The sequence below is a fragment of the Flavobacterium keumense genome (genome assembly GCF_029866485.1).
GTDB lineage: Bacteria > Bacteroidota > Bacteroidia > Flavobacteriales > Flavobacteriaceae > Flavobacterium > Flavobacterium keumense.
This window is the reverse complement of sequence record NZ_CP092332.1, coordinates 1,384,112-1,441,782: the sequence shown is the minus strand read 5'-3', so window position 1 is coordinate 1,441,782 and position 57,671 is coordinate 1,384,112. Positions and strand designations below refer to the sequence as shown.

Genomic DNA, 57,671 nt, shown 5'->3' with positions numbered 1-57,671 from the left:
CTTTGGAAAACGGCACAGTTAAAGAAAATAGGAAAAGCGTGGCTCGAAAAAAAATATGCTATTGAAATGGAACGAGAACCTTATTTATGCACTTTTGAATATCAAAAAAAACAATTTACAGCAGTTTCATTTCACGCCATCACAAAAAGTAAACAACCTGAAAGAGAGATTAAGTACTTCAAATTATTTCCAAAAGAATATTCAAAACTGAATTTGATATTTATGGGTGATTTCAATTGTCCACAATCACATTCTGTTTTTGATCCTTTACGAAAAATGGGATTTTCTTCGGCATTAGTGAACCAAAAAACTTCTTTGAAACGCAGTTGCAAAAAAGGCGAATGTCTTGCCTCCGAATTTGATAATATGTATTTTTCAAAATCAAAAATCAAGAAATTGCATTCAGGAATAGTACTTTTTTATCAAAATTTTCAATCCTTACAACAAGCAAGAACAATTTCCGACCATTGCCCTATTTGGATGGAATTTAGTTTAAATTGATTACGTCTTTTGCTTTTTCTTTTTTGCAGCAGGAAATAAAACATTATTCAAAATCAAACGATAGCCTGGCGAATTAGGATGCAAATCTAAAACAGTAGGTGGATCTCCCACTTGGTGTTGAAAATCTTCGGGATCGTGACCCGAATAAAAACTGAACATTCCTTTTCCTTTTTGTCCGTGAAGGTAACGCACTTCGCCGTTCAACTCACAACTTCCTAAAACCAAAATATTGGATTTAATTACGTTCGTATCAAAAGCAGTCGTTTGCCCCATAAACCCTTTCACTAATTGGGTGTGGTTTTGGCACAACATACTCGGAATAGGATCCCATTTAGCCGAAAATTCCATCAAAGTAAAATAATCCTTGTCTGGTGGAATCTGTCGCTTTAAAGTCATATCAATATCGGAAAACTCATACTGTTCGGGTTTACGTTCCAAAGTAAAATTTTTAAATGCAAACGAATTGTTATAGTTTAATTTAGACTGATAACTGGCTTCACTAGGATCACCATCAAACATGGCTTCGCAAATATCAATCCCATCCGATGCCAAAGCAATATCAAAACTATCCGTAGCAGAACACATCGCAAACATAAAACCACCACCAATAACAAAATCACGAATTTTTTTGGCTACAGCCCCTTTTTCTTGAGCAACTTTAGAAAATCCCAACTGTTGTGCTAACGTTTCGGCGGCTGCCTTTTGTTCAATATACCAAGGTGCATTGCGATACGCCCCATAAAATTTTCCGTATTGACCTGTAAAATCTTCGTGATGCAAATGCAACCAATCGTACAAAAGTAATTTGTCTGACAATACTTCTTGATCATAAATAGGCGTAAACGGAATCTCAGCATAGGTCAATACCAAAGTAACCGCATCGTCCCAAGGTTGTTTGCCTTTTGGAGTATATACGGCAATTTTTGGTGCTTTCTCTAATAAAACCGATTCCATATTTTGTGAAGGACTAGAAATATCATTCAGAATAGCTTCTTGTTCTCCATCCGATAAAATTTCAAAACTAACACCTCGAATCTGACATTCTTTACGAATTTGGTCAGTATCAGGTAATAAAAAAGAACCACCTCGGTAATTCAAAAGCCAATAGGCTTTGTAATTTTTATCTAAACACCAATACGTAATTCCGTATGCCTTCAAATGATTTTGCTGACTGATTTCATCCATTGGCAACAAAATAAAAGATGCCTTTCCTGAACAAGAAATCAAGAATAGCAATAACATAACCATTTTTTTGAAGGACATAGTGTTTTTATTTCAAAGATAATTGGTTTCATAAAAAATCCGCTTTAAAAGCGGATTTAAATTTAACATCAAAAAGGAACGTCACTGTCATCATCATCCTCATTTATAGTACTACCAAAAGCCTCATTTGCAGATGGCAAATTTCTAGTAATAAAAGGATTATCATCGTTATTCATACTGGAAGGTAAATCTTCTAAATTACCTGAATAGTCATCTAAATTATCAAACTTACCTAAACTGCCAATGAATTTCAATCTGACATTCTCTAAACTACCATTACGATGTTTTGCAATTATAAATTCTGCCTGACCTGCTGTTGGTGACTGTTCATCATCATCCCATTCATCAATTTTATAATACTCAGGACGGTAAATAAATGAAACAATATCGGCGTCTTGCTCAATTGCACCCGATTCACGTAAATCTGACAACAAAGGTCGCTTACTCGATCCGCGTGTTTCAACGGCACGTGACAATTGTGATAAAGCAATGACTGGCACATTTAATTCTTTAGCTAATGCTTTTAGATTTCTAGAAATAGTTGAAATTTCTTGCTCTCTGTTTCCTCCTCCTTTAGTATTCCCTCCTGCTGTCATCAATTGAAGGTAGTCAACTATAATTATTTTAATACCATGCTGAGATACCAAACGCCTTGCTTTTGCTCTCAAATCAAAAATTGAAAGCGAAGGGGTATCATCTATATACAAGGGTGCCTTTTCTAAATTTTTTACTTTGGTACTCAACTGCTCCCATTCGTGTTTTTCGAGTTTACCCGTACGTAACTTCTCTGATGAGAGCCCTGTTTCAGATGATATTAAACGTGTAATTAACTGAACTGATGCCATCTCTAAAGAAAACACCGCCACAGGCATCTCAAAATCAATAGCCATGTTACGTGCCATTGAAAGTACAAAAGCCGTTTTTCCCATACCTGGACGGGCTGCAATAATAATCAAATCACTAGGTTGCCATCCTGACGTAATTTTATCTAGTTTTTCAAAACCTGTTGGAACACCACTCAATCCTTCTTGACCTGCAATTTCTTCGATTCTTTTTTTGGCTTGTAAGACTAAACTTTGTGCTGTTTCAGAACTACGCTTAATATTCCCTTGCGTAACCTCATATAATTTAGACTCCGCTTTGTCTAACAAATCGAAGACATCAGTAGTTTCATCATACGAATCTTCAATAATTTCTGATGAAATACGAATCAAACTTCGTTGGATAAATTTTTGTAAAATAATTCTTGAATGAAACTCGATATGAGCCGAAGAGGAAATTTTTTGTGTAAGCTGAATCAAATAAAAATCACCCCCTGCTAGATCTAATTTTCCATTTTTCTTTAACTGAGCCGAAACCGTTAATAAGTCAATTGGTTGGGTTTCTGTAAAAAGCTGAACAATAGCTTCAAAAATATATTTGTGTGCATCTTTATAAAAGGCGTCAGGTTGTAGAATATCAATTACTTCATCTACTCCTTTTTTATCAATCATCATAGCGCCTAACACTGCCTCTTCTAAATCTAAAACCTGTGGTGGTAATTTCCCTTTTTCGAGATTAATGATAGTCGCCTTATCTACCTTAACTGGCGTTATATTCCTAAAATTTTCCATGTAGCTAAAATAAGAAAATTTAAAAAATACTCCATAACGACTTATTACAAGTCAGTGTTAATAACTATATTATTTTTGTTTATAAGCTAAAAAAAAATCCAAAACAGATTGTTTCGGATTTTTTTTATTTAGTTGTTATGGTCATTAATCTTTAAAATGACCCATCGCAAGGTATTTCTCATATCGCTGCGCTAATAATTCTTCTGTTGATAAGTCTTTCAGCTCATTGTATCCTTTCATGATGTATTGTTCTACCGTTTTAAAGGTATTTTCTCTATCGAAATGTGCTCCTCCTAGTGGCTCTGGAATAATGTCATCGATTAGTTTTTGCTTTTTCATATCTGAAGAAGTCAATTTCAAAGCTTCGGCAGCTTGCTCTTTGTACTCCCAACTTTTCCAAAGGATAGACGAACAAGATTCTGGTGAGATTACAGAATACCAAGTATTCTCTAACATATAGACTCTATCCCCAACACCAATTCCTAAAGCACCACCCGAAGCTCCCTCACCAACAATAATAGTAATTACCGGCACTTTCAAGCGAACCATTTCGAAAATATTTCTAGCAATAGCTTCTCCTTGTCCGCGTTCTTCCGCTTCTAACCCTGGATAAGCTCCTGGAGTATCGACTAAAGTCACCACAGGAATACCAAACTTCTCTGCCATTTTCATTAATCGTAGAGCTTTTCTATACCCTTCTGGATTAGCCATACCAAAGTTACGGTATTGACGGGTTTTAGTATTGTATCCTTTTTGTTGGCCAATAATCATAAATGATTGACCCGCAATTTTGCCTAATCCACCCACCATTGCTTTGTCATCTTTAAAACCACGATCTCCGTGTAATTCTAAAAAAGTATCGCCACAAAGTGCGTTAATATGGTCTAACGTATACGGTCTATTAGGATGTCTCGACAATTGAACACGTTGCCAAGCCGTTAAGTTTTTATATATATTGCGTTTAGTTTCTTCTAACTTTTTATTGATTTGTTTGCACGTATTGGTTACATCAACATCTGATTCTTTACCAATCACAACACATTTTTCTAACTGTTCTTCTAATTCTTTGATAGGAAGTTCAAAATCTAAGTATTCCATAAGAGTTACTGTGTTTTATTTTTCTGAATAGCTATGCAAATATAAAATTTAAAATGGTTTGATAGCCCTTATTTTCTATTTTAGTACAAAAATATTCGTTATTCTTTACCTTTGTAATAGTGCTTTATTACTCCGTTTAAAATTACTGTAATTACAATAATTAATGCCCCAATATAAAACTCTGTGCTCATTTTTTCTTTCCCACCAATGATAAAATAAGCCAAAATAATTCCGTAAACCGGTTCTAAATTAGTCGTTAACATGACTGTATAAGGGGTTAATTTTCGCATGACTCGAACCGAGGCTGTAAAAGCATAAGCTGTACAAATAGCGGCTAAAATGAATAATAAAATCCAATTATTAAATGTGAGAATAAAAAAATCTATGCTGAATTTTCCTTCAAAAATAAAGTAAATAGAGATAAAAAAGAAACCTGAAAGGAATTCATAAAATGTAATTACAGACGGATCGTGTTTTGTAATTAATTTCCCATTCATTAAAGTAAATAACACCCCTAAAATGATTGAGGCTAACGCAAAAAACACTCCATTAATGTACCCACTTTCTACTTGAAGTATCAAAGACAAACCTGCTATAATAATCAATCCAAAAAACACTTCGTACCATAACACTTTTCGTCCATAAAAAATGGGCTCTAATAAAGACGCAAAAAAAGCACCTAGTGAAAATACGGAAAGGGTAATGGAAACGTTGGAAATGTGAATGGCTTGAAAAAAGAAAATCCAATGCAAGGCAATCAACAATCCAACCAATACCAATTGCAATAAGCCTCGCATTGGAATACGAAATGATTTTCTTGTAAGAGCTAAAAAAACGCTTAAAAAAACACTTGCAAATAGCATTCGATACCAAACCAAGTCTTCGGCAGGAATTGTAATCAAAGCTCCTAAAACAGCCGTAAATCCCCAAATAAAAACAATTAAATGAAGATTAAGGTAACTTTTTAAATTATCGTTTTGCATTTCGTAACAGATAATACGCTAGAATTCCGAAAAGCACGTTAGGTAACCAAACCGCAACTAAAGGAGGCATGCTCGATTTTTCGGCTAAAACTCCAAAAATTTTATCAAAAAAGACAAATGAAAACGCTACAGCAATTCCGATGGCTAGGTTCATTCCCATACCCCCTCTACGTTTCATAGCCGAGACTGAAACCGCAATTATTGTTAGAATAAAAGCTGAAATAGGAATACTGAATTTCTTGTAGAATACAACCAAATACACATTAATATTAGAAGAGCCTCGTTTCTTTTCTTTAACAATAAAATCATTTAATTTGCCCAAACTTAAGGTTTCAGCAATATAAACTACAGGAGCCAAATCTTCTAAATCAAATTTAAACTTCATTTTCTTTTCAGGAGCTTTTTCAATTTCATCTCCTAAAGGCCCAACTGTTCTTTTCGTATAATCAAATAACGTATAGTTTTTTTCTTTTGGATCCCATTGAATTCTGGAGGCTGTAATTTTATAATCTAATTTTTCCTTATTACATTTCTCTAAAGAAAAATTATATGCCATTTTTGTTTCGGTATTAAAACTATTGACATAAATAAATTCCGTATCACTTATTTGACGATACACATCTGTATTATCACCCTGCATCAGTTGTTTTCCACCTGTTCGCAGATAGGTATAACGGAAACTATTAAACCCTTCGCTCGCAACCGGAACAACATAAAATCCCATTATTAAGACAACTACAGATATAATTGAAGCTCCTATCAAATACGGTCTCATAAAACGAGTAAATGAAATTCCAGAACTTAGTATGGCAATAATTTCTGTGTTATTTGCCAACTTAGAAGTGAACCAAATCACCGATAAAAACAAAAATATCGGAAACAACATGTTGGTAAAATAAATGGTAAAATGAAAATAATAAATCAAGATATCTTTTAATGGAACTTGATTTTTAATCATCATATCTACTTTCTCCGATACGTCAACTACAATACCAATAGGAACAAACAACAATAACATCACTGTAAAAGTGAGCAAATAGCGCTTTAAGATGTATTTATCTAGTAATGTTAATTTGTTCATGACAAAATTATAATCGTTGACTCATGTTTTTGACCATCATTTCTTTCCATGGTCGAAAATCTCCAGCTAAGATATGTTTTCTAGCTTCACGAACCAACCACATATAAAAACCAAGATTATGAATTGTGGCAATTTGTTTTCCAAGAAATTCATTAGCTGCAAAAAGATGGCGTAAATATGATTTGGAATATTCAATATCTACATAAGTAATTCCCATTTCATCAATTGGAGAAAAATCAGCTTCCCATTTTTTATTTTTGATATTGATGGTTCCATTGGCAGTAAACAACATTCCGTTTCTTGCATTACGGGTTGGCATCACACAATCAAACATATCAATTCCCAAAGCGATATTTTCCAGAATATTTATTGGAGTTCCCACTCCCATCAAATAACGAGGCTTGTCTTCGGGCAAAATTTCGCAAACCACATCGGTCATGGCGTACATTTCCTCGGCTGGTTCCCCAACAGAAAGCCCGCCAATGGCATTCCCTTGCTGACCCGAATTAGCAATATATTCGGCTGATTGTCTTCTTAAATCTTTGTACGTACTTCCTTGAACGATTGGGAAAAACGTTTGTTCATAGCCGTATTTGAAAGGCAATTTATCCAAATGATTGATACAACGATCCAACCAGCGGTGTGTCATGTGCATCGAACGTTTGGCATAATTATAGTCACAAGGATAAGGGGTACATTCGTCAAAAGCCATAATAATATCAGCACCAATGGTACGTTGAATTTCCATCACATTTTCAGGTGTGAAAACGTGGTAAGAACCATCAATATGCGATTTGAATTTTACCCCTTCTTCTTTAATTTTTCGGTTAGAAGAAAGAGAATACACCTGATAACCTCCAGAATCTGTTAGAATATTACGATCCCAATTCATGAATTGATGCAATCCTCCCGCTTTTTCTAAAATCTCGGTTTGCGGACGCAAATACAAATGATAGGTATTTCCCAAAATAATATCAGGATTAATATCATTTTTCAATTCGCGTTGGTGCACTCCTTTTACAGAAGCTACCGTACCAACGGGCATAAAAATAGGGGTTTCAATCACACCGTGATCGGTAGTTATACTCCCAGCTCGCGCTTTTGATTGTGGATCTTTTTGTACTAAATCAAACTTCATATTGGCATTTTTCAGTCGGCAAAGATAGGCTAATTTGAATCCTTTTTAAAAAATTTTCCCAAATTGAATTTATAAAACCATTCAAACACTTATTTTTGCGCTATGGCAAGAAAAAATACAGACAAAGTTGTCTTTCATCAAATAAAAGTCCTTGATGCTGGCGCAAAAGGCGTATCGGTAGCAAAAGCACCCGACGGAAAAGTAATCTTTATTCCCAATGTAGTTCCTGGAGACGTTGTAGACGTGCAAACTTTCAAAAAACGTAAAGCGTTTTACGAAGGAAAAGCAGTGAAGTTTCACGAACTTTCAGAACATCGAATTGACCCCATTTGCGAACATTTCGGTGTTTGTGGTGGTTGTAAATGGCAAAACATGAAATACAGCCAACAATTGTTTTACAAACAAAATGAGGTAAAAAACCATTTGCAACGCATTGGAAAAATTGAACTTCCTGAATTTGAACCGATTTTAGGCTCAGAAAAACAGTTATTTTACAGAAACAAAATGGAATTTTCGTTCTCTAATAGCCGTTGGTTAACCGAGGCTGAAATTGGAAGTACTGAAGATTTAGGCAATAGAAATGCTTTAGGATTTCACATCCCAAAAATGTGGAACAAAATCTTGGACATCAATAAATGTCATTTACAGGAAGACCCGTCTAATGCGATTCGCAATGAAATTAGGGCTTTCGCCAATGCCAATGGATTGACTTTTTTCAATCCGAGAACGCACGAAGGCTTGCTACGTACGTTAATGTTGCGAACTGCTTCGACTGGAGAAATTATGGTGTTGATTCAGTTTTTTGAAGATGACAAAGCCAATAGAGAATTGATCTTAGATCACATCTATGAAAAATTCCCTCAAATTACTTCGTTACAGTTTGTTGTAAATAATAAGGCAAATGACACTTTATACGATACCAACATCCAATTATACAAAGGCCGAGATTACATTTTAGAAGAAATGGAAGGGTTAAAATTTAGCATTAATGCCAAATCTTTTTACCAAACCAATTCAAGTCAAGCCTACGAATTATACAAAATAACCCGAGATTTTGCAGGACTTACAGGAACTGAAACGGTGTATGATTTGTATACTGGAACAGGAACTATAGCACAATTTGTATCTAAAAGTGCTAAAAAAGTAATTGGAGTAGAAAGCGTTCCTGAAGCAATTAGTGATGCTAAAGCGAATGCTAAACGCAATGAAATTACCAATTGTGAATTCTTTGTGGGAGATATGAAAGTAGTCTTTAACGAAAGTTTTATCGCGCAACACGGTAAACCAGACGTAATTATCACTGACCCACCAAGGGACGGAATGCACAAAGATGTTATTGAACAAATTTTAAAAATTGAACCTCAAAAAGTGGTGTATGTAAGTTGTAACTCGGCTACACAAGCACGCGACTTGGCTCTGATGGACGAAAAATACAAAGTAACTCGCGTGCGTCCGGTAGATATGTTCCCACAAACGCATCACGTGGAAAATGTTGTACTTTTAGAGAAACGATAATCAAATGAAAAAAGGAATCCTTCTATTAGTTGCTCTCGTATCTGTCTTTTTCTCTAGTTGCGAAAAAGACGATATTTGCGATGCGAATACTGCAACTACGCCGCGACTGGTACTTACCTTTTATGACATTAATAACCCTAGTGTTGTAAAGACGGTAACCAAATTAAAAGTTGTAGGAGAAGGAATGAGCGAAGGAATTGTTTTTAATCCTACTGCAACCGGCGATTTAAAATATATAACTAGCGGAAGTACTATTTCAATTCCGTTAAAAGTCGATCAGGATCTAACTACTTACAATTTGATTTTTAACTACGGAAACGCAAATCCTGCTTTGATTTTTACCGATAAAATTCAAATCAATTATACCCGAACCAATGTCTTTGTTTCAAGAGCCTGCGGTTATAAAACTATTTTTAAATTACAAGCTACAAATCCGATTGTACACTCTGCAGTTCCAGCAACCACTGACAAATGGATGCAATACATATCAGTAGAAAAATCAAACATAGAAAATGAAAATGAAACACATGTTAAAATATTTTTCTAGTCTTTGTCTTTTACTGATGGTTACCTTGGCACAAGCACAAGAAAAACCTGCTGTAAAACCTAATTCTGAAGCAAGTACTCAAGAAGAAATTCAGGATAGTATTCAAGTAAAAAAAGACCGTTACGGACTTCGTGTAGGAGTAGATTTGTTCAAATTAACTCGTGGTTTTTATGACAAAAACTACAAAGGAATTGAGCTAACAGGTGATTTTAGATGGAATAAAAAATATTTTTTAGCTGCCGAACTCGGAAACGAAAACAAAACCACCGAAGACGACCGATTAACCACAAATAGCAAAGGTTCCTACTTAAAAGCGGGATTTGACTATAATATGTATGAAAATTGGCTGGATATGGAAAATATTATTTCTGTGGGTTTACGCTATGGTTTCAGTTCCTTCAGCGAAGAATTGAATAGCTATAAAATATACAATGCACATCCGTATTGGGGAGAACTACCTGCCATCCCTGCTAGTGAAAAATTCAACGGACTAAGTGCGAGTTGGCTAGAAGTAGTCACTGGAATGAAAGCCAAAATGTTCAACAATGTTTTTGTTGGATTTAGCGTGCAATTAAAAACCTTGATTACCAACAAAAAACCAGACGGGTTTGATAATCTTTACATTCCAGGTTTCAACAGAACGTACAATGGTAGTTTCGGAATTGGTTTTAACTACAGTGTTACTTATTTTATTCCTTTGTATAAAAAGAAAGTAATCTCTAAATAATTAATTTAGATTATTCACTTGTAAGAAAGTTAATTGTTGATTTACAAAGCGTTTCTAATATTTCTAAGTCAAGATCTTTTAATTTATTAAAATAAATACATGCTTTACCCATTTTAAATTTTCCCAATTGATTTAGTAGTTCGGTATTGTTTTGTCTGGGTGCAAAAACATAAAGTGAAAACGCTTTTTTTCTTGGAGAAAAACCAATGAGTAAGCAATCTCCTTCATGTCCACTATCATATTTATAATGATAGCTACCAAATCCAATAATTGTAGGTCCCCACATTTTTGGTTCAAAACCAGACCAAGATTTCATTAATTCAATAAGTTTCAGACTGTCTTCTTTCTTTTGATCGTCCTCAACAAATGAATTAATAAAATCAAGTACTTCAATTTCAGTTACTTTAGTTTTATTTTCTTTCCCCATCTAAGAATTCATTTAAATTAAACCTTTGACAAAAATTTAATTACAATTCCTTTATCCCTTTAATAAAAAGCCAGGACATAAATAATTTTTCACCGTCTCTGGTTTTCACCGCTTGGAATTTTGGCGAAAGAATAGTGCCAACTACAAAAGCCGTAAACGGAATAAACAAACCTGTCAAATTCGTGTATCTAAAAATCAAATAGCGAAAAGAAATAAACAAGATCGCAAAACTACCCAACTGATATAAAAAAGCTCTTAATTGTAATTTAGTCATTGTTTTAATTTTTATCTGTTACTTGAAATTTAGTTCGTTTGCTTCCTTCGTACATTTCGTATTTTACTAATCGGGCTTCCAAACTAGCATTGAACAATTTAATTTTGCGAGAGGGCTTCAATCCTACAAATTTCAAAGCTTCTAAATTGGCTGTGATAAACCAAGCGTTGGTTCCAGGATAGCTCTTTTTCAAGGTATCCCCGATATTTTTATAAAACTCTTCCATATGAATATCCAATCGTTCATCATACGGCGGATTGAAAACCATATGTAATTTTCCTTGCGAATTCTTTTCAGTATCAAAGAAATTTTCCTCTTGAACACTCACATAATCGTCCAAGTTGGCATTTCGAATATTATCTTTGGCTTTACTCACCGCACTTGGCGCCTTATCGTATCCTTTTATGGTGTAATGAAATTCTTTTACTTTTTTCATTAAACTGTTCACAATTTGGTCAAACAAATCATTATCCCAATCTTTCCATTTTTCAAAAGCAAATTCTTTACGGTTGATATTGGCTGGAATATTACATGCAATCATAGCAGCTTCGGCCAAAAAAGTTCCGGATCCACACATCGGGTCTAAGAAATCAGATTGTCCTTCCCAACCTGAAAGCAACAAAATTCCTGCTGCCAAAACCTCGTTGATAGGAGCAATATTCGTTGCGATGCGGTAACCACGTTGGTGCAAGGAATTCCCAGAAGTATCTAAGGCTACTGATACTTGGTCTTTGCCAATGTGAATGTTGATTCGTAAATCTGGGAACGCCTTATCAATGCTAGGACGTTGTCCCGTTCTTTCTCTAAATTGATCTACAATCGCATCTTTACATTTTTGAGAAACAAATTCGGAATGGTTAAAATGATCTGAATGTACCGTAGCATCAATCACAAAAGTCTGGTTCGCATTCAAATATTTTGACCAATTGATGCTTGAAATTCCTTTATACAAGGCATTTTCATTAGTAGCGCGAAACGTATAAATTGGTTTTAAAATTTTCAAAGCGGTTCGCAATGATAAATTGGCTTTATACATAAAACCTTTATCACCTTTAAAACTTACCATTCGCACGCCTTGCTCTACTTGTTGAGCGCCTAAATTTCGTAATTCTTGTGCTAGTATTTCTTCAAAACCGAAAAAGGTTTTGGCAATCATTTTAAAATTTTCTTCCATTTTCAATAGTAAGGTCAATCCCAATTGCAAAAATCAATTACAATTTCGATTTCAATATTTAACTAAATCCCAAACTAGGAATAAGTTCTGCAAAAATACACTAAATTTGTGGACTTAAATTAACTGAAAAAGAATAAATGTCTGAAGATGCTACACCGGCTGTATTAGATACTAAAGAACCCAATCAAAATTGGTTTGCTTCTTGGTTTGACACGCCGTATTACCATATTTTATACAAAGAAAGAAACTACCGTGAAGCCCAACTATTCATGGATAATTTGACGCAGTATCTGAACCTCCCTGAAAAAGCAAAAGTATTGGACTTAGCCTGTGGGAAAGGGCGTCATGCTATTTATTTAAGCCAATTGGGTTTTGACGTTATTGGTGCTGATTTGTCGGAAAACAGCATTGCCGAAGCCAGTAAAAACAGTAATAGCAATTTGCATTTTCAAGTGCGCGATATGCGTGAAAAAATGGACAATCAATTTGATGCCATTTTCAATTTATTCACCAGTTTTGGTTACTTTGAAAATGATGCCGACAACTTAAAAACGCTTATTGCTATCAAAGAAAGCTTGACCGAACATGGTTTTGCTGTCATTGATTTCATGAACGTGAATCAAGTAATCGCTAATTTAGTTCCTGAAGAAACTAAAACCGTAGAAGGTATTGATTTCCATATCCAACGCTATGTAAAAGACGGTCATATTTACAAAGAAATTACCTTTGAAGATAAGGGACAAGCCTTTCATTTTACCGAAAAAGTACAAGCGTTAACTTTACAAGATTTTCAAGCTATGATGGAAGAAGCAGGTATCTATTTATTAGATATCTTTGGTGACTATAAATTGAGAAAATTCCATAAAACCGAAAGCGAACGATTAATCATGATTTTTAAATAATGAATTATCTTTTACCCTTACTTTCTGTATTGATAGGTTACATTTTTGCTTTGGTTTTCCAACCAAAAGACAAAGCGAAACTCAAATTGCTTTTGGCATTCAGCGGTTCTTTTTTGTTATCGTTGACCGTGATTCATTTATTGCCAGAAATTTACGAAAGTAAGAACGGCCGTATCGGATTATTCATTATGGTGGGGATTTTGTTCCAAATTATCTTAGAATATTTCTCGCAAGGCGCCGAACATGGTCACGTACATGGTCATTCAAAAATGAATCATATTCCATGGTTATTGTTTATCAGTCTTTGTATTCACGCCCTAGCGGAAGGATTTCCTGTGGGGCATCATCACGATTTGGCCTTGGGAATTGCCATTCACCACTTACCTATTGCGATCATTTTAACGACTTTTTTTATCAATGCCAATTTGGATAAAAAAGCTATTTTTCTATTCATGATTACCTTTGCAGTCATGACACCATTAGGAACTATTCTGTCTGATTATTTACCGCTATTGAACGCGTATTATACCGAAATCACCGCCATCGTTATTGGGATTTTATTTCACATTTCATCTACTATTATTTTTGAAAGTAGCGAAGGACATAAATTCAATATCGCTAAAATATCCATGATTGTATTGGGATTTGCATTGGCCTATTTTATATAATATTTTTAATTTTAAAGTAAATAGCCCCACATAAAAATATAACAAATGACTTTTACTAAAACTACAGAACAAGCTTCAAAATACGAACATTTAGAAAAAATGTCGGTACAAGAATTACTGTTCAACATCAATCAAGAAGACCAAACGGTACCATTGGCTGTAGCCAAAGCATTGCCTGCTATTGAAACATTAGTAGCTCAAATTGTGGCTAAAATGAAATTAGGAGGCCGATTGTTTTATATTGGAGCCGGTACTTCGGGGCGTTTGGGAATTGTAGATGCCTCTGAATGTCCGCCAACGTTTGGCGTTCCTTTTGATTTAGTTAACGGAATCATAGCCGGTGGCGATAAAGCCATTCGTCGTGCAGTAGAAAATGCCGAAGACAATGCTACACAAGCTTGGGTTGATTTACAAGAATTTGACATCAACTCGAATGATGTAGTAGTCGGAATTGCAGCATCAGGAACGACTCCTTATGTCATTGGCGGTTTACAAGCCTGCAATGAAAACAACATCATCACAGGAAGTATTTCTTGCAATGCTGGAAGTCCGCTGTCGCAAACGGCTCAATTCCCAATTGAAGTTATTGTTGGACCAGAATTTGTAACCGGAAGTTCGCGAATGAAAGCTGGAACGGCACAAAAATTAGTGCTGAATATGATTTCTACAGCTACTATGATTCAGCTAGGTAAAGTCAAAGGAAATAAAATGGTCGACATGCAATTGAGTAATGCTAAATTAGTGGATCGTGGTGTTAAAATGATTATGAGCGAAATTTCTGTTTCGTATGAAGAAGGAAGCCAATTATTAAGCCAGATGGGTAGCGTTCGAAAAGCAGTTGATTTTTATAATTCGCAAAAACACTAAATTATGGCTACCAACAAAGACCTTTTGGCGAAAGCCCTAAAATACCTATCAGGTGCTTTGCCTTTACTTTTTATAGGGCCTGCTGTCATTCATAATGCATTTATGAATCAACAAAATAATTGGCATTATTTAGTTTTAACTATTGGAATTGGCTTATGTATCTTTGGGGTATATTGTCTCTTTGTTGGATTAAAAACGGTGATGAAAAGTTTATTTAACGACTAATGGAAAACCTCATCAACATCCAAAAAACTTTTGAAAAAGTAGTTGCCATTGACGACCGGATTAATCACCGTGAGTTTGAAGATTGTGTTTTCAAAAACTGTGATTTTTCTAATTCTGATTTTAGCAACAATACTTTTATGGATTGTGAATTTATTGATTGCAACTTATCTATGATCAGTTTTGTAAATACTAGTCTTAAGGGGGTTCGTTTTAAAAATTGCAAATTACTAGGCATTCATTTTAACAAATGCACTGATTTTTTATTCGAAGTTCATTTCCAAGAATGTGTTTTAGACTATGCCTCGTTTGCCAATAAGAAAATGCCTAAAACCAATTTCATTTCTTGTTCTATGAAAGAAACAGGATTTATTGGCACACAATTAAACAATGCTGTTTTTGACAATTGCAACCTAGACAACGCTATTTTTAATGATACACAATTGGCAGGAGCTGATTTCAGAACTGCCTATAATTACAAAATTGATCCCGAATTCAACCCAATGAAAAAAGCGAAATTTTCGACTCAAGGAATTGTAGGGCTTTTGGAGAAATACGATATAAAAATAGATTAAATGAAAAACACAATAACTTTACTTTCTTTGCTAACTCTAGCCTCTTGCTACAATACCGAACACAATTGCAAAGATTTCAAAACAGGAAAATTCAAGTTTGAACACGAAATAGAGGGCGTTAAAAAAACAACTTTTTTTGAACGCAATGATAGTATTGAAGTTGAAACTTTTGATGGAAAAACAGATACTGCAACAGTGCGTTGGATTAGCGACTGCGAATATGTCTTACGTAAAAAACATCCCAAAAACAATCAAGAAAAAAATGCGATTAGCATGAAGATTTTGACTACCTCAAAAAATTCCTATACCTTTGAATTCGGTATGGTTGGAATTGAAGAAAAACAACGTGGTACCGTTACTAAAATTGGAGAAATCAACACTAAATAATCTCAAATCAAATTTACAATGGAAGTATTTTTAAATCCAAATGCCTGGATTGCACTGTTAACCTTAACATTTTTAGAAATTGTATTAGGAATTGACAACATCATTTTTATCTCTATTGCTACTGGAAAATTACCTGCCGAGAAACGCAAAAGAGCAACTAAAGTAGGAATGTTTTTGGCTATGTTCATGCGTATTGCACTTTTGTTTGGAATCAATTTATTAATCCAAATGAAAGAACCATGGTTTCATATCGATTTCAGTTGGTTTTCTGCGGGAATAACAGGCCAAAGCGTTATTTTATTACTTGGGGGCTTGTTCCTAATTTACAAGAGTACCAATGAAATTCGAGAAAAAGTAGAAGAAAAAGGCGAAGAAGAAAAAGAAATTAAACAAGCCGCTACCAAATCCTTTCAAAATGTGATTTTACAAATCATTATGATTGATATTGTATTTTCATTTGATAGTATATTAACGGCGGTAGGTATGACTAACGGTGTCGAAGGTGCACTCTATATTATGATTACAGCTGTAATTGTTTCAGTATTTATAATGATGCAATTTGCAGTACCTGTGGGTAACTTCGTCAACAAACATCCTTCTATTCAAATTTTAGGGTTGGCTTTCTTAATCCTCATTGGGATGATGTTGCTTACCGAAAGTGCGTACTTATCCGAAGCTTTAATCTTTGGCAATCATGTCACTCCAGTTCCTAAAGGCTATTTGTATTTTGCCATTAGCTTCTCTTTAGTAGTAGAAATGATCAATATGAAAATTAAGAAAAAATAATTTTCCTCCATTGTCAAACTGAACTTGTTTCAGTTTCTCTTACGCAAGTAAGATTTTGAAACAAGTTCAAAATGACAAGTTAGAAGTTTATTCTAAACTTAAGGTAATTTGACCGTCGTCATCGGTATCTGTCGGGATATCTTCCAACTCCCCTTCTTCTCCAGTAGTCGTTGTCTCTTCCACTTCTTCAATTGGTTCTTCGTAAGGTAAAGGCTCTAATAAATTCACTTGTTTCAATTTATCAGTGGTCAATTGATTCCCAATTGCTTTAATTCCTTTTACTGCGATAAATTGTTCTAAATCTACCGTCTGATTCTCTTTTTGAACGCCTTTTACTTTTGCAAAAACAATTTCTGCCACAGGACGCCAGTCGGTAGAAACAATCTCTAATTGCGATTTTTCGTGTTCTGTAATAAAGAGTTCTTCTTTATTCTCATTTTCCACCAAAAAACGTTTTACAAAATAACGTTCTTTTTCTCCATCATAATAAATGGTAGAAATCGGTTTCTTAGGATTCCATTTTTCCAACACAATCATATCTTCGTCAAAATGGGTAGTTAATTCCGGAATTATCGTTTTCAACTTCCCTGTTTGATTGATAATCAACAAACGATCATTGGGTTTGAATTCGCCTAACAATTCGCCACGCCCATCTACATTCAATCGTTGCACTGTATCGTCAAACCAGACTTTTCTTGGACGCAAAGTCGAAATTCCTTTCTCTTTCAACTCAATTTTCTTAATTGGGTATTTCGAAACAGTATTTCCTCTCGAAGCCCTCCCTTTGATGGCAATATCAGAAAAATCAACATCCCATTTCAGTTTTTTAATGCTTCCTACTTGGCGCAATAAAATAGTCACCACTTCGGCTTCTCCATTTGGATTAGCTGAAAAATACAAGACCATCGAACCTGGTTTTTCTTGTGTCAAATCGTAAAACTTATCACGAGTAACTCCCGAAACATTAAAACGCTTGATAAAAGTCGATCCGTTTTTACCATCTCGGTAGATCATATTATAAATAGTACGTTTGTCGTTTTTGTCAAACACCGCAATATGAATAATGTCTTTACCAATAAATTTCTTTTCGTCGACTTTGGTAATCATCATTTTTCCATCGCGAAGAAAAACAATTACATCATCTATATCCGAGCAATCGGCAACATATTCGTCTTTTTTAAGACCTGTTCCGAGGAATCCTTCTTCTCTATTGACATACAATTTGGTATTACGTAAAACCACTTTTGTCGCTTCAATGGTATCAAAACTACGCAACTCGGTTTGACGTTCACGTCCTTTACCGTATTTGTCTTTTAATTTTTGAAAGAAATCAATGGCAAAATCAATTAAGTTGTCCAAATGATGTTTTACTTCTTCAATCTCACTCTCCAACTTTGCAATCGCTTCATCGGCTTTATCCGAATCAAAACGCGTAATACGAATCATTGGAATTTGCGTTAATTTTTGCAAATCATCATCATTAATTTCACGTACTAAGGATTTTAAAAACGGCTTAAAACTATCGTACATATAAGCATACAAAGATTCTTTATCGGAATACAGCTTGAAATCAATATACATTTCTTCGCGAATAAAGATTTTTTCCAAAGTTGAAAAATGCCACTTGTTTTCCAATTCGTCCAATTGGATTTCCAATTCACGTTTCAACAAATCAACCGTACGATAGGTCGAAATTTTCAACATTTCAGAAACACCAATAAACAAGGGTTTATTATCTTGAATAACACAACCTAATGGTGCTACAGAAGTTTCACAAGCCGTAAATGCATACAATGCATCAATCGTTTTATCTGGAGAAACTCCAGGTGGAAGGTGAATCAAAATCTCTACCTCGGCAGCGGTATTGTCTTCAATTTTCTTGATTTTGATTTTTCCTTTTTCATTGGCTTTCAAAATACTATCAATCAAGGTTGAGGTATTCGTTGAAAACGGAATTTGAGAAATCACCAAGGTTTGTTTGTCCAATTGAGCAATTTTGGCACGAACACGTACACGTCCGCCCCGCATTCCATCGTTGTAATTAGAAACATCTGCAATTCCTGCCGTTGGGAAATCAGGATATAAAGTAAACGACCTTCCTTTTAAAACTTTAATAGAACAATCGATTAATTCATTAAAATTATGAGGCAAAATTTTGGTCGAAAGACCTACTGCAATTCCTTCGGCACCTTGTGCCAAAAGTAGAGGAAACTTAACGGGTAAATTAACCGGTTCATTTCTTCGACCATCATAAGAAGCTTGCCAAGTGGTAATCTTAGGAGAATACAAAATATCGTGTCCTAACTTACTGATTCGGGCTTCGATATAACGAGAAGCTGCAGCACTATCTCCTGTGAGAATGTTACCCCAGTTACCTTGCATATCTATAATCAAATCTTTTTGACCAATTTGTACCATGGCATCTCCAATACTCGCATCTCCGTGTGGGTGATACTGCATCGTGTGTCCTACGATATTGGCTACTTTATTGTATCGCCCATCATCCAACTCTTTCATAGAGTGCATGATACGACGTTGAACAGGTTTAAACCCATCTTCAATCGCCGGAACTGCACGTTCCAAAATTACATACGAAGCATAGTCCAAAAACCAGTCTTTGTACATTCCGGTTACTTTCGTAATCGTGTCTTCGGGGTTTTCATTATTTTCATAAAAATGATTCCCCCCAAAAGCGACGATGTCGTCAAAGCCTTCTTCGTTTGGCGTTACCTCCAAAGAATCGTTATTCTCGTCTTCGTTTGGAATGATGTTATCTTCTTCGTCTTTCATTTATGCTGAATTATTTTCAGTATGTTTTTTTATATAATCACTGCTCACTTTAGGCTGAACACTGAACACTAATTTTTTTCAACTACGTCTAATTCCACCTTCAAATTATTGATGATGAACGTTTGACGGTCGGGTGTGTTTTTACCCATGTAAAACTCCAATAATGTTTCAATTGAAGTGGCTTTATCGAGCATTACAGGATCCAAACGAATATCAGCACCAATAAAATGCTTGAACTCGCCTGGCGAAATCTCCCCTAATCCTTTGAATCGAGTAATTTCTGGTTTGGGTTTTAATTTTTCAATGGCATTAACACGCTCTTCTTCGCTGTAACAATAAATCGTTTCTTTTTTGTTTCGCACACGAAATAAAGGCGTTTGTAAAATATACAAATGGCCGTCCTTGATTAACTCTGGGAAAAATTGCAAGAAAAACGTAATCAACAACAAGCGAATGTGCATACCGTCGACGTCGGCATCAGTAGCGATTACAATGTTGTTGTAACGCAGGTCTTCCATGGATTCTTCAATATCCAAAGCCGCTTGAAGCAAATTAAATTCTTCGTTTTCGTACACGATTTTCTTGGTCATTCCGTAGGAATTCAACGGCTTACCACGCAAACTAAATACCGCTTGCGTATTCACATCACGCGATTTGGTAATAGAACCCGAAGCCGAATCCCCCTCGGTAATAAACAAGGTGCTTTCTAAATAACGTGGGTTTTTTATATCCGTTAAATGAACCCGACAATCACGTAGTTTTTTATTGTGTAAACTCGCTTTTTTAGCACGATCTTTCGCTAATTTTCGGATGCCTGACAACTCTTTACGTTCTCTTTCTGCTTGTAAAATCTTACGCAAAAGGGCATCAGCCACCTCTGGATTTTTGTGCAAAAAGTTATCTAATTTGGTGGTGATAAAATCGTGCACAAAAGTTCGCACGGTTGGCCCATTCGGACCAATATCCGTTGAACCTAATTTGGTTTTAGTTTGACTTTCAAAAACAGGCTCTTCCACTTTGACAGAGACTGCCGAAACAATTGATTTTCGGATATCCGAAGCTTCAAAACCTTTGTTGTAATATTCACGAATGGTTTTTACGACTGCCTCTCTAAAGGCATTCAAGTGCGTTCCTCCTTGAGTAGTGTTTTGCCCATTAACAAAGGAATGATATTCTTCTGAATATTGCGATTTACTATGCGTTAACGCAATTTCAATATCATCACCTGTCAAGTGAATAATTGGATATACCGAATCTTCTTCGGTAATCGTTTCTTCTAACAAATCTTTCAATCCGTTATCCGAATAGTATTTTTCGCCGTTATAATAAATGGTTAAACCCGTGTTGAGGTAACAATAGTTCTTCAACATTTTCACCACATACTCGTTACGGTATTTGTAGTTTTTAAAAATCTGATCGTCAGCAATAAAAGCTACTTTCGTTCCTTTACGTTTGGTGGTTTCTTGTACTTCTTCTTCCAAAACCAAATTACCTGCCGAGAATTCAGCCGCTTTTTGTTGGTTATCACGAACAGATTCTACACGGAAATAATTCGACAAGGCATTTACCGCTTTGGTACCCACCCCATTCAAACCTACTGATTTCTTAAAGGCTTTGGAATCGTACTTCCCTCCTGTGTTCATTTTGGAAACTACATCGACCACTTTACCCAATGGAATTCCACGACCGTAATCGCGCACGGTTACCATTTTGTCTTTGATAGTCACCTCAATGGTTTTTCCAGCACCCATAACAAACTCATCGATGCAGTTATCAAGTACTTCCTTGAGTAAGATATAAATACCATCGTCTGGCGAAGAACCGTCACCCAGTTTTCCAATGTACATACCCGGACGCATACGGATGTGTTCTTTCCAGTCGAGCGAACGAATATTGTCTTCGTTGTATTGATTTTGTTCGGACATTTAAAGTATCGATTTGGTGCTAATATAAGCCATTTTAGCAAAATCTAAAACAAGCCCAAATCAAAGTTATTAAGAATGATATTGACAATAAAAAGTACGATTGACGAGGTACGATATACGAAGTGAGGCAATAAAAAAACCGCTAAATTACTTTAGCGGTTTTTTTATTATTATCTTGACTACACATTAAATCTAAAGTGCATTACATCGCCGTCTTTGACTACATATTCTTTTCCTTCTACACGAAGTTTACCTGCTTCTTTCACTTTGGCCTCTGAACCGTATTGTGAGAAATCCTCAAAAGCAATTACTTCGGCACGAATGAATCCTTTTTCAAAGTCAGTATGAATTACTCCTGCAGCTTGTGGTGCAGTAGCTCCAATATTGATAGTCCAAGCACGAACTTCTTTTACACCCGCAGTAAAATAGGTTTGTTGTTTTAATAGTTTGTAGGCTGCACGAATTAAAACAGACGACCCTGGCTCAGTCAATCCCATGTCTTCCAAGAATACTTGACGTTCCTCATAACTTTCTAGCTCATTGATATCTGCCTCAGCACCTACCGAAAGAATAATCACTTCGGCCTCTTCGTCTTTTACCAATTCGCGTACCTGATCTACATATTTATTCCCATTTACCGCTGAACTTTCATCAACATTACACACATACAACACCGGCTTATTGGTAATTAATTGGAAACTTTCCATTAATTCTTCCTCATCTTGATTAGCAGGCACTACAGTTCGCGCTGATTTGGCTTGTAATAAGGCTTCGCGAATTCGGTTCAACAATGCTTGTTCGGCTTGCGCTTCTTTATTTCCAGTTTTAGCCGCACGATTGACTTTTTCCAAACGCTTTTCAACCGTTTCTAAATCTTTCAACTGCAATTCAATATCAATCGTTTCTTTGTCACGGATTGGATTTACATTACCATCCACGTGAACAATATTATCATTATCAAAACAACGCAACACATGAATAATCGCATTACATTCTCTAATATTTCCTAAGAACTGATTTCCTAGACCTTCGCCTTTACTTGCTCCTTTTACTAATCCCGCAATATCCACAATATCTACGGTTGCCATTTGCACACGCTCTGGTTTTACTAGTTCTTCTAAACGGTTGATTCTTGGGTCAGGTACATTTACCACACCAATGTTAGGCTCAATAGTACAAAACGGAAAGTTAGCACTTTGCGCTTTGGCATTAGACAAACAATTAAACAACGTTGATTTTCCTACATTTGGCAATCCTACAATTCCTGCTTTCATAAAAAGTATATTTTCAAGTAGCTACTAGACTATTATTTTTTTGAATTATTTTTCTAAAAAGAGTGCAAATATAAAACTAAAAAAAGGTTTGTTAAACAAAAACAACAAATTCTTACATTTCTTGTAATATTCTTACCCAAAAGAACATTTTACTTACTTTTTTTCAAAAATTTAGTATATTGCGTCCGATTTTAACCAAATAAAAACCAAATCCAAATTTATTTATGAGAAAGTATAGTTTACTTTTAGCATTATTCAATTTGACCTGTCTTTTTGCTCAGGAAAACACAAATTCTGAAGCAAAAGAATTGAAAGAAGTTCAAGTTGTAGGTTCCAGAAACACAAAAAGGACAGTTGTCAACTCTGCTGTGCCTATTGACGTAATTAACATTAAAGATGTAACCACACAAAGTGGTAAATTAGAAATCAACGAATTATTACAATACGTTGCACCTTCATTTAACGCTAATAAACAATCCGGTTCTGATGGAGCCGATCACGTAGACCCTGCCTCTTTAAGAGGAATGGGACCAGACCAAACTTTAGTTTTGATTAATGGAAAAAGAAGACATCAATCATCTTTGATCAATTTATTTGGAACAAAAGGACGAGGAAATACAGGTACCGATTTAAACTCAATCCCAGCATCAGCAATTAAAAGGATTGAAATCTTAAGAGACGGTGCAGCAGCGCAATACGGTTCAGATGCTATTGCAGGAGTAATTAATATTGTATTAAATGACAATATTAATCAACTTACTGGAGCTGTAACTTACGGAGCATATAACACAAACGCTCAAGGTGATTTTGATCCAGGTACAGCAAACACTAAAAATAATTTCTTAGACGAAAATAGTTTTGGAAATACATTAGGTCAAAAAAGAAATTTTGACGGACAATCCATAAAAGTTGCTGCTAACTACGGTGTAGCAGTAGGCAAAAAGGGAGGGATTGCCAACTTTACTGCTGAATACTTAAACAAAGAAAAGACATTACGTCCAGGTTTTGACTTCAGAAAAGGTTTTGGTGAAGCGGCTATTCAAGGACTTAATCTCTTTGGTAATTTAGTGGTACCTATTTCCGACAAAACAGAATTCTATGCATTTGGAGGAAGAAACTTTAGAGATACTGACGCTTATGCCTTTACAAGAAATGGAGGAGAAAGAGTAGTGGAATCTATTTACCCTGGAGGGTTTACTCCACGAATTACTTCGGAGATTGTGGATAATTCTATCGCAGCTGGTATGAGAACTAAATATGCCTCTGGATGGAAAATGGATTTAAGTAATACCTTTGGAAAAAACCTTTTCCACTACTATATTAAAGGAACTATCAATGCTTCTTTAGTTGGAAATTCTCCAACAGAATTCGACGCAGGTGGACACAGCTTAAGTCAAAATACCACTAACTTGGATTTTTCTAAAAACTATGATTCTGTTTTAAACGGAATGAACTTGGCTTTTGGAGCTGAATTTAGAACCGAACAATTTAGCATTTTTGCTGGAGAAGAAGGTTCTTATGCTACTTACGATACTTCTGGAAGACCAATTACAAATCCTGCAACACAAACAGCACCAATTGATCCTATTTCAGGAGAGTTACGTCCAGGTGGTTCTCAAGGTTTTCCAGGTTACAGTCCTGCAAACGAAGTAAAGAAAAACCGCAATAATGTCTCATTGTATACCGATGCTGAATTTGATGTAACTAAAAAATTATTAGTAAGTACTGCTATCCGTTTTGAAAACTACAGCGACTTTGGAAGTACACTAAATGGAAAATTAGCAGCACGCCTAAAAGCAACTGACAATATCAATTTTAGAGGATCGTTAAGTACTGGATTTAGAGCGCCATCTTTAGCTCAAGTATATTATAATTTGCGTTTTACTAATTTCAATGCTGGTGGAGCAACAGAAGTTATTTTATCACCAAACAATAGCCCTGTAACACAGGCTTTTGGAATAAACAAACTAAATGAAGAAAAAGCCGTAAATGGATCTTTAGGTGTAACTGCAAGTTTTGGAGCATTGACTGCAACAGTAGACGGTTATTTTATTAATGTAAAAGACCGTATTGTTTTAACTGGATACTTTGATGCTTCAGCATTGAATCTTGGTGTTTCTGCTGCACAATTTTTTACTAATGGAGTAGATACTAAAACTGCTGGAGTAGATGTTGTATTGGCTTGGAAAAAGAAATTTGGAGACAGTAATTTTGCTGCAACCTTAGTTGGAAACATCAACCACATGAAAATTGGCGATGTAAAAAATGGCACTTTAGATAAAGAAACATTCTTCGGAGAAAGAGAAAAAGCTTTCTTATTAGCTTCAGCTCCTGCTAATAAATTTGGATTAAATCTTAATTATGATAAAAAATGGTTCAATGCTGGATTAGCGTTTACCCGTTTTAGTAAAGTAGAATTATTAGACTACCAAATGTATGAAGATGTAGCTGATTACGGTAGTTTTGCCAATCAAATTAAAGCAGCAACAGATACGTATAGTGCCAAAATTGTTACTGATTTAACATTAGGTTTTAAATTAAATAAATCATCTAAATTAAGTATTGGTGCTAATAACTTATTCAACATCTATCCTGACCAACAAGATGACTGGGTAGAAGCTGGTGGATATTGGGATGCTGTTCAAATGGGATTCAGCGGAGCGTATTACTATACTAGATTAGGATTTACATTCTAATTCAACTTTTTAGAAACAAAAAAATCCTGAGTAATTGCTCAGGATTTTTTTTACAATAAAGTTTTAAAAATTATTCGTTATGCAAAAATGCTTGTCTGTTTAACAAGGTTTCTTCAGACTCTACGTGGTTTTCATCAGGGATACAACAATCCACAGGGCAAACAGCCGCACATTGTGGTTCATCGTGAAAACCTTTACATTCCGTACATTTTCCAGGAACAATGTAATATACATCATCTGAAATTGGTGTTTGCGCTGCGTCAGCGTCAATTTCAGTACCATCTGGCAAAATCACTTTACCCGTTAATTTAGTTCCGTCTTTATACCTCCAGTCATCAGCTCCTTCGTAAATTGCAGTATTTGGACATTCTGGCTCACAAGCACCACAATTGATACATTCATCTGTAATAATAATTGCCATTCTATTAAGTTTAGTTGTTTAAAAGTTTAAATTATTTCAAAGTAATTCGCCTTATTTTTTAAACTTTTGGCTATTGCCTTTTCACTCATTATCTTTGTGCAAAATTACAATCAAAACCATTCATAAACAAACATTATGGACTTAGAAACAAAAAAAAATGTTTTTGTTACATTAGGACGCTTTTTAAATCAGTTTGCAGAAGACAATTCGACTAAAGATTCTAGCGTTCCTCAAAATGATTTGTTTTTTGACGATTTCCATCAATTGATTCATTTGTCGCAATCGCATAACGGCTGGTACACTCCTGAACAAGTGTATTTTTCGATACAATCTTGGGCGAAAGCCTTAACACCTGCAAACCTAAATCAATGGACATCGTCTTATGATTTTAATGGTAACAAATCCAAAACTATTGCATTAATTTTAGCAGGAAATATTCCGCTAGTTGGATTTCACGATTTTATTTCCGTTTTAATGGCTGGACATAATGCAATTGTTAAAACATCCTCTGACGACCAATACTTACTACCTTTTTTAGCAAAATATCTCATTGCAATTGAACCTGAATTGGCCAACAAAATCACTTTTGTCTCAGGAAAATTAGAAAATTTTGATGCGGTTATTGCCACAGGAAGCAACAACACAGCGCGTTATTTTGAATATTATTTTAAAGACAAGCCTTCTATCATTCGAAAAAACAGAAATTCGGTTGCCGTTTTAAATGGTAACGAAACCAAAGAACAACTCGTTGCTTTAGGTGAAGATATTTTCCGTTATTTTGGGTTAGGTTGCCGCAATGTTTCCAAACTTTTTGTCCCAAAAGGCTATTCATTTGACGCCTTTTTTGAAGCAATATTTGAATACCAAGACGTGATTCATTATGAAAAATATGCTAATAATTACGACTACAATAAGGCGGTTTTTTTAATGAGTAATTACCAATTATTGGACAACGGATTTTTGACTCTAAAAGAAGACATCAACTACGCCTCTCCTATTTCTAGCGTATTTTATGAATACTACGACACCCTTGCTGAAGTCGAGAAAAGATTGGAATTAGATACCGAAAAAATCCAATGTATTGTAAGCAATAATTTAATAAAAAACAGTATTCCATTTGGACAGACACAACACCCTCAATTATGGGATTATGCAGACAATGTTGATACTATTTCGTTTTCGTTAACAATAAAGTAAAAAATTGTTTAAATATTTCTGATTATTTAACGGTTTTTAAAGTCTGATTCCCGAAATTTGCACTTTTAAATTTTGGAACAAACAACAACCATGAAAAAACACAACTACAGCGCAGGACCTTGTATCTTACCACAAGAAGTTTTTGAAAAATCAGCACAAGCCATTTTGGATTTCAATAATTCAGGTTTATCTATTTTGGAAATATCGCACAGAAGCAAAGATTTCGTTGCGGTAATGGATGAAGCTAGAGCATTAGTTCTTGAATTATTAGGTTTAGAAGGCAAAGGATATCAAGCCCTTTTCCTTGCCGGAGGAGCTAGTTTGGAGTTCTTAATGGTTCCTTATAACTTGATGAAAGTAAACGGGAAAGCAGCATATTTGGATTCTGGAACTTGGGCATCTGCCGCAATTAAAGAAGCAAAATATTTTGGAGAAACTGTTGTTGTAGCTTCATCAAAAGAACAAAATTACAATAATGTACCTAAAGGATATAGTATTCCTGCTGATGCAGATTATTTCCACTGTACTAGTAACAATACTATCTTTGGAACTCAAATGAAAGAAATACCAACTACTAATATTCCCGTAGTTTGCGACATGAGTTCTGATATTTTTTCACGTCAATTGGACTTTTCTAAATTTGACATTATCTACGCTGGAGCTCAAAAAAATATGGGACCTGCCGGAACAACTTTAGTAGTTATCAAAGAAGAAATCTTAGGTAAAAACGGAAGAGAAATTCCAAGTATGTTAGATTATGCAAAACACATTAAAGCAGAAAGTATGTACAATACACCACCTGTTTTCCCTGTGTATGCTTCTTTACTAACCTTACAATGGTTGAAAAAACTAGGCGGAATTGCTGCAATAGAAAAAATCAACAATGCTAAAGCGGAATTGCTTTACAACGAAATTGATAGAAATCCTTTATTCAAAGGAGCAGCAGCGGTAGAAGATCGTTCTAATATGAATGCTACTTTCTTATTGAACAACCCAGAACACGCACCCATTTTTGATGCTATGTGGAAAGAAGCTGGAATCTCTGGATTGCCAGGTCACCGTTCAGTTGGAGGTTACAGAGCGTCTATGTACAATGCTATGCCAATTGAAAGTGTACAAGTATTGGTTGACGTAATGCAAGCTTTGGAAAAATCAATTTAAAAATTTAAAGATTTAAAAATTGAAAAAATAAAACAATAATCCAGATTGAATCTTTGAATCTTTAAATTATTCAATCTTTAAATTAAAATAAATGAAAGTATTAGCAAATGACGGAATTTCTAAAAGTGGAATTCAAGCATTAGAAAAAGGTGGATTTGAAGTGATTACTACTAAAGTAGCCCAAGAACAAGTGGCTAACTTTATTAACGAAAATAATATAAGTGTTATTTTAGTTCGTAGCGCAACTAAAGTTCGTAAAGACATTATCGATGCTTGTCCTGGTATCAAAATCATCGGTCGTGGTGGTGTTGGAATGGATAACATTGATGTTGAATATGCTAAAAGCAAAGGAATCAATGTAATCAACACACCTGCTTCTTCTTCAGAATCAGTTGCTGAGTTGGTTTTTGGTCACTTATTTAATGGGGTTCGTTTTTTACACGACTCCAACAGAAATATGCCTTTAGAAGGAGATGCTAACTTTGAAGGATTGAAAAAAGCATACGCTAACGGAACTGAATTAAGAGGTAAAACTTTAGGTATTGTAGGTATTGGTCGTATTGGTCAAGCTACTGCAAAAATGGCGCTTGGTTTAGGGATGAAAGTAATTGCTGCAGATAGTTTTATTGATAAAGTAGATGTAAAAGTAGAATTCTTTGACGGACAATCAGTAACTACAACTATTGTATCGCAATCATTAGAATCGTTATTCAAAGAAGCTGACTTCATTTCATTACACGTTCCTGCTCAAAACGGATACATCATCTCAAAAGCGGAATTGGCTATTATGAAAGATGGTGTAGGTATTGTAAACTGCGCGCGTGGTGGGGTAATTGACGAAATTGCTTTAATCGAAGCATTAGACAGCGGAAAAGTTGGTTTTGCTGGATTAGACGTATTTGAAAGCGAACCAAAACCAGAAATCAAAATCCTTATGCACCCAAAAATCTCTTTGACTCCTCACATTGGAGCTGCTACAGGAGAAGCACAAGATAGAATTGGAACAGAATTAGCGCAACAAATCATCAGTATTTTAGGTTAATTTTTTCAAATATATAGATACAAAGGATGTCCCAAAAAGACATCCTTTTTTTATACTTTAGTTAGTGCAAAAATCATAACTTTGTAATGCTTTAGATAATCCTAATGAAAAAATTAAAAGAGCGTTGGGGAGTGCAATCCAATTTCCAACTGGCTATTATTTTTATCGTTTTTGCAATCACGGGTTCAGCCTCAGCAATGGCTTCGAAACCTGTATGTATATGGCTAGAAATTACTAAAGATGATTTCGGATTTTTCTTCACTCCTATCCGACTACTTTTGATATTCCCATTATACCAAGTACTTTTAGTTGGCATTGGATTTCTTTTTGGTCAGTTTCCCTTTTTCTGGCAATTTGAAAAGAAACTCTTGCGCCAAATGGGTTTGGGATTCTTGTTCAAAGAAAAATAATTCGAACCTAAATTTTTCATTTGGATAACCAAAAATCTTTGTTTCTTTGTAAAAACAAGTTCCAAATGATACAAGCGAAAAACCTACATAAATTTTACGACCAATTAGAAGTGGTAAAAGGAGTTAATTTACACATTCAAAAAGGAGAAATCGTTGCTATTGTTGGGGCTTCGGGAGCAGGAAAAACAACCTTGTTACAACTACTCGGCACATTAGACAAGCCTTCAATACAAGAGGGAACAGAATTATTCATCAATGGCGAAAATGTGTTGACCATGAATGATAAAACCTTATCCCAATTCAGAAACTTAAATCTGGGGTTTATCTTTCAATTTCACCAATTACTTCCTGAATTTACGGCTTTAGAAAATGTATGCATTCCGGCTTTTATTGCCAATAAAAACAAACAAGAAACTGAAAAAGAAGCGAAACGCCTCTTGGAGTATTTAGGTCTTTCAGACCGAATGGATCACAAACCCAATGCCCTTTCGGGAGGTGAACAACAACGTGTAGCAGTAGCTCGGGCTTTAGTCAATAAACCAGACGTTATTTTTGCCGATGAGCCTTCTGGAAACCTCGATACCCATTCAGCAGAAAATTTACACCAATTGTTTTTTCAATTGCGTGATGAGTTCGGGCAAACTTTTGTGATTGTAACGCACAACGAAGAACTAGCTAATATGGCGGACAGAAAATTAATCATGGTAGACGGACAAATTAGCAATCCTTAATTGCAAAACATTATTTAATGTCTTTCTACTATGACTCATTCTGAACTAAAATCTTTTCTAGACGAAAAAGTTACCCAATACAATACCCGAGATTTTATCGATAGCGACCCCGTTCAAATTCCGCATTTATTTTCTCAAAAAGAAGATATTGAAATAGCTGGATTTTTAGCAGCAACCATTGCTTGGGGCAATAGAAAGATGATTATCAAAAATGCACATCGCATGATGGAATTAATGGGTAATACCCCTTATGACTTTGTCCTTTCGCATCAAGAGAAAGATTTGAACGACTTAGAATCGTTTGTACATCGCACCTTCAACGGACAGGATTTTATTGTTTTTGTCAAAGGGTTACAACACATTTATAAAAACCTCAACGGACTCGAAGCCGTTTTTGCTCAAAACCAAGAACCATTGTCTATGCAAAAGAGCATACACGAATTCAAGAAACTTTTTTTTAATGTTCCACATACCCCACGAACTCAAAAACACATTTCAGACCCATTAAATAATTCGGCGGCTAAACGAATCAATATGTTTTTGCGCTGGATGGTGCGCCAAGATAACAAAGGTGTCGATTTAGGTATTTGGAAAAGTATCTCAGCTGCAACGCTCTCTTGCCCACTCGATGTACATTCGGGTAATGTGGCGCGAAAATTAGGCTTATTGCACCGCAAACAAAATGACGCTAAAGCCTTAGCCGAACTCGATACTCAATTGCGAATTCTAGACCCGAATGACCCAGTAAAATATGATTTTGCATTGTTTGGGTTGGGTGTGTTTGAGGGGTTTTAATTTGACACGAACAACTTAATACACCAAAAATCCCTCATTTTAATGTACCTTTGCACAAAATAGCAATTTATGAGTACTTTTGAGCAATTCAATCTCCCTAAATCCTTGCAAAAAGCCATTGATGAGTTAGGCTTTACTACGCCTACTCCTATTCAGGAAAAATCATTTTCTGTGATTATGTCGGGTCGTGATATGATGGGAATTGCACAAACAGGAACGGGTAAAACCTTTGCTTATTTATTACCTCTACTAAAACTATACAAGTTTACCAATACCAACACTCCAAAAATTGTGATTTTGGTTCCAACCCGAGAATTAGTCGTTCAAGTGGTGGAAGAAGTAGAAAAACTGACTAAATACATGTCGGTCAAAACCCTCGGAATTTACGGAGGGGTCAACATCAATACTCAGAAAAAAGCCGTTTACGAAGGTGTGGACATTTTAGTAGGAACACCGGGCAGAACTATGGATTTAGCGTTAGACGCTGTAGTTCGTTTTGACGAAACTCAAAAATTAGTCATTGACGAATTTGACGAAATGCTCAATCTTGGTTTCAGACCTCAATTAACTGCCTTGCTAGCGATGATGAAAACCAAACGTCAAAACATCTTATTTTCAGCCACGATGACTGAGGAAGTAGATGACGTTTTGAATGACTTTTTTGATTACCCAGAAGAAGTGACATTATCTGCCTCAGGAACACCTTTAGAAAAAATTACACAAATCACTTACCAAGTTCCAAATTTCAATACCAAAGTCAATTTGCTGAAACATTTATTGACTACAGATCAAACGATGAGCCGTGTTTTGGTTTTTGTAAACAATAAAAAAATATCGGATCTACTTTTTGAAAGTATTGAAGAAGCGTTTGAAGGACAGTTTGGAGTAATTCACTCCAACAAGTCACAAAACTACCGTTTGAATACGATGGCAGAGTTTCAAGAAGGCAATTTACGCGGATTAATTACGACTGATATTATGGCGAGAGGTTTGGATATTTCCAATATTACACACGTCATCAACTTCGAAATGCCAGAACTACCTGAATTGTACATGCACCGTATTGGACGTACCGGTCGTGCCGATGCCGAAGGAACTTCTATTAGTTTTGTAGCACCTCGCGAAGAGGAATCATTCATAGAAGTTGAAGTATTAATGAATACTGAACTGGAAATCACTCCTTTTCCAGAAGAAGTTGAAGTTTCAATCAAATTAATTGGCCCTGAAAAAGACCGCCAACCGGTGAAATTTTTAATGAAAAAAGTCAAATTAGAAGGAGAAGGTGCTTTTCATGAAAAAGCCAAAAAGAATACCAAAATCAACCTAGGTGGACCTTCTAAAACCAAGAAGAAAACACACGGTTCTGTCAATCGAAACATGCTCAAAACCAGAGCGCAGAAAAAGAAGAAAAAATAATAGTATCTTATTTACTCTTTTCGAAAATCGCATATCGTATATCGTAAATCTAATATTATTTCCCAAACACCAGGCAGACCGGTGAGCATAATTCTAGGCGTTTACCTGAATCAGTTATAGCTCCCGAGACCGCATTTCTTTTAAAAACAACTACTTCATTTGAGTATTGATGCGCTACTAAAAGAAACCTACCTGTGGGGTCAATAACAAAATTACGAGGTCCTTTCCCTAAAGTAGAAACCACTGATTGTGGCTGTAACTGCCCATTTTTTAGGATTTTAAAAATCGAAATGGTATTGGCTTCTCCTCTATTCGAAGCATACAAAAATTTTCCGTCAGGTGAAATATGAATATCGGCTCCTGTAAAATTACCTTTAAAGTCTTTCGCTAAAATAGTGGTTTCTTGGATTGCATTCAACTTCCCATTGATAAAATTAAAAACCGACAAAGCGCCGTTTAATTCTTGCAATACATACACCTTTTTACCGTCTTTGCTAAAAGTTAAATGTCGTGGTCCACTACCCGCTTGTAATGAAATGGTACTTTTCAATTTCAAGACACTGGTAGCTGAATTTGGATGGTATTCGTACAAATAAACAGTATCAGTTCCTAAATCAGTACTTAGTACGTGTTTTTTATCTGGCGAAAAATACACCATGTGTACGTGTGCGCTTTCTTGGCGAGGATGAACTCCTTTTCCTTTGTGTTGTACTTCTTGTTTAATGGCAGACAAACTACCATTCGATTTTTTGCCAAAAACAGCAATATTTCCTCCCGAATAATTGGCTACAATCACATTCGTATCGTCATTGATAATATAGCATGGGTCGGCACCTTGCGCCTTTTGCTGGTTCAAATTCGTTAATTTTCCACTCACTGCATCAAATTGAAACGAGCTTACCGTACTTTCGGCTCCATTCTCATTAACCGAGTATACTATCTTTTGATCTTTAGAAAGTGCCAAATAACTTGGATTAAATACCTTATCAGTCGCATTTTTGAATACAAAATCACCCGTATTGGTATCAAAATCGTACACGTAAATTCCTTTACTGTCACAACTATTGGTATAAGTACCTATTAATAAAGGTAGTTTTTTAGTTTGAGCTTGTGCCAAAGAAATAAAAGCTACTAAAAAAAGTGTGATACCGTTTTTCATTTTTAATACAATTGAAAAGCTAAAATACATAATAAAATGAAACCAATACCGATTAAATAATACCTTCCCAAATGGATTAACTAATTTCAAATTTGTAATTTTGAATCGTACATCATCTAAATCCAAAATTAATGCAATTCAAACATCCCGAAATTTTGTACTTTCTTTTTCTATTGATAGTGCCAATTTTGGTTCATTTGTTTCAATTGCGTCGATTTAAAAAAGAATTTTTTACTAATGTTCGCTTTCTAAAAGCACTTGCTATTCAAACCAGAAAAAGTTCACAAATCAAAAAATGGGTATTGCTAACCACCCGATTATTGCTTCTAACCGCTTTGGTTTTGGCTTTTGCCCAACCTTTTTCACTTTCCAAAGAAAAGTCGAACTCGCAAAAGGAGTTGTATATCATCCTTGACAATTCGTACAGCATGCAGGCCAAAGGCAAGAAAGGCGAATTACTACAACGCGCTATTCAAGAACTATTAGAAACAACGCCCGAGACCATTCATTTTTCTTTGTTGACCAATACAGAGACTTTTTGGAACACCGATATAAAGTCCATCCAAAAAGAACTTCAAAATCTACAATACAGCGCAACACCTTTCGAATTAGATCCAATTTTAAATCAAATACAAGCTCGTCCGTCATTGTATCAAAAAGAAATTGTAGTCATCTCTGATGCTATCGGTTTAGAGTCAAAACAGCTTACAACAATAGCTAAAACAGATGCCATTTCATTTATTATTCCAAAAGCAGAGCAGCAAAACAATGTATCCATCGATAGCGTCTTCATTCGTCAGACATTAGACAATTTTTACGAAATTGGAGTCCAGGTTAGCAATTATGGAGAAAATAACCAACCTGTTTCAATGGGATTATACAATCAAAACAAGTTAGTTGCCAAAACGATGATTTCCTTAAAAAAACAAAAGCAAGTTATTCCGTTTACTATTCCTAAAAAAGCATTTCATGGCTCTGTTTCTCTTGTAGATAACGGATTGACTTTTGACAACACCTACTATTTTAGCATTGGCGAAAGCCCAAAAACCAAAGTAATAAGCATTGGCGAAGTTGCAAAAAATGCGTTTTTATCCCGAATTTACACCAACGATGAATTTAAATACCAAAACAGTACGTTGGCGCAATTGGATTATAACCTTATAGAAAACCAAGATGCCATCGTTTTGAACGAAGTAGAAGATATTCCACAAGCGCTACAAACCACTTTACACTCATTTGTTGAAAAAGGAGGTAATCTCATTGTTATACCTTCGGTAAAAGCATCGATTTCTAATCTCAATTCTCTGGTTCAAATGACAGGAAATACAAGCTTTAAATCGGTCAATACTACCGAAAAATTGATTACCAAAATTCATTTCAATCATCCTATTTTTAGAAACGTTTTTGAAAATCAAATTTCGAATTTTCAGTACCCAAAAACCAAAACTTCGTTTACCGTTACAAGTACAAGCCCTGCTGTTTTATCCTATCAAGATGAAAGTCCCTTTTTAGTTTCTTCCAATACAGGAGCGGGCATTGTATCTGTTTTTTCTGCTGCATTGAATATGGAAAATTCCAATTTCCAACAATCACCTCTGATTGTACCTGTTTTTTATCAATTGGCGCAAAGTCAAGAAAAAAATGGAATTGCTGCACGAACAATTGGCAATACCAATTCGTATTTTATCAAAACTGATTTAAGCAAAGAAGGCATTCTAACTGTTAAAAACAAAACCGAAGAATTCATTCCGATCCAACAAAATTTAGGCACAAAAGTCAAAATGAATTTTGAAAACTACCCTTTACAAGCAGGTAATTTTAGTGTTTTCAACAAGAAACAATGGGTAGAAAACATCAGTTTCAATTACGACAGAAAAGAAAGTAACTTAATACATAACAACAAAAAATTACTCTCAGAAATTTCGCAAATCACATCCATATCTTCTGTTTTTGATCAAATAAGAACTGAAAACAACGATAGTCAAATATGGAAATGGTTTCTTATATTTGCACTGCTTATGCTCATTAGCGAAACGGCTATAATTCGATTTGTAAAATAAATTCATATGAACACCATCATTCGTAACGCAAAAATTATCGACTCCAAAAGTCCATTTCACAATAAGACCCTAGATATATTAATTGCTGATGGTTGTATCACTACACTAGGAACTGCACTAACTAATCCTGAGAATTTACCAGAAATTCAACTCGATAATCTACACGTTTCACCAGGTTGGTTCGACAGCAGTGTCTCTTTAGGCGAACCTGGTTTTGAAGACCGAGAAACTATCGAGAACGGATTACAAGTAGCTGCAAAAAGTGGATTCACCGGAATTGCATTACAACCCAACTCATTCCCAATTATCGATAATCAATCCCAAGTGCATTTTGTAAAAAGTAAAGCCCAAGGTGCAGCAACCGAATTATTCCCTATTGGCGCCTTAACCAAAGGAAGTGAAGGAAATGACATGGCAGAATTATTCGATATGAAAAATGCGGGAGCTATTGCTTTTGGAGATTACAATCGAAGTTTGGACAATGCCAATTTGTTAAAAATCGCATTACAATACACACAAGATTTTAACGGCTTAGTGATAGCTTTTTCCCAAGACGAAAAAATCAAAGGAAATGGAGTCGCTAACGAAGGAATCGTTTCAACACGATTGGGACTTAAAGGAATTCCTAATTTAGCTGAAGAATTACAAGTCGCCAGAAACTTATTTTTACTCGAATATACGGGAGGAAAATTACACATTCCAACTATCTCAACTGCAAAATCAGTTGCTCTAATCCAAGAAGCCAAAGCTAAAGGATTAGCAGTAAGTTGTAGTGTCGCAGTACATCATTTAGTTTTAACCGAGGAAAAACTAGAAGAGTTTGACACTCGTTATAAAGTAAGTCCGCCATTGCGTACAGAAACAGACCGATTGGCTTTGATAGAAGGTGTTAAAAACGGCACTATCGATATCATTACTTCAGACCACAATCCTATTGATATTGAACATAAAAAAATGGATTTTGACACCGCTAAAAGTGGCACCATTGGATTGGAAAGTGCTTTTGGAGCCTTAATGACTGTATTACCTATCGAAATTATAGTTGAAAAACTCACTTTTGGTAGAACTGTTTTTGGGTTAGCAACTCCTTCAATAATCGAAGGTTCAAAAGCCAACTTAAGCTTATTCAACCCTGAAGGAACAAGCACTTTTACTTCCGAAGCCATCCGTTCAAAATCGAAAAACTCGGCCTTTATTGGTACCGAAATCAAAGGAAAAGTATATGGAATTGTAAATCAATACCAACTGATTCTAAACCAATAAATCATGAATAAAGAAACGATTGAGGCCGGAAAATCCATCGCCATCACCAGTTATATTTTAGGTATTGGCGTATTCATAGCAATGTCTATGAATGCTGAAAGTAAAAATCCGTTTGCCACTTTTCATATCCGTCAAGGATTAGGATTGACTTTGACTTTTATTTCTTTGGGATTAATCATTAGTAATTTTGACAGTTTATTGATTTCATTTCCTATGTGGATTTTTATTTCTGTTTTATGGGGGTATGGCATTTTTACTGCCATTAAAGGCGAAACCAAACCGATGCCGCTATTAGGAACCTATTTCCAGAAATGGTTATCCAATATTTCGTAATGCTATGAATTTATCTTTAGAATACCTCATCAGAGCACCCAAAATAAAAAAGGATTCAAATCCGCTGTTGCTTTTATTGCACGGATACGGCAGCAATGAAGCCGATTTATTTTCTTTTGCTTCTGAACTCCCTGAAGATTATTATGTCGTTTCAGCACGTGCACCTTACGATTTACAATATGGAAGCTATGCGTGGTATGCCATCAATTTTGATGCCGACGAAAATAAATTCTCTGACCATGAACAAGCTAAAGTTTCTAGAGATTTGATTGGTACTTTTATCAACGAACTACTTGAGAATTACCCTATTGATGCTACAAATATTACACTAATTGGCTTTAGCCAAGGAGCCATTTTAAGTTACGGAGTAGCGCTTTCTGACCCTCAAAAAATCAAAAATGTAATAGGATTAAGCGGCTATGTAAGCGAACCTATTCTTAAAGCAGGCTTTGAAAATAACGACTTTTCTACCTTGGGTATTTTTGCTTCCCACGGCACTGTAGATCAAGTTATTCCTGTGGAATGGGCAAGAAAATCAGATGTGTTTTTAACGCAATTAGGCATTACTCACACCTACAAAGAATACCCAATCGGGCATGGGATTTCACCTCAAGTGTTTTTTGATTTTAAAAATTGGCTGCAAGCCCACTCGTAAAAAACTCGTTTATTTTTGATACAGAAGAGATTGATTGACTTCAAAAGAGATGGTTTCATCCTCATTTACGAAGTATTTCAATAGCACTTCACCCCAAATTTCACCATCACTAAAATCAGCGATAATCCAGCGGTGATTCAGTATTTTCACTTTATTAATAATGAATTTATTTGCGCCTATTTGGTCTTGACCTGTGAACGGATTCCCTTTCGGATTGGAATTATAATCCAATAATTTTTCAGTCACTACCGGAATCAATTTCTCATATTGAATTGTCCTTTTCGTACTTGTGTTATCAAAATAGTTTTGTGCATTTTCATTTTTGGCCAAAGAAAAATAATTGGCATCAGCCAATTGATTCGAAACCAAAGTCAAACTATCCCTCAATTTGGATATTTTCTTTTCGGAACGCTGTTGCTCAAATTTCACTTCACTGCTCAAAAACACATAAGTGAACAAGGTAGTTAAGGCAAAAAGTATCGTTAAATAAAGTAGTAAGGAACGTTTCATAAGGAAAATTAAATGGTGATTTCTAAATTATCATACGCAAGAAAAACATTTTCAGGAAGCTTTTTTTGTACTTCTTCATGAAAACCCAAATGATGACTAATGTGTGTCAAATAGGCTTTCTCAGGCTGTACCAAAGTTATAAAATCTAAGGCTTCTTGCAAATTGAAGTGGGTTTGGTGCGGTTCTTCGCGTAAAGCGTTTACGACCAAAACTTTAAGCTCTTTTAGTTTTTCAATTTCTGATTCCTCAACTGTTTTTACGTCTGTCAAATAAGCAAAATCATCAATACGATAACCAAAGACTTGCAAATCGCCATGCATAACGTTAATAGGAATTGCTGTTTTATTTCCAATTACAAATGGACGATTGTTTTGGACTTCGATAGTTGATACCGATGGAGCTCCTGGATATTTATTTTCCGTTTCAAACACATAATCAAAACGATTTTTTAAATTATCAATTACACGTTGGTGCGCATAAATTGGCATTGGTCCTTGACGAAAATTAAACGGCCGAATATCATCTATCCCTGCTGTATGATCAGCGTGCTCGTGAGTAAATAAAATTCCGTCTACTTTTTGACAATTGGAAACCAACATCTGTTGCCTAAAATCAGGGCCACAATCAAATACAAATGAATGATTTTCCCATGACACCCAAGCCGAAACACGCAAACGTTTGTCTCTGACATCAATGCTTTTACAAACAGGATGATCACTCCCAATAATAGGAATGCCTTGCGATGTACCAGTACCTAAAAAATATATTTTCAAAAAACAATTATTTTTATCAATTCAACTTAAAAATAGATGCTACAATTTGCTATCAAAAACAAAAAAAAGAGTGGATAAAAATAGTGATTCTATATTTGGAAACGCTAAAAATAAGATTCAAATAATAATGCCTCTTTTGTAGCATTTTTTTACAAAAATAAGGTTAAATATCTTTCAACAAACTCCTAATTTGTTAACTTTGTAACATATTAGCACTTTTACAAAAAATGACTACTAAAAAAATAAAACTCAAGGGAGACAAAGTTATAGAGCAAATTCCTTCTATAAAGGACAAAGCGCTTCGAATTAATCTCAATGAAAACATTTACGGTACTTTTGCCGAAATTGGTGCCGGACAAGAAACGGTTAGACACTTTTTTAGAGCAGGAGGATCATCCGGAACCATTGCAAAAGCAATGTCTGCCTACGATAAAGACTTTAGTGATGCTGTTTATGGAGTTGAAGAAGATGGCCGCTATGTAACCGAAAGTAGACTAAAAAAAATGCTCTCTCATGAGGTTAGTTTGATTGAGAAACGTTTAAGCAGAGATAAACACCCTAACAAGATGTTCTTTAGTTATGCTAATACTGTGGCAACTATTGATTTTGCAAAGCAATTCAAAGGACACGGTTGGGTTGGAATTAGTTTCCAAATTGAACCTGATGAGGCCTACAATGAAATCATTCTACACATTCGTTTTAAAGAAACGGACTCAAGACTACAACAAGAAACTTTAGGAATTCTTGGTGTCAACTTAATTTACGGGGCGTATTACAAATACAATGACCCTAAAAAATTATTACGCTATCTATATGATCATTTAGATAAAGACCAATTAGAAATTGACACCATCAACTTTGCAGGACCTCGTTTTGCCGATGTTGATAACCGTTTAATGAGTTTGCAGTTGGTAAAAAACGGAATGACAGATGCCGTAATGTTCAATCCTGAAGGGAAAAATATCTTACCAGCAGCTATCTTATACAAAAAAAACATATTAGCTTTTAGAGGAAGTTTTCGTCCTGTTACAAAAGTAAATATGGATATGTATGAGAAATCATTAAAAATGTTTTTAGAAGAAAATAAAGTAGAAAAAGAAAATACATTAGTTATTTTTGAAATTACTTTATCCAATTTACGTTCTGATGGAGAAATTGATGAACGAGACTTTATGGATCGGGCCGAGTTGCTTTGTTCTCTAGGACAAACCGTAATGATATCCAATTTCCAAGAATATTATAAAGTAGTAGAATATTTTGCTAATTATACCAAAGCCCGAATGGGACTTTCAATGGGAGTAAACAATCTCGTTGATATCTTTGACGAAAAATACTATCGCCATCTAAGTGGTGGAATTCTTGAAGCTTTTGGTAAATTATTCTACCGTGACATGAAAGTATTCTTGTACCCAATGATTGGTGAAGATGGAGAAATTATAACTTCAGACAATCTAAAGGTACATCCTAGGATGAAAGAATTATACAAATTCTTCAAATTCAACGGAAAAGTGGTAGATATTGAAGATTACAACCCTGAAATATTAAAAGTATTCTCTCGAGAGGTATTAAAAATGATTAGCCAAGGAAAAGAAGGATGGGAAGAAATGCTTCCTTCTGGAGTTTCTGAAATCATCAAAGAACACCATCTATTTGGTTATGAACCGAGTAAATTTTTAAAAGAGGTTTAAAAAAATACAGATCCCTAATTCTACTATTGAATTAGGGATTTGTATTTTTTATGTAATTTATTTCAGAATCTGAGAGGTATGCGCTTTAGTTTTCACATCAGAAATCACATCTGCTATAATTCCGTTTTCGTCAATTACAAACGTAGTTCTGTGAATACCGTCGTATTCTTTACCCATAAATTTCTTAGGTCCCCAAACACCAAAGGCATGAATTACTGATTTATCTTCGTCAGCCAATAATGGAAAAGGGAAATCGAATTTCTCTCTAAATTTAGCCTGTGCTTTGGCAGAATCAGCACTCACTCCCAAAAGAGCATAATTATTGGCTTGAAAACGTTCAAAATTATCCCTTAAATCACAAGCTTCTGCAGTACAGCCTGGCGTATTTGCCTTTGGATAAAAAAAGACTACCAATTTTTTCCCCAGATAATCAGCCAATTGATGCGTTTTCCCGTCTTGATCTACTCCAGAAAATTGTGGAGCGTTATCCCCTATTTGTAATGTTGTCATAATATTCTTTTTTTTGAATAATTAGAATTGTATTATTTTTACAAGAATAAAAATACAAAAATGAACAAACAGGAACGGGTAACATTTGTTATAAATACGTTAAAAGAATTGTATCCAACTATTCCAATTCCTTTGGATCATAAAGACCCTTATACCTTATTAATAGCAGTATTACTATCTGCACAATGCACAGATGTTAGGGTGAATCAAATTACCCCTCTGTTATTTGCTAAAGCAGATAATCCTTACGACATGGTCAAACTGTCTGTAGACGAAATTAAAGAAATCATTCGTCCTTGTGGATTATCTCCCATGAAATCAAAAGGAATTTATGGTTTATCACAAATTCTAATTGAAAAACACAACGGGCAAGTTCCTCAAAGCTTTGAAGCCTTGGAAGAACTACCAGCAGTGGGTCATAAAACTGCTAGTGTTGTAATGTCTCAAGCCTTTGGTGTTCCAGCTTTTCCGGTAGATACACACATCCATCGTTTAATGTATCGCTGGAACCTAACCAACGGTAAAAATGTGGTACAAACTGAAAAAGATGCCAAACGCATTTTCCCAGAGGAATTATGGAATGAATTGCATTTGCAAATCATTTGGTATGGCCGCGAATATTCGCCTGCACGTGGATGGGATTTAGAAAAAGATATCATCACAAAAACAATAGGAAGAAAATCCATTTTAGACGATTACTTTAAAAAATAAATAGTTAAATCATAAAAAACCACCTTCATTAATACATTAACAAAGGTGGTTTAACAACTAACAATGAATTTTTAATTAGCGATAAGTTCAAAAGTAGCTTGCTCAATTTTGACTACTTTCAACGCTTTTGAATAGTTCAACAAAAAAGAAACAACTTCTTTCTTTGGTTTCATTTTTGGAGCAACAAATGATTTTTTAGAGTAGATTTTTGCCATAGTTTACATTTACAATTTAGACTACAACGACAAAAACCACAAAATATTGTTTAGTTCGTCAAAATAATTTGGTGTTTCTCAATTACTTTTCTCAAATTCAATAAAGCATATCGCATTCTACCTAAAGCCGTATTGATACTTACCCCTGTTGCTTCTGAGACTTCTTTAAAACTCATATCTTGGTACAAGCGCATCATTACTACTTCTTTTTGATCATCTGGTAGTTCTTCTATCAACTTACGTAAATCTTTTGCCACTTGATCTGAAATCAATTTATTTTCTATTGTAAGTGTATCATCTGTCATAATAGAAAAGATAGAAAACTCTTCTGTTTCTCTGTACAAAGGCATTTTTTTGTTTTTACGAAAATAGTCTACAATCAAATTATGAGCAATTCGCATTACCCAAGGCAAGAATTTACCTTCTTCATTATACGCATTGGATTTCAAAGTGCGAATTACTTTGATAAACGTATCTTGAAAAATATCGTCTGCAAGATCTCTATCTCCAATTTTGGAATAGATAAAACCGAAAATTTTGGATTGGTGTCTTTTGATAAGAGTTGCTAAAGCAGCTTCATTGCCCGCAATATAATCATTTACTAATGTAGCATCATCAATAGGAGGAATAGCCATAATATACCTTTTAGAGGGTTTGTAATTTTAAATAATGTTCTAAAAAGTAATTTTGTTAAATAGGCTTTGTTTTTATGTGATGATTATACGTACAAATTTAACTTAATTTTATTGGAATATGCAAACAAAAAAGAAACAATCTCAAAGTATCAGACCATTTTATACGTAAATATGTAATGAATTGAAGTACTAATTTGGATATCTTAGAGTAGCAATTCTCAGTTGAAAATTGATTACTTTTGTGAAAATTATTTTTTTTATGTCAATTGACCTTTCTACACTAGACCCAAAGAAAAACATCATCATTAAAGGCGCTCAAGTACATAATTTAAAAAATGTAGACGTTGCCATTCCAAGGAACAAACTGGTAGTAATTACCGGTCTTTCGGGTTCTGGAAAATCGAGTTTGGCTTTTGATACTTTATATGCTGAAGGTCAGCGTCGCTATGTAGAAAGTTTATCGTCTTATGCGCGCCAGTTCTTAGGTCGTTTAGACAAACCCAAAGTAGAATACATCAAAGGAATTGCACCTGCTATTGCTATTGAACAAAAAGTCAATACAACCAATGCACGTTCAACCGTTGGAACCTCAACAGAAATTTACGATTATATCAAATTGTTATATGCCCGTGTAGGACGTACTTTTTCTCCTATTTCAGGTCAAGAAGTTAAAAAAAATACCGTAACCGATGTTGTTTCTGATGTAAAAAAATTAGAGCTGGACAGCAAATGGCTCCTCCTCGCTCCTATTCATTTGGAAAAAGGGCGAAAACTAGAAGACAAACTGAACGTCTTGTTGCAACAAGGTTTTGCTCGAATTCTAATCGACGGCGAAATGGTTCGGTTGGACGATTTACCAAAAAATTTGACTAAGAAAGAAATCTTTCTGATTGTTGATCGAATCGTTGTCAAAGCCGAAGAAGAATTTTATAATCGTTTGGCCGATGCTGTTCAAACAGCATTTTTTGAAGGAAAAGGGATTTGCTATTTGCAAGAATTAAACTCAGAGAAACGTTTTTCGTATTCCAATAATTTTGAGCTAGACGGGATTTCTTTTTTAGAACCCAATGTGCATTTATTCAGCTTTAATAATCCCTATGGGGCTTGTCCCGTTTGCGAAGGCTACGGCAATATCATTGGAATTGACGCCGAATTGGTGGTGCCAAATACCAGCTTATCCGTTTTTGAAAATACTATTTTTCCTTGGCGAGGCGAAAGTATGAGTTGGTATAGAGATGAATTGGTTAAAAATGCCTACAAATTTGACTTCCCTATTCACAAACCTTTTTTCGAGCTTACCGAAGAACAAAAAGAAGTAATTTGGACAGGAAATCAATATTTTCAAGGGTTAAATGACTTTTTTAAAGAATTAGAAGAGAAAAACTATAAGATTCAAAACCGTGTGATGTTGTCTCGCTACCGAGGCAAAACTAAATGCAACTCCTGTAAAGGAAAACGTTTACGAAATGAGGCTTCTTATGTAAAAATAAATGGCAAGACCGTTTCGGATTTGGTAGATTTACCTATTCGTAACCTAGTTGAATTCTTCAAAAACATTGAACTTAACGAGTACGAAAAACAAATCGCTAAACGACTACTAATTGAGATCAACAACCGTTTGTCTTTCTTAACCCAAGTGGGGCTAGATTACCTAACTCTAAATCGAAATTCGGCTACACTTTCCGGAGGCGAATCGCAACGCATCAACTTGGCGACTTCTTTAGGAAGTAGTTTAGTAGGTTCTATGTATATTTTGGACGAACCGAGTATTGGCTTACATCCAAAAGACACTGAACGCTTAATTAAAGTTTTATTGTCTTTACGAGATTTAGGCAATACCGTAATTGTAGTAGAGCATGACGAAGATATTATGAAAGCTGCCGATATGATTATCGATATTGGTCCTGAGGCTGGAACCCATGGTGGAAATTTAGTTGCTCAAGGCACGTATAATGAAATTCAACAATCGGATTCATTAACTTCTCAATATTTGAATGGTAATTTGGAAATTTCAGTTCCTAAAAAACGTAGACCTTTCAAAAATCAAATCGAAATCAAGGGAGCAAGAGAAAACAATTTGCAAAACATTGACGTTAGCTTTCCGCTTGACGTTCTAACTGTAATTACAGGGGTTTCTGGAAGTGGTAAAAGTACTTTGGTAAAAAAGATTTTATTTCCTGCTATGCAAAAAAAACTTGATAATGCGGGAGAAAAAGCAGGGCAGTTTACTGAAATGACCGGCTCATTTTCGCACATCAAACACATTGAATATGTAGACCAAAATCCTATTGGAAGAAGTTCGCGTTCCAATCCTGTTACCTATATCAAGGCTTATGATGATATTCGAGATTTGTATGCCAAAGAAAAGTTATCTAAAGTGAGAGGATATCAAGCCAAGCACTTCTCTTTTAACGTAGATGGTGGACGTTGTGATAGTTGCAAAGGAGAAGGAACCATTAATGTTGAAATGGTTTTTATGGCCGATGTGCAACTGCATTGCGAAACCTGTAACGGAAAACGTTTCAAAAAAGAGGTTTTAGAAGTTAGTTTTGAAGGCAAGAATATCAATGATGTTTTGAATATGACCATTGATGATGCTATCGCCTTTTTTGCTGAACATAAACAAACTAAAATAACTCAAAAATTACAACCCCTTCAGGATGTGGGATTGGGTTATGTACAATTAGGCCAATCGTCTTCTACTCTTTCTGGCGGAGAGGCACAACGTATCAAATTAGCTTCTTTTTTAGTCAAGGGAGCTACTAAAGACAAGGCGCTTTTTGTTTTTGACGAACCTACAACAGGATTGCATTTTCACGATATCAAGAAGCTGTTAGCTTCCTTCGATGCGTTAATCGAAAAAGGCCATTCCATCATTGTCATAGAACACAATCTGGACCTCATCAAATGTGCCGATTGGATTATTGATTTAGGCCCTGAAGGTGGTGAAAATGGAGGACAATTATTGGCTTCAGGTACACCTGAAGAAGTAGTGAAAATGAAAAAATCAATTACTGCCAGCTATTTAAAAGAAAAACTATAAATCGAATTATTGATAACATGTTTCCTCAAATGTTTTGCCGTCTTCATCTATTGCAATGAGTATTCTTTTTTCTTTACCATATACAAAGGTCATATATAGCCAACCTACAGACCATACTCCAAGGGTTAGGCAAAATACAATAAAGTTGAGTGTATGATTAATTCCTCTTGGTTCTCTAGATAAAATAGCAAACGGTAACTTATCGTTTTTTTCTTTTACAATAAAGCCTGCACGTATTTTAGCACTGATTCTATTATAAAAATCTTGTAGGTTTTTTTCAGAAGTATTTGGGATGTTTTGCATAGGGCTTTGAATTATCTTTACTACAATGACAAAAATAAAGACATTAAAGTGATTGAACAATCCCTATATTTAGTGATATTTCATATTAATAAAAAACTACTACCTAAACACTCTATTAGTAAAACCTTCTAGAATCCTATTAATTTCAACTGAAACATTCAATCTATAGTTCAAATACAAATATAAAATCGTTACTAATACAGATTTTAAAACAATTCCAATTATAGGGTGAAAAGGAAATTGCCAAAAATAAAACATAACAAATAGTAAAACCGTAATAGCAATAGAATATAAATTTTGAATCGTAAATGGATATAAATGCATTCTTTTTACCACAAACATCAATTTTGCCAAACTATACAAGGTAATTGACAATAATGTTGCAAATGCAGATCCGGTTATACCATACAAAGGAATAAAAATCATATTCAGCACTATGGTAAAGAAGACTAACATTAACCCCAAAAACAACACCATTCTATAATACTTAGAATTAAAAATAATTGCATTATTATTCCCTAAAATCAAATCAAAGTATTTTGAAAGGCCAATCATAAAAACAATCCAAATTCCACCTGAATATTCTTTTGGAAGCATTTCGTACAATTGATTAATATTAACAAAAATGCATAACATTACAAAACCACCAACTACCTGTAAATTAACGGATGTTTTTTTATACAACTCATTCAATTCATCATGCTTATTTTCATGCATTAGCTTTGCTGTAATAGGATACACAATTTGGTGCATGGCACGACTTGGGACGGATATTACCAAAGCAATATAGGTAGCCACAGAATAATAGGCTATATTCCCAATATCCATATATTGATTCAACATTATTTTATCCCCATCCAAAAGTAAATTGGCTACACTACCAGATAAAATAATATAAAATGTGTACTCTAAAATGGCTTTAACATTGTGAGGAATTGAGAACTGAAAAACAGGTTTTTTTATTCTAAAAGCATATAGCATCGTTAGTAGAAATGCTATAAAATATATTCCCGCAGTTAGATAAATAAAATCTACAACTGTAATCCAATGATAATAAATCCCAACTAGAGCAATTAACGAAAAAAGGCGTAAACCAACTTCTTTCATAAAATTACCAAATACAGAATGCATATGAACCCTAGCCCAAGCATAAAAAATCTCAAAATAGGCCATACAAATCCCAATAAATGGAATTAAATAAATGAATTCTTTTACGATTGGATTTTTCTTAGTGATAAAAAAACTAATATCATCATAGAAAAATAAACCAATTAAAACCAACGGAATACTTAATAAAAGAGGAAAGACTACTGTAAATGACAAAAATTGATTTTCTTCTTTTTCTGTTTTACATTGAGAATAAAACTTAACCAAAGTATTTTGCATACCAATAGCAAACAAAGGCATGATTACGTTGGCACAAGACAAAATATAATTTGACAATCCGTAATAGGTCTTTCCTAAAATAGGCGGAAATAAAAAAATCGTACTAATTCCTCCGATACCAAAACCAATATACGTAATAATTGTATTTTTTAAAGATTGATTTAAAACGATTCCCATATTGGTTTGCTATTATTTACTGATCAAATCGACCAATTGTTTGGTTAAATTTTTTCGAGAATACTGCTGAAGTCCTACTCCATTCGATTGTAATTTACCTTCCAAAAATTGAATATAATACTCTCGAATCGTTTGTTTTAGTTTCACTTTTTCAGAATATTCAAAAAATACTCCCGTATTAGTATTGGTAATTATCTCAGCAAAATCAGAGTCTTTAGGACCAATTGCTATAATAGGTCGTTCTGAAACCATGTATTCAAACAATTTACCTGGTAAAATACTTTTAGTCTCTTCTGAATTGATTTCAATTAACAATAAAACTTGTGATTTACGTTGGTGAGCCACCGCATCAACATGTGAAACATACCCTAAATTATTCAAATACAGATTCAAGCCAAATTGACCAATTGTTTCCAATACCTCTTGACTTACCGCGCCTATTAATTTGATTTCTAAATGCGATTTAAAATCTGGAATTTCTTGAAGTAATTCTTTCAAACTTTCCCATAAAATCTTAGGGTTTCTTTCAGATAAGAATGAACCAATGTGTGCCAAACTAAACTTAGAATCCGACGTCTGTTTTTCAACTTTTTCAACATCAAAACCATTGGTAATCACTTCGATCGGTTTAGACGTAATTGCTTGAAATTCAGATTTAGTAGTTTTACTTGTTACAATAATCGTATCGGCTGAATTTAGTACTTGATACTCTAATTGTTTATGCTTCTTTGCTGCATAATGAGACAATCGTAACGATTTATGGTAGCCAATAGTAGTCCATGGATCTCTAAAGTCGGCCAACCATTTTAAATCTAATTTCTGTTTTAATTCCAAACCAATTAAATGCAAACTATGCGGTGGTCCAGAGGTAACTATTGTATCAATTTTATTCTCCCGAATGTATTTCTCCAAATAAGCAACAGAAGGTTTTACCCAAAAAACACGTGCATCAGGAATAAACAAATTGCCGCGCACCCAAAGCATTACTTTCTCTAAAAAAGATTGTTTTTTCTGATTCGGAATAATTCCAGAACTGATTTTCTTCGTCTTATTTTTGGATAAAAAAGAAGCCAATTGGTACGGTTCAAAAATTGGATTTTTTAAAATAATCGCCTTATCCGAAATTTCATTTTCCAGTTGTACGTCAACAATTGGATAGGTTGGATTTTCAGGTACATACACAATAGGTTGTACATCAAAATCCGGCAAATATTTCACAAACTTCAACCAACGCTGCACCCCTGGCCCTCCTGCCGGTGGCCAATAATAGGTGATGATTAAAAGTTTTTTGGGGATTTTATTTGACATTGTGCTGAATTTCGGTACTTTTTTTTCTTTCCAAATAAATTCCACCCATCAAAAGCAATAGTATTCCAATAGAACTTACCAATGTAATAGTACTTCCTGTTTGCACTACTTGTGGTTCAAATTTAAATTCTACAGTGTGTTTTCCTGCAGGAATTGGCAAGGCTCTCAAGACATAATCGGCTTGGATATATTCCACTTTCTTACCGTCGATATAGGCATTCCAACCGTTTTTATAATACATTTCAGAAAACACTGCTAAGCCTTCATTTGTATTTACCGATGTATATTTCAAATCATTGGGTTGATACGAATCCAATGTGATAGTAGCCGAACTGTCTTTGGCGAAAGCCGTCTTTTTAATTTCAAACTCTTTGGCATTAACTACCGCTACATTTTTAGAATCGAATTGATCTAAAGCTTTCATCTCTTCGTCAGCAGAATGAACTAATTTCAACTGAATCACAAACCATGCATTTCCATTCGCCTCTGGATTGGCAATCGGAAATTCTTTTCCGTCTTTATCGGTTTGAATCAGATATTTTACATTCAAAAAGTTTAAGGTTTCCAAATTATTTTTAGCAATTTGGTAGTCAAACAATTGTTGCATTCTTCTCGGCTTAGCTGCATGGTAACCACCAATCGATTTATGGAAGAATGAAGCTCTTGCACTGGATAAATTACCATTAATTTCAAAAACTCGGTAATTGCTAGTGTCTTTTAAAATTTGTAAATCCACTGGAGTCGCTTGAAAAGGCACTTCCACTTCTCTTTTGCTCACAAAATCTTTTTCCGAAACGTATTTTTTATCGACTAAAAACAAGTCAAAAATCATTACTAAACCAATAACAATAATGGTTGTTTGTTGTGCCAATTTATTTTTGACAAACAACCATAAGGCACCCGCTACAAGAAGAATAAAGAAAGTAGAACGCAATAAATCAGCGCTATACATAGTTTTTCTATCTGCTTTTAAAGCATCTACAAAACCAGGCCCATAGCTCTTTAAGAAATACTCATCTCCACTCCCCGAAAAGTTAAACATGCCTTTGGCAAAAAACAAGATAACCATAACTCCTACTCCAAAAATAGTCGTTTGTAACAGTCCTTTTTTTTGTTGGTCTTGATCCAATTGGAAAAAAGATTGCAATCCCATCACTGCTAAAACAGGAAAACACAATTCTAAAATGACTTGAATTGAAGAAACGGCTCTAAACTTATCATACAATGGAATATAATCAATGAAGAAATTAGTTACTGCTGGGAAGTTTTTACCCCAAGAAAGTACCAAAGCAAACATCGCTCCTCCAAAAAAAACATATTTAATTTTTCGATTGTCTATAAACAACGCTAAGAAAGCTAAAAAGAAAACTACTGCTCCAATATAAGCAGGTGCTGCCACAATAGGTTGGTCTCCCCAATACGTCGGCATTCCTTTTACATAATCTTGCGCTTGAACAGCAGGAACACCTTGACTAATCATAAACTGATACATACTGCTATCGGTTCCTAAAGTTTCATTATTAGAACCTCCAAAAAGTCGTGGTGCCACCAAATTGAAACTTTCAGCAATTCCATAACTGTATTCTGTAATGTAATCACGAGACAAAGCACTATTTTCGGTCACCTTAGAACCATCGGCATTGAAGGTCAATTCGCTTTTTCCTCTTGTACTGAATTTGGTATATTCAGTAGTGGCTAACAAATTGGTTGCATTGGCACCAATAGCAAAAACCCCAGCAATGGCAAGCACTCCAAAAGCGCGTCCTAAACCTTTAAAATCTTTTTCTTTAATGAATTGAAACGTAAAATAACCTACTAAAACCAATAAGAAAATCAACAAATAATAGGTCATTTGAAAGTGATTGGCATTAATTTCTAAAGCCGTAGCAAACAAAGTGAGTAAACCTCCCCAAACATATTTTTTTTGAAAAACCAATAAAAAACCAGCAATTACGAGTGGCATATAGGCAATAGCGTGGGCTTTGGCATTATGTCCAACACCGAGAATTATTATCAAATAAGTGGAAAATCCAAATGCAATAGCGCCAAAGAAAGCCTTTAGAGGATCGATTTTAAGCACCAATAATAGGCCATAAAAACCTAAGAAATACAAAAACAAATAATCGGCTGGTCGAGGTAAAAAACGTAATACGTCATCCAAAGCACCGATATAATCATGAGGGTACTTAGCTCCTAATTGATAGGTTGGCATTCCGCCAAAAGCAGCATTCGTCCAATACGGCTCAATATGAGTAGCAGCTCTAAAATCATTTTGTTCTTTTGCCATTCCGGTATATAGTGCAATATCGGATTGGAAGATTTGTTTTCTTTGTAAAACAGGATAAAAGTAAATCAGCGAAACAAGTACAAAACCAATAACTGCAAGTACATGAGGATAAAATGAATTTAGTTTTTTCAATGTGAAAAGTTTAGTTAGAATATGATAAAATGGGGTTTGAGAGCAATTTAATCTATTTCTTCGTAATCCACATAATCACCCACTTTTTTGGTTTCACGAGGATTTTTAGATTTAGTTTCTTTGTAAATTATCTCGTCATTATTAGACGCTCTTTTCCAAGTTGATTCTTGCGCATATTGCTGTTGTTGCTGAAAATTTTCACCTGCTTTTTCTACTGCTTTTTTTACTAAAATTGGCAAAAATATGCGTGCTAAAAATTTAAAAACATAATAGAACATCATGATATAAAATATCGTTCTAATCAAATTAGAAAAAGAAGCTTCTTGCATAATCAAATATTTTTTTCAAAAATAATAAATTCATCCCGAAACTTAAGGACAAAATAAAAATATCATTCTTAAATAAATGATAAAATATAGTACATTTGGGAAGCGTTATTACTTTTAAATTCAACAGAGATAATTATGTTTACAGTAAAGTCCTTCGTAACCTTAGCCTTTATGCTAATTCCGCTACTGAATTTTGCGCAATACACTGACCAAATTAATTCTAATAGACCTGGCGAAACGATGTCGGCTTTTGCGGTAGGAAAATCCGTAATTCAATTAGAAACTGGAGCTTATGGTATCACTCAAAAACACCATTTACTCAATTACGTGACTAATGGTTACGGAATTGACGCTACTTTGCGCTACGGAATGTTTATGGAAAAATTGGAGTTAATTGCCGACATTCAATACCAGAGCCAAGTGTATGAAGTCTTGTACATAAAAGAGAATCAAAAAGCGTTAAAACAAACTATTTTAGGTGCCAAATACTTGCTTTACGATCCATTTAAAAATCACGAAAAGAAAATAAACGTGTACAGTTGGAATGCCAACAAAAAATTCAGCTGGCGCCAATTAATTCCTGCTGTTTCTGTTTTTGCAGGTGCCAATTTCACTTCTGCTAACAATCCGTATCATTTTTCTCCCAACGCGAGTATTTCGCCAAAAGTCATTTTGATTACACAAAATCATTTGGGAGATGGAACATGGGTATTGATAACCAATACTATTGCCGATTATATTGGAACAGAATATCCTAGTTATGGCTATGCACTAACTTTAACCAAAGGATTTAACGACAAATGGTCTGGTTTTGTAGAAAACCAAGGTTACAAAAGTGATTTTTATAGCGATGCTATTGTGAGAACTGGTGCCGCTTATTTACTCACAGACGATCTTCAAATTGACGCTTCGGCAAGTGTTAGTCTAAAAAATACGCCTTCTATTTTCTATGGAGGACTTGGATTTTCATGGCGTTATGATGCTAATTATAAAGAAGTACGAATGCCTATTGAAGATCCCAATATTTTAAAAGTACAAAAAAGAGCCAAAAAAGGCACCAAGAAAAAGAAATTCCTGATTTTTTAGACTATATACGATGATTCAAATTAAAGAAGCGGTTACCAAAAGTGAATTGACCGACTATATTAAATTCCCTTTTTCCTTATACAAAGACAACCAATATTGGGTGCCTCCCATTATTGCCGATGAATTAGAGACCTTTGACAAGACTAAAAATCCAGCTTTTGAAAATGCAGAGGCCTATTTTTATCTAGCCTATCGCGACAATCAAATTGTAGGTCGAATTACCGCCATTATCAACTGGGAAGAAGTCAATAACCAACAAAAGAAGAAAGTTCGTTTTGGTTGGTTTGATGTAATTGACGATGTCGAAGTAACCAAAGCCTTGTTAGAAAAAGTCTATGAATTAGGTCGGAAAAACAATTTAGAGTACGTTGAAGGACCAATGGGATTCTCTAATTTGGACAAAGTGGGAGTGCTTACTGAAGGTTTTGAAGAAATTGGCACCATGATTACTTGGTACAATCATCCATATTATGCAACACATTTTGAACAATTGGGCTATGTAACCGAAAAAGAATATTTGGAAAACAAATTCCCTTTTGCAAACGTAAAATTAGAACATTTTGACAAAGCGCAAGAGCTTATTAAAAGGCGTTACCAACTCCGTCCAATCAATTTCAAAAAGACGAAAGAGGTACTACCTTATGTAGATAAAATGTTTGATTTATTCAATGCCTCTTATGCTAGTTTATCTTCATTTGTTGCCATTTCTGATGTTCAAAAAGAATATTTCAAGAAAAAATACATCAGCTTTATCAATCCGGAATACATCAAGTTTGTGGAGGACAAAGACGGCAATTTAGTTGCTTTTGCCATCGTGATGCCTAGTTTTTCCAAAGCATTACAAAAAGCAAAAGGAAAGTTATTCCCTTTTGGATTTTTGCACTTACTCAATGCAAGAAACAATAGCAAGGACGTTACTTTTTATCTTATTGGAGTACATCCTGAATACCAAAACAAAGGAGTTCATGCTATTATTTTCAAAGAATACCACACCACTTTTATGGAAAAAGGCATAGAAAACTGCATTAGAACTCCTGAATTAGCCGACAATCATGCGATTCATTTACTTTGGAAAAACTTTGATCCCAAAATTATTTGTCGTAGAAAAACGTTTCGAAAAGAATTGTAAAAAACACAACCATAAAAAAATCCATTCAAATGAATGGATTTTTTTATAAATTTCAGTTTCTTAATTACGAAACGTCAACTGTAGTTTGCTCAGCAATTTGTTTGTAGGTTCCGTTTACTAATTTTTCACGAATCGCTTCAAAAGCCGCTAATGTTTCGTCAATATCAGCCAAAGTATGTGACGCAGTTGGAATCATACGCAATAAAATAATTCCTTTTGGAATTACCGGATACACCACAATCGACAAGAAAATTCCGTAATTCTCTCTCAAATCATTCACCATAATCATCGCTTCTGGAATAGAACCTTCAAGATATACAGGAGTGATACACGTATTAGTATCACCAATATTGAATCCTCTTTCTTTTAAACCGTTTTGTAACGCATTCACGTTTACCCACAACTTATCTTTAATCTCAGACGATTGACGTAATAATTCCAAACGCTTCAATGATCCAATAGTTTGAATCATTGGCAACGCTTTAGCAAACATTTGCGAGCGCAAATTGTATTTTAAATAATCAATTACATCCTTATCTGCTGCTACAAAAGCACCAATATTAGCCATTGATTTAGCAAATGTCGAGAAGTACACATCAATTTCATCTTGAACACCTTGCTCCTCACCTGCTCCAGCTCCTGTTTTTCCAAGGGTTCCAAAACCATGTGCATCATCCACTAACAAACGGAAATTGTATTTTTTCTTCATTTCTACCACTTCCTTCAACTTTCCTTGTTGCCCACGCATTCCAAAAACACCTTCGGTAATGAACAAAATTCCACCTCCAGTTTCTTCAGCTAATTTTGTGGCACGTTGTAAGTTTTTCTCCATACTCTCCACATCATTATGACGATACGTAAAACGTTTTCCCATGTGTAAACGTACCCCATCAATAATACAAGCATGTGCATCAACATCATAAACAATCACGTCATTTTTTGTCACCAAAGCATCAATTATAGACACCATTCCTTGGTAACCAAAATTCAATAAATACGCTGATTCTTTCATTACAAAGGCAGCTAATTCTTGTTCTAATTGTTCGTGGTACTTGGTATGACCACTCATCATACGAGCTCCCATAGGGTAAGCTGCTCCGTATTGAATTGCTGCTTCAGTATCCGCTTTACGAACTTCTGGATGATTGGCTAAACCTAAATAATCATTCAAACTCCAATTTAAAATATCTTTTCCTTGAAATTTCATTCTTGGTCCTAACTCTCCTTCCAATTTTGGAAAAACAAAATATCCTTCTGCTTGAGATGCCCATTTCCCTAATGGTCCTTTATTAGTTTGAATTCTTTCGAATAAATCTTTTACCATAATATATTTTGAAATATTATTTATTTTTTAACAGGTCACAAAAATAATTATTTAAAATTTATAAAAGAATTGAATAACTATTTATTTTCAGGAGCTTATTCCAGCTATCCGTTACAATCTTGCTCTAATCGTGGTAAAACCACTCATTATAGCAAGGATTTTCACTTCTATCTGGGCTAGAGATTCCGGTTCAAAACTCATTTCAACTAATAATTACTCTTATAAAATCAATACCTTTGACTTTTAATTAATAAATAAATCACATGCAACTCGTTTTCGCTTCCAACAATAAAAATAAAATCAAAGAAATTCAATTACTCGTTCCCGCATCCATTCAAATTTTAAGTTTGGAAGACATTGGTTGTACCGAAGATATTGCTGAAACAGCAGATACTATTGAAGGAAATGCCATTTTAAAAGCCAATTATGTAACTGAGAAATACGGCTACGATTGCTTTGCAGATGATTCAGGTCTTGAAGTAGACGCTTTGAATGGCGAACCCGGCGTTTTTTCGGCACGATATGCCGGCGAACCTAAAAACGACGAAAACAATATTGCCAAACTATTAACTAACTTAAAGGACGTTAAAAATAAAAAAGCCAATTTCAAAACCGTAATTTGTTTGAACAGTAAAGGAAAACAACATTTATTTACAGGTATCATCAACGGGCAAATTATCGAAGAACGCATTGGTACAAACGGTTTTGGCTACGACCCAATTTTCGTTGCAGATGGATATGAAAAAACTTTTGCCGAGTTATCATTAGAAGAAAAATCAAACATTAGCCACCGAGGAATAGCTGTTAAAAAATTGATCGATTTTCTTAAATAAAAAACTACTTTTCACTCCATTTTATTGTCGAATTAACCACTTTCTACAACATTATAACTAAAAACACAAAAACAAAAAACATTTAACTTATTGATAATCAAAAAATAACAAATTAGTTTATATGGTTTTTTAAACCTACCTTTGCACCAAATTTTAAAACTTTATATGAACAAATTTGAACAATTAGGTCTGAATGAGTCGCTACTGCTGGCGATCAAAGATCTAGGATTTGAGAATCCGTCAGAAGTGCAAGAAAAAGCGATTCCAGTACTATTGGAACAAAACACAGACTTAGTAGCTTTAGCACAAACAGGTACAGGGAAAACGGCAGCTTTCGGTTTTCCGCTTATTCAAAAAATTGATGCTGAAGACAGAAGTACGCAAGCGTTAATTTTATCACCAACGCGTGAGCTATGCTTACAAATCACCAACGAGATTAAACAATACTCAAAATACGTAAAAGGGTTACACACAGTGGCAGTTTATGGTGGTGCAAGCATTACAGAACAAGCCCGAGAAATTAAACGTGGAGCACAAATTATTGTGGCTACTCCAGGTAGAATGCAAGACATGATTAATAGAGGTCTTGTAAACATTAAAAACATCAATTTCTGTATTCTTGACGAAGCAGATGAGATGTTGAACATGGGCTTTTATGAAGACATCGTATCGATTTTATCCGATACTCCAGATGAGAAAAACACTTGGTTATTCTCCGCAACAATGCCGGCTGAAGTAGCGCGAATTGCTAAAAAATTCATGGCAGATCCTGCTGAAATCACTGTTGGACACAAAAATTCAGGATCAGCTACGGTATCTCACGAATTTTACTTAGTTAATGCTCGTGATCGTTACGAAGCATTAAAACGTTTGGCCGATGCTAATCCAGACATCTTTTCGGTTGTTTTTTGTAGAACCAAGCGTGATACACAAGCTGTGGCTGAAAAATTAATTGAAGATGGATATAGTGCTGCTGCGCTACACGGAGATTTATCTCAAGCACAACGTGATGGCGTAATGAAATCGTTTAGAGGGCGCCAAATTCAAATGTTAGTAGCTACCGATGTAGCTGCTCGTGGAATTGATGTGGACAACGTAACCCACGTAGTCAACTATCAATTGCCTGACGAAATCGAAACCTATAACCACCGTTCTGGGCGTACTGGGCGTGCGGGAAAATTAGGAACTTCGATTGTTATTGTAACGAAAAGTGAAT

General features: G+C 34.9%; 55 protein-coding genes (2 of these 55 running past the window's edge). 30 read left to right on the top strand and 25 right to left on the bottom strand.

Features of this window, described 5'->3' with window-relative positions; all coding sequences use genetic code 11:
* Positions 1-501 carry the 3' portion of an endonuclease/exonuclease/phosphatase family protein gene (locus MG292_RS06340; RefSeq protein ID WP_264533554.1) on the top strand. It extends 303 nt beyond the left edge of the window, so the window shows 501 of its 804 coding nt (coding positions 304-804); the start codon falls outside the window, past its left edge; the stop codon is at positions 499-501.
* On the opposite strand, the gene MG292_RS06335 is transcribed toward MG292_RS06340, so the two are convergent.
* The 6 genes from MG292_RS06335 to tgt form a co-directional block, all read right to left on the bottom strand.
* On the bottom strand, positions 502-1,764 hold the full coding sequence (locus MG292_RS06335; RefSeq protein WP_264533555.1) for an asparagine synthetase B: 1,263 nt from the start codon (positions 1,762-1,764) through the stop codon (positions 502-504). It lies immediately after the preceding gene.
* A 68-nt stretch (positions 1,765-1,832) separates the two neighbouring features.
* Complete coding sequence (gene dnaB, locus MG292_RS06330; RefSeq protein WP_264533556.1) at positions 1,833-3,377, bottom strand: replicative DNA helicase; 1,545 nt, start codon at positions 3,375-3,377, stop codon at positions 1,833-1,835.
* A 144-nt stretch (positions 3,378-3,521) separates the two neighbouring features.
* Complete coding sequence (locus MG292_RS06325) at positions 3,522-4,475, bottom strand: acetyl-CoA carboxylase carboxyltransferase subunit alpha (protein WP_264533557.1); 954 nt, start codon at positions 4,473-4,475, stop codon at positions 3,522-3,524.
* Between the two features lie 98 nt (positions 4,476-4,573).
* Positions 4,574-5,458, bottom strand: a complete 885-nt coding sequence (locus MG292_RS06320) for a DMT family transporter (protein ID WP_264533558.1) — start codon at positions 5,456-5,458, stop codon at positions 4,574-4,576.
* On the bottom strand, positions 5,445-6,539 hold the full coding sequence (locus MG292_RS06315) for an LptF/LptG family permease (RefSeq protein ID WP_264533559.1): 1,095 nt from the start codon (positions 6,537-6,539) through the stop codon (positions 5,445-5,447). Before MG292_RS06315 ends, MG292_RS06320 begins: the two co-directional genes overlap by 14 nt.
* 7 nt (positions 6,540-6,546) lie before the next feature.
* Positions 6,547-7,677, bottom strand: coding sequence for a tRNA guanosine(34) transglycosylase Tgt (tgt, locus tag MG292_RS06310; RefSeq protein ID WP_264533560.1), 1,131 nt, complete (start codon positions 7,675-7,677; stop codon positions 6,547-6,549).
* 102 nt (positions 7,678-7,779) lie between these two features.
* Between tgt and rlmD the strand changes: the two genes are divergently transcribed.
* The 3 genes from rlmD to MG292_RS06295 are packed head-to-tail and all read left to right on the top strand — an operon-like array spanning position 7,780 to position 10,466.
* Positions 7,780-9,192, top strand: coding sequence for a 23S rRNA (uracil(1939)-C(5))-methyltransferase RlmD (rlmD, locus tag MG292_RS06305; RefSeq protein ID WP_264533561.1), 1,413 nt, complete (start codon positions 7,780-7,782; stop codon positions 9,190-9,192).
* Positions 9,193-9,196: 4 nt separating this feature from the next.
* A complete protein-coding gene (locus MG292_RS06300; RefSeq protein WP_264533562.1) occupies positions 9,197-9,739 on the top strand; it encodes a DUF6452 family protein in 543 nt (180 codons plus the stop codon).
* Positions 9,711-10,466, top strand: a complete 756-nt coding sequence (locus MG292_RS06295) for a DUF6048 family protein (protein ID WP_264533563.1) — start codon at positions 9,711-9,713, stop codon at positions 10,464-10,466. Before MG292_RS06300 ends, MG292_RS06295 begins: the two co-directional genes overlap by 29 nt.
* A gap of 10 nt (positions 10,467-10,476) precedes the next feature.
* On the opposite strand, the gene MG292_RS06290 is transcribed toward MG292_RS06295, so the two are convergent.
* The 3 genes from MG292_RS06290 to MG292_RS06280 are packed head-to-tail and all read right to left on the bottom strand — an operon-like array spanning position 10,477 to position 12,341.
* Positions 10,477-10,893: a DUF1801 domain-containing protein gene (locus tag MG292_RS06290; RefSeq protein WP_264533564.1), complete on the bottom strand. Its 417-nt coding sequence runs from the start codon at positions 10,891-10,893 to the stop codon at positions 10,477-10,479.
* Between the two features lie 40 nt (positions 10,894-10,933).
* Positions 10,934-11,167, bottom strand: a complete 234-nt coding sequence (locus MG292_RS06285; RefSeq protein ID WP_264533565.1) for a hypothetical protein — start codon at positions 11,165-11,167, stop codon at positions 10,934-10,936.
* A 4-nt stretch (positions 11,168-11,171) separates the two neighbouring features.
* Positions 11,172-12,341, bottom strand: coding sequence for a THUMP domain-containing class I SAM-dependent RNA methyltransferase (locus MG292_RS06280; protein ID WP_264533566.1), 1,170 nt, complete (start codon positions 12,339-12,341; stop codon positions 11,172-11,174).
* 137 nt (positions 12,342-12,478) lie between these two features.
* On the opposite strand from MG292_RS06280, the gene MG292_RS06275 reads away from it, so the two are divergent.
* Genes MG292_RS06275 through MG292_RS06245 form a run of 7 tightly spaced genes read left to right on the top strand, consistent with a single transcriptional unit; the run spans position 12,479 to position 16,748 of the window.
* The gene (locus tag MG292_RS06275) at positions 12,479-13,243 is read left to right on the top strand and encodes a class I SAM-dependent DNA methyltransferase (protein WP_264533567.1); all 765 of its coding nucleotides are present in this window, start codon (positions 12,479-12,481) and stop codon (positions 13,241-13,243) included.
* Positions 13,243-13,911, top strand: a complete 669-nt coding sequence (locus tag MG292_RS06270) for a ZIP family metal transporter (protein WP_264533568.1) — start codon at positions 13,243-13,245, stop codon at positions 13,909-13,911. The genes MG292_RS06275 and MG292_RS06270 overlap by 1 nt, the downstream gene beginning before the upstream one ends.
* A gap of 45 nt (positions 13,912-13,956) precedes the next feature.
* Positions 13,957-14,778 carry an N-acetylmuramic acid 6-phosphate etherase gene (murQ, locus tag MG292_RS06265; RefSeq protein WP_264533569.1) on the top strand — a complete coding sequence of 274 codons (822 nt, stop codon included), beginning with the start codon at positions 13,957-13,959 and terminating at the stop codon, positions 14,776-14,778.
* Between the two features lie 3 nt (positions 14,779-14,781).
* Entirely contained in the window at positions 14,782-15,003 is a 222-nt protein-coding gene (locus tag MG292_RS06260; protein ID WP_264533570.1) for a DUF6095 family protein, read from the top strand.
* Positions 15,003-15,575, top strand: coding sequence for a pentapeptide repeat-containing protein (locus tag MG292_RS06255; RefSeq protein ID WP_264533571.1), 573 nt, complete (start codon positions 15,003-15,005; stop codon positions 15,573-15,575). The genes MG292_RS06260 and MG292_RS06255 overlap by 1 nt, the downstream gene beginning before the upstream one ends.
* Positions 15,576-15,962, top strand: a complete 387-nt coding sequence (locus MG292_RS06250) for a DNA topoisomerase IV (protein ID WP_264533572.1) — start codon at positions 15,576-15,578, stop codon at positions 15,960-15,962.
* An 18-nt stretch (positions 15,963-15,980) separates the two neighbouring features.
* Positions 15,981-16,748 carry a TerC family protein gene (locus MG292_RS06245; protein WP_264533573.1) on the top strand — a complete coding sequence of 256 codons (768 nt, stop codon included), beginning with the start codon at positions 15,981-15,983 and terminating at the stop codon, positions 16,746-16,748.
* 87 nt (positions 16,749-16,835) lie between these two features.
* On the opposite strand, the gene MG292_RS06240 is transcribed toward MG292_RS06245, so the two are convergent.
* The 3 genes from MG292_RS06240 to ychF all read right to left on the bottom strand — a co-directional run bounded on the left by MG292_RS06240 (position 16,836) and on the right by ychF (position 22,737).
* Positions 16,836-19,538 carry a DNA gyrase/topoisomerase IV subunit A gene (locus MG292_RS06240; protein ID WP_264533574.1) on the bottom strand — a complete coding sequence of 901 codons (2,703 nt, stop codon included), beginning with the start codon at positions 19,536-19,538 and terminating at the stop codon, positions 16,836-16,838.
* Positions 19,539-19,606: 68 nt separating this feature from the next.
* A complete protein-coding gene (locus MG292_RS06235; RefSeq protein WP_264533575.1) occupies positions 19,607-21,463 on the bottom strand; it encodes a DNA topoisomerase IV subunit B in 1,857 nt (618 codons plus the stop codon).
* A gap of 179 nt (positions 21,464-21,642) precedes the next feature.
* Positions 21,643-22,737, bottom strand: coding sequence for a redox-regulated ATPase YchF (ychF, locus tag MG292_RS06230; RefSeq protein WP_264533576.1), 1,095 nt, complete (start codon positions 22,735-22,737; stop codon positions 21,643-21,645).
* 224 nt (positions 22,738-22,961) lie between these two features.
* Between ychF and MG292_RS06225 the strand changes: the two genes are divergently transcribed.
* On the top strand, positions 22,962-25,433 hold the full coding sequence (locus tag MG292_RS06225) for a TonB-dependent receptor plug domain-containing protein (protein ID WP_264533577.1): 2,472 nt from the start codon (positions 22,962-22,964) through the stop codon (positions 25,431-25,433).
* A gap of 70 nt (positions 25,434-25,503) precedes the next feature.
* On the opposite strand, the gene MG292_RS06220 is transcribed toward MG292_RS06225, so the two are convergent.
* Positions 25,504-25,854, bottom strand: coding sequence for a 4Fe-4S dicluster domain-containing protein (locus MG292_RS06220; protein ID WP_264533578.1), 351 nt, complete (start codon positions 25,852-25,854; stop codon positions 25,504-25,506).
* A gap of 135 nt (positions 25,855-25,989) precedes the next feature.
* Here MG292_RS06220 and MG292_RS06215 point away from each other — a divergent pair, with 135 nt between their 5' ends.
* From MG292_RS06215 to MG292_RS06185, 7 genes are all read left to right on the top strand, one after another.
* Positions 25,990-27,051, top strand: coding sequence for an acyl-CoA reductase (locus MG292_RS06215; RefSeq protein WP_264533579.1), 1,062 nt, complete (start codon positions 25,990-25,992; stop codon positions 27,049-27,051).
* Positions 27,052-27,141: 90 nt separating this feature from the next.
* Positions 27,142-28,212, top strand: a complete 1,071-nt coding sequence (gene serC / locus MG292_RS06210) for a 3-phosphoserine/phosphohydroxythreonine transaminase (protein ID WP_264533580.1) — start codon at positions 27,142-27,144, stop codon at positions 28,210-28,212.
* Positions 28,213-28,303: 91 nt separating this feature from the next.
* Positions 28,304-29,254, top strand: coding sequence for a D-2-hydroxyacid dehydrogenase (locus MG292_RS06205; RefSeq protein ID WP_264533581.1), 951 nt, complete (start codon positions 28,304-28,306; stop codon positions 29,252-29,254).
* A gap of 104 nt (positions 29,255-29,358) precedes the next feature.
* Positions 29,359-29,664, top strand: coding sequence for a DUF6787 family protein (locus MG292_RS06200; protein WP_264533582.1), 306 nt, complete (start codon positions 29,359-29,361; stop codon positions 29,662-29,664).
* 65 nt (positions 29,665-29,729) lie between these two features.
* The gene (locus MG292_RS06195; RefSeq protein ID WP_264533583.1) at positions 29,730-30,395 is read left to right on the top strand and encodes an ABC transporter ATP-binding protein; all 666 of its coding nucleotides are present in this window, start codon (positions 29,730-29,732) and stop codon (positions 30,393-30,395) included.
* A gap of 30 nt (positions 30,396-30,425) precedes the next feature.
* A complete protein-coding gene (locus MG292_RS06190; protein ID WP_264533584.1) occupies positions 30,426-31,190 on the top strand; it encodes a TIGR02757 family protein in 765 nt (254 codons plus the stop codon).
* 69 nt (positions 31,191-31,259) lie between these two features.
* Positions 31,260-32,606, top strand: a complete 1,347-nt coding sequence (locus MG292_RS06185; RefSeq protein WP_264533585.1) for a DEAD/DEAH box helicase — start codon at positions 31,260-31,262, stop codon at positions 32,604-32,606.
* Between the two features lie 55 nt (positions 32,607-32,661).
* On the opposite strand, the gene MG292_RS06180 is transcribed toward MG292_RS06185, so the two are convergent.
* Positions 32,662-33,765, bottom strand: coding sequence for a lactonase family protein (locus MG292_RS06180; RefSeq protein WP_264533586.1), 1,104 nt, complete (start codon positions 33,763-33,765; stop codon positions 32,662-32,664).
* 131 nt (positions 33,766-33,896) lie between these two features.
* On the opposite strand from MG292_RS06180, the gene MG292_RS06175 reads away from it, so the two are divergent.
* Genes MG292_RS06175 through MG292_RS06160 form a run of 4 tightly spaced genes read left to right on the top strand, consistent with a single transcriptional unit; the run spans position 33,897 to position 38,076 of the window.
* On the top strand, positions 33,897-35,825 hold the full coding sequence (locus MG292_RS06175; protein ID WP_264533587.1) for a vWA domain-containing protein: 1,929 nt from the start codon (positions 33,897-33,899) through the stop codon (positions 35,823-35,825).
* A gap of 6 nt (positions 35,826-35,831) precedes the next feature.
* Positions 35,832-37,088 (top strand): dihydroorotase, encoded by a 1,257-nt coding sequence (locus MG292_RS06170; RefSeq protein ID WP_264533588.1) that lies wholly within the window; start codon positions 35,832-35,834, stop codon positions 37,086-37,088.
* A 3-nt stretch (positions 37,089-37,091) separates the two neighbouring features.
* The gene (locus MG292_RS06165; protein WP_264533589.1) at positions 37,092-37,421 is read left to right on the top strand and encodes a hypothetical protein; all 330 of its coding nucleotides are present in this window, start codon (positions 37,092-37,094) and stop codon (positions 37,419-37,421) included.
* 4 nt (positions 37,422-37,425) lie between these two features.
* A complete protein-coding gene (locus tag MG292_RS06160) occupies positions 37,426-38,076 on the top strand; it encodes an alpha/beta hydrolase (RefSeq protein ID WP_264533590.1) in 651 nt (216 codons plus the stop codon).
* A gap of 9 nt (positions 38,077-38,085) precedes the next feature.
* Here the strand turns inward: MG292_RS06160 and MG292_RS06155 are convergent, their stop codons facing one another.
* Positions 38,086-38,586: a hypothetical protein gene (locus tag MG292_RS06155; RefSeq protein WP_264533591.1), complete on the bottom strand. Its 501-nt coding sequence runs from the start codon at positions 38,584-38,586 to the stop codon at positions 38,086-38,088.
* Positions 38,587-38,594: 8 nt separating this feature from the next.
* Positions 38,595-39,359 (bottom strand): MBL fold metallo-hydrolase, encoded by a 765-nt coding sequence (locus tag MG292_RS06150; protein WP_264533592.1) that lies wholly within the window; start codon positions 39,357-39,359, stop codon positions 38,595-38,597.
* 227 nt (positions 39,360-39,586) lie between these two features.
* Here MG292_RS06150 and MG292_RS06145 point away from each other — a divergent pair, with 227 nt between their 5' ends.
* Positions 39,587-41,047, top strand: a complete 1,461-nt coding sequence (locus tag MG292_RS06145; protein WP_264533593.1) for a TonB-dependent receptor — start codon at positions 39,587-39,589, stop codon at positions 41,045-41,047.
* A gap of 57 nt (positions 41,048-41,104) precedes the next feature.
* Here the strand turns inward: MG292_RS06145 and bcp are convergent, their stop codons facing one another.
* Positions 41,105-41,557, bottom strand: a complete 453-nt coding sequence (gene bcp, locus MG292_RS06140; RefSeq protein ID WP_264533594.1) for a thioredoxin-dependent thiol peroxidase — start codon at positions 41,555-41,557, stop codon at positions 41,105-41,107.
* A 60-nt stretch (positions 41,558-41,617) separates the two neighbouring features.
* Here bcp and MG292_RS06135 point away from each other — a divergent pair, with 60 nt between their 5' ends.
* The gene (locus MG292_RS06135; RefSeq protein ID WP_264533595.1) at positions 41,618-42,268 is read left to right on the top strand and encodes an endonuclease III domain-containing protein; all 651 of its coding nucleotides are present in this window, start codon (positions 41,618-41,620) and stop codon (positions 42,266-42,268) included.
* A gap of 71 nt (positions 42,269-42,339) precedes the next feature.
* On the opposite strand, the gene MG292_RS06130 is transcribed toward MG292_RS06135, so the two are convergent.
* Positions 42,340-42,483: a hypothetical protein gene (locus MG292_RS06130; RefSeq protein ID WP_264533596.1), complete on the bottom strand. Its 144-nt coding sequence runs from the start codon at positions 42,481-42,483 to the stop codon at positions 42,340-42,342.
* 50 nt (positions 42,484-42,533) lie between these two features.
* Entirely contained in the window at positions 42,534-43,118 is a 585-nt protein-coding gene (locus MG292_RS06125; protein ID WP_264533597.1) for an RNA polymerase sigma factor, read from the bottom strand.
* A gap of 259 nt (positions 43,119-43,377) precedes the next feature.
* On the opposite strand from MG292_RS06125, the gene uvrA reads away from it, so the two are divergent.
* The gene (uvrA, locus tag MG292_RS06120; protein ID WP_264533598.1) at positions 43,378-46,161 is read left to right on the top strand and encodes an excinuclease ABC subunit UvrA; all 2,784 of its coding nucleotides are present in this window, start codon (positions 43,378-43,380) and stop codon (positions 46,159-46,161) included.
* 6 nt (positions 46,162-46,167) lie between these two features.
* On the opposite strand, the gene MG292_RS06115 is transcribed toward uvrA, so the two are convergent.
* The 5 genes from MG292_RS06115 to MG292_RS06095 form a co-directional block, all read right to left on the bottom strand.
* Positions 46,168-46,464 (bottom strand): hypothetical protein, encoded by a 297-nt coding sequence (locus MG292_RS06115; protein ID WP_264533599.1) that lies wholly within the window; start codon positions 46,462-46,464, stop codon positions 46,168-46,170.
* 99 nt (positions 46,465-46,563) lie between these two features.
* Complete coding sequence (locus tag MG292_RS06110) at positions 46,564-48,027, bottom strand: oligosaccharide flippase family protein (RefSeq protein ID WP_264533600.1); 1,464 nt, start codon at positions 48,025-48,027, stop codon at positions 46,564-46,566.
* 12 nt (positions 48,028-48,039) lie between these two features.
* Positions 48,040-49,335 carry a glycosyltransferase family 4 protein gene (locus tag MG292_RS06105; RefSeq protein WP_264533601.1) on the bottom strand — a complete coding sequence of 432 codons (1,296 nt, stop codon included), beginning with the start codon at positions 49,333-49,335 and terminating at the stop codon, positions 48,040-48,042.
* Positions 49,325-51,754 carry a YfhO family protein gene (locus tag MG292_RS06100; protein ID WP_264533602.1) on the bottom strand — a complete coding sequence of 810 codons (2,430 nt, stop codon included), beginning with the start codon at positions 51,752-51,754 and terminating at the stop codon, positions 49,325-49,327. The genes MG292_RS06105 and MG292_RS06100 overlap by 11 nt, the downstream gene beginning before the upstream one ends.
* Positions 51,755-51,801: 47 nt before the next feature.
* Positions 51,802-52,083 (bottom strand): DUF4834 family protein, encoded by a 282-nt coding sequence (locus tag MG292_RS06095; RefSeq protein ID WP_264533603.1) that lies wholly within the window; start codon positions 52,081-52,083, stop codon positions 51,802-51,804.
* A gap of 135 nt (positions 52,084-52,218) precedes the next feature.
* On the opposite strand from MG292_RS06095, the gene MG292_RS06090 reads away from it, so the two are divergent.
* Positions 52,219-53,169 carry a transporter gene (locus MG292_RS06090; RefSeq protein WP_264533604.1) on the top strand — a complete coding sequence of 317 codons (951 nt, stop codon included), beginning with the start codon at positions 52,219-52,221 and terminating at the stop codon, positions 53,167-53,169.
* Positions 53,170-53,179: 10 nt separating this feature from the next.
* Positions 53,180-54,298, top strand: coding sequence for a GTP cyclohydrolase (locus MG292_RS06085; protein WP_264533605.1), 1,119 nt, complete (start codon positions 53,180-53,182; stop codon positions 54,296-54,298).
* A 64-nt stretch (positions 54,299-54,362) separates the two neighbouring features.
* Here MG292_RS06085 and capB read toward each other — a convergent pair whose 3' ends face one another.
* Positions 54,363-55,622 carry a cysteate-C-fatty acyltransferase gene (capB, locus tag MG292_RS06080; protein ID WP_264533606.1) on the bottom strand — a complete coding sequence of 420 codons (1,260 nt, stop codon included), beginning with the start codon at positions 55,620-55,622 and terminating at the stop codon, positions 54,363-54,365.
* 263 nt (positions 55,623-55,885) lie between these two features.
* Between capB and MG292_RS06075 the strand changes: the two genes are divergently transcribed.
* Together MG292_RS06075 and MG292_RS06070 are read left to right on the top strand one after the other, a co-directional pair.
* Positions 55,886-56,455 carry a non-canonical purine NTP diphosphatase gene (locus tag MG292_RS06075; RefSeq protein ID WP_264533607.1) on the top strand — a complete coding sequence of 190 codons (570 nt, stop codon included), beginning with the start codon at positions 55,886-55,888 and terminating at the stop codon, positions 56,453-56,455.
* 165 nt (positions 56,456-56,620) lie between these two features.
* Positions 56,621-57,671, top strand: the 5' portion of a protein-coding gene (locus MG292_RS06070) for a DEAD/DEAH box helicase (protein WP_264533608.1). 800 nt of this gene lie beyond the right edge of the window; 1,051 of the gene's 1,851 nt are visible here — the first part of the coding sequence; the start codon lies at positions 56,621-56,623; its stop codon lies beyond the right edge, outside the window.

Excerpts from the sequence above, each read along its gene's own strand:
- MG292_RS06335 (WP_264533555.1), bottom strand. The coding sequence starts at position 1,764 with ATGTCCTTCAAAAAAATGGTTATGTTATTGCTATTCTTGATTTCTTGT.
- dnaB (WP_264533556.1), bottom strand. The coding sequence starts at position 3,377 with ATGGAAAATTTTAGGAATATAACGCCAGTTAAGGTAGATAAGGCGACT.
- MG292_RS06325 (WP_264533557.1), bottom strand. The coding sequence starts at position 4,475 with ATGGAATACTTAGATTTTGAACTTCCTATCAAAGAATTAGAAGAACAG.
- MG292_RS06320 (WP_264533558.1), bottom strand. The coding sequence starts at position 5,458 with ATGCAAAACGATAATTTAAAAAGTTACCTTAATCTTCATTTAATTGTT.
- MG292_RS06315 (WP_264533559.1), bottom strand. The coding sequence starts at position 6,539 with ATGAACAAATTAACATTACTAGATAAATACATCTTAAAGCGCTATTTG.
- tgt (WP_264533560.1), bottom strand. The coding sequence starts at position 7,677 with ATGAAGTTTGATTTAGTACAAAAAGATCCACAATCAAAAGCGCGAGCT.
- rlmD (WP_264533561.1), top strand. The coding sequence starts at position 7,780 with ATGGCAAGAAAAAATACAGACAAAGTTGTCTTTCATCAAATAAAAGTC.
- MG292_RS06300 (WP_264533562.1), top strand. The coding sequence starts at position 9,197 with ATGAAAAAAGGAATCCTTCTATTAGTTGCTCTCGTATCTGTCTTTTTC.
- MG292_RS06295 (WP_264533563.1), top strand. The coding sequence starts at position 9,711 with ATGAAACACATGTTAAAATATTTTTCTAGTCTTTGTCTTTTACTGATG.
- MG292_RS06290 (WP_264533564.1), bottom strand. The coding sequence starts at position 10,893 with ATGGGGAAAGAAAATAAAACTAAAGTAACTGAAATTGAAGTACTTGAT.
- MG292_RS06285 (WP_264533565.1), bottom strand. The coding sequence starts at position 11,167 with ATGACTAAATTACAATTAAGAGCTTTTTTATATCAGTTGGGTAGTTTT.
- MG292_RS06280 (WP_264533566.1), bottom strand. The coding sequence starts at position 12,341 with ATGGAAGAAAATTTTAAAATGATTGCCAAAACCTTTTTCGGTTTTGAA.
- MG292_RS06275 (WP_264533567.1), top strand. The coding sequence starts at position 12,479 with ATGTCTGAAGATGCTACACCGGCTGTATTAGATACTAAAGAACCCAAT.
- MG292_RS06270 (WP_264533568.1), top strand. The coding sequence starts at position 13,243 with ATGAATTATCTTTTACCCTTACTTTCTGTATTGATAGGTTACATTTTT.
- murQ (WP_264533569.1), top strand. The coding sequence starts at position 13,957 with ATGACTTTTACTAAAACTACAGAACAAGCTTCAAAATACGAACATTTA.
- MG292_RS06260 (WP_264533570.1), top strand. The coding sequence starts at position 14,782 with ATGGCTACCAACAAAGACCTTTTGGCGAAAGCCCTAAAATACCTATCA.
- MG292_RS06255 (WP_264533571.1), top strand. The coding sequence starts at position 15,003 with ATGGAAAACCTCATCAACATCCAAAAAACTTTTGAAAAAGTAGTTGCC.
- MG292_RS06250 (WP_264533572.1), top strand. The coding sequence starts at position 15,576 with ATGAAAAACACAATAACTTTACTTTCTTTGCTAACTCTAGCCTCTTGC.
- MG292_RS06245 (WP_264533573.1), top strand. The coding sequence starts at position 15,981 with ATGGAAGTATTTTTAAATCCAAATGCCTGGATTGCACTGTTAACCTTA.
- MG292_RS06240 (WP_264533574.1), bottom strand. The coding sequence starts at position 19,538 with ATGAAAGACGAAGAAGATAACATCATTCCAAACGAAGACGAGAATAAC.
- MG292_RS06235 (WP_264533575.1), bottom strand. The coding sequence starts at position 21,463 with ATGTCCGAACAAAATCAATACAACGAAGACAATATTCGTTCGCTCGAC.
- ychF (WP_264533576.1), bottom strand. The coding sequence starts at position 22,737 with ATGAAAGCAGGAATTGTAGGATTGCCAAATGTAGGAAAATCAACGTTG.
- MG292_RS06225 (WP_264533577.1), top strand. The coding sequence starts at position 22,962 with ATGAGAAAGTATAGTTTACTTTTAGCATTATTCAATTTGACCTGTCTT.
- MG292_RS06220 (WP_264533578.1), bottom strand. The coding sequence starts at position 25,854 with ATGGCAATTATTATTACAGATGAATGTATCAATTGTGGTGCTTGTGAG.
- MG292_RS06215 (WP_264533579.1), top strand. The coding sequence starts at position 25,990 with ATGGACTTAGAAACAAAAAAAAATGTTTTTGTTACATTAGGACGCTTT.
- serC (WP_264533580.1), top strand. The coding sequence starts at position 27,142 with ATGAAAAAACACAACTACAGCGCAGGACCTTGTATCTTACCACAAGAA.
- MG292_RS06205 (WP_264533581.1), top strand. The coding sequence starts at position 28,304 with ATGAAAGTATTAGCAAATGACGGAATTTCTAAAAGTGGAATTCAAGCA.
- MG292_RS06200 (WP_264533582.1), top strand. The coding sequence starts at position 29,359 with ATGAAAAAATTAAAAGAGCGTTGGGGAGTGCAATCCAATTTCCAACTG.
- MG292_RS06195 (WP_264533583.1), top strand. The coding sequence starts at position 29,730 with ATGATACAAGCGAAAAACCTACATAAATTTTACGACCAATTAGAAGTG.
- MG292_RS06190 (WP_264533584.1), top strand. The coding sequence starts at position 30,426 with ATGACTCATTCTGAACTAAAATCTTTTCTAGACGAAAAAGTTACCCAA.
- MG292_RS06185 (WP_264533585.1), top strand. The coding sequence starts at position 31,260 with ATGAGTACTTTTGAGCAATTCAATCTCCCTAAATCCTTGCAAAAAGCC.
- MG292_RS06180 (WP_264533586.1), bottom strand. The coding sequence starts at position 33,765 with ATGAAAAACGGTATCACACTTTTTTTAGTAGCTTTTATTTCTTTGGCA.
- MG292_RS06175 (WP_264533587.1), top strand. The coding sequence starts at position 33,897 with ATGCAATTCAAACATCCCGAAATTTTGTACTTTCTTTTTCTATTGATA.
- MG292_RS06170 (WP_264533588.1), top strand. The coding sequence starts at position 35,832 with ATGAACACCATCATTCGTAACGCAAAAATTATCGACTCCAAAAGTCCA.
- MG292_RS06165 (WP_264533589.1), top strand. The coding sequence starts at position 37,092 with ATGAATAAAGAAACGATTGAGGCCGGAAAATCCATCGCCATCACCAGT.
- MG292_RS06160 (WP_264533590.1), top strand. The coding sequence starts at position 37,426 with ATGAATTTATCTTTAGAATACCTCATCAGAGCACCCAAAATAAAAAAG.
- MG292_RS06155 (WP_264533591.1), bottom strand. The coding sequence starts at position 38,586 with ATGAAACGTTCCTTACTACTTTATTTAACGATACTTTTTGCCTTAACT.
- MG292_RS06145 (WP_264533593.1), top strand. The coding sequence starts at position 39,587 with ATGACTACTAAAAAAATAAAACTCAAGGGAGACAAAGTTATAGAGCAA.
- bcp (WP_264533594.1), bottom strand. The coding sequence starts at position 41,557 with ATGACAACATTACAAATAGGGGATAACGCTCCACAATTTTCTGGAGTA.
- MG292_RS06135 (WP_264533595.1), top strand. The coding sequence starts at position 41,618 with ATGAACAAACAGGAACGGGTAACATTTGTTATAAATACGTTAAAAGAA.
- MG292_RS06130 (WP_264533596.1), bottom strand. The coding sequence starts at position 42,483 with ATGGCAAAAATCTACTCTAAAAAATCATTTGTTGCTCCAAAAATGAAA.
- MG292_RS06125 (WP_264533597.1), bottom strand. The coding sequence starts at position 43,118 with ATGGCTATTCCTCCTATTGATGATGCTACATTAGTAAATGATTATATT.
- uvrA (WP_264533598.1), top strand. The coding sequence starts at position 43,378 with ATGTCAATTGACCTTTCTACACTAGACCCAAAGAAAAACATCATCATT.
- MG292_RS06115 (WP_264533599.1), bottom strand. The coding sequence starts at position 46,464 with ATGCAAAACATCCCAAATACTTCTGAAAAAAACCTACAAGATTTTTAT.
- MG292_RS06110 (WP_264533600.1), bottom strand. The coding sequence starts at position 48,027 with ATGGGAATCGTTTTAAATCAATCTTTAAAAAATACAATTATTACGTAT.
- MG292_RS06105 (WP_264533601.1), bottom strand. The coding sequence starts at position 49,335 with ATGTCAAATAAAATCCCCAAAAAACTTTTAATCATCACCTATTATTGG.
- MG292_RS06095 (WP_264533603.1), bottom strand. The coding sequence starts at position 52,083 with ATGCAAGAAGCTTCTTTTTCTAATTTGATTAGAACGATATTTTATATC.
- MG292_RS06090 (WP_264533604.1), top strand. The coding sequence starts at position 52,219 with ATGTTTACAGTAAAGTCCTTCGTAACCTTAGCCTTTATGCTAATTCCG.
- MG292_RS06085 (WP_264533605.1), top strand. The coding sequence starts at position 53,180 with ATGATTCAAATTAAAGAAGCGGTTACCAAAAGTGAATTGACCGACTAT.
- capB (WP_264533606.1), bottom strand. The coding sequence starts at position 55,622 with ATGGTAAAAGATTTATTCGAAAGAATTCAAACTAATAAAGGACCATTA.
- MG292_RS06075 (WP_264533607.1), top strand. The coding sequence starts at position 55,886 with ATGCAACTCGTTTTCGCTTCCAACAATAAAAATAAAATCAAAGAAATT.